This is a genomic window from Paucibacter sp. KCTC 42545 (assembly GCF_001477625.1).
In the GTDB taxonomy this organism is placed as follows: domain Bacteria; phylum Pseudomonadota; class Gammaproteobacteria; order Burkholderiales; family Burkholderiaceae_C; genus Paucibacter_A.
This window is the reverse complement of sequence record NZ_CP013692.1, coordinates 340,876-394,948: the sequence shown is the minus strand read 5'-3', so window position 1 is coordinate 394,948 and position 54,073 is coordinate 340,876. Positions and strand designations below refer to the sequence as shown.

At 64.3% G+C, this 54,073-nt stretch carries 59 protein-coding genes, 2 tRNA genes and 1 riboswitch (2 of these 62 running past the window's edge); of the genes, 32 read left to right on the top strand and 29 right to left on the bottom strand.

Going from position 1 to position 54,073, the window contains the following annotated elements; all coding sequences use genetic code 11:
• Window positions 1-37, top strand: the final stretch of a protein-coding gene (gene mpl, locus AT984_RS01770) for a UDP-N-acetylmuramate:L-alanyl-gamma-D-glutamyl-meso-diaminopimelate ligase (protein WP_058718638.1). 1,337 nt of this gene lie to the left of the window's left edge; the window shows 37 of its 1,374 coding nt (coding positions 1,338-1,374); the start codon falls outside the window, past its left edge; it ends in the stop codon at window positions 35-37.
• Between the two features lie 143 nt (window positions 38-180).
• Here the strand turns inward: mpl and AT984_RS01765 are convergent, their stop codons facing one another.
• From AT984_RS01765 to AT984_RS01755, 3 genes are all read right to left on the bottom strand, one after another.
• The gene (locus AT984_RS01765) at window positions 181-426 is read right to left on the bottom strand and encodes a YdcH family protein (RefSeq protein ID WP_058718637.1); all 246 of its coding nucleotides are present in this window, start codon (window positions 424-426) and stop codon (window positions 181-183) included.
• A 74-nt stretch (window positions 427-500) separates the two neighbouring features.
• Entirely contained in the window at window positions 501-1,505 is a 1,005-nt protein-coding gene (locus tag AT984_RS01760) for a transporter (RefSeq protein WP_058718636.1), read from the bottom strand.
• A gap of 178 nt (window positions 1,506-1,683) precedes the next feature.
• Window positions 1,684-4,497 carry a zinc-dependent metalloprotease gene (locus tag AT984_RS01755; protein ID WP_058718635.1) on the bottom strand — a complete coding sequence of 938 codons (2,814 nt, stop codon included), beginning with the start codon at window positions 4,495-4,497 and terminating at the stop codon, window positions 1,684-1,686.
• Between the two features lie 243 nt (window positions 4,498-4,740).
• Here AT984_RS01755 and AT984_RS01750 point away from each other — a divergent pair, with 243 nt between their 5' ends.
• Window positions 4,741-5,403 (top strand): YqiA/YcfP family alpha/beta fold hydrolase, encoded by a 663-nt coding sequence (locus tag AT984_RS01750; protein ID WP_082679704.1) that lies wholly within the window; start codon window positions 4,741-4,743, stop codon window positions 5,401-5,403.
• Here the strand turns inward: AT984_RS01750 and AT984_RS01745 are convergent.
• Window positions 5,400-5,954 carry a GNAT family N-acetyltransferase gene (locus AT984_RS01745; protein ID WP_058718634.1) on the bottom strand — a complete coding sequence of 185 codons (555 nt, stop codon included), beginning with the start codon at window positions 5,952-5,954 and terminating at the stop codon, window positions 5,400-5,402. The genes AT984_RS01750 and AT984_RS01745 overlap by 4 nt on opposite strands.
• Window positions 5,955-6,026: 72 nt before the next feature.
• Here AT984_RS01745 and AT984_RS22305 point away from each other — a divergent pair, with 72 nt between their 5' ends.
• A complete protein-coding gene (locus tag AT984_RS22305; protein WP_082679703.1) occupies window positions 6,027-6,800 on the top strand; it encodes an SOS response-associated peptidase family protein in 774 nt (257 codons plus the stop codon).
• Between the two features lie 6 nt (window positions 6,801-6,806).
• On the opposite strand, the gene AT984_RS01735 is transcribed toward AT984_RS22305, so the two are convergent.
• The 5 genes from AT984_RS01735 to hrcA form a co-directional block, all read right to left on the bottom strand.
• A complete protein-coding gene (locus AT984_RS01735; RefSeq protein WP_058718633.1) occupies window positions 6,807-7,460 on the bottom strand; it encodes a glutathione S-transferase family protein in 654 nt (217 codons plus the stop codon).
• Between the two features lie 53 nt (window positions 7,461-7,513).
• Window positions 7,514-8,689, bottom strand: a complete 1,176-nt coding sequence (locus AT984_RS01730; RefSeq protein ID WP_156421852.1) for a hypothetical protein — start codon at window positions 8,687-8,689, stop codon at window positions 7,514-7,516.
• A 141-nt stretch (window positions 8,690-8,830) separates the two neighbouring features.
• On the bottom strand, window positions 8,831-9,616 hold the full coding sequence (locus tag AT984_RS01725; RefSeq protein ID WP_058718631.1) for an EAL domain-containing protein: 786 nt from the start codon (window positions 9,614-9,616) through the stop codon (window positions 8,831-8,833).
• A gap of 146 nt (window positions 9,617-9,762) precedes the next feature.
• Window positions 9,763-9,840: transfer RNA gene (locus AT984_RS01720), tRNA-Ile, on the bottom strand.
• 64 nt (window positions 9,841-9,904) lie between these two features.
• Entirely contained in the window at window positions 9,905-10,924 is a 1,020-nt protein-coding gene (hrcA, locus tag AT984_RS01715) for a heat-inducible transcriptional repressor HrcA (RefSeq protein WP_058718630.1), read from the bottom strand.
• 90 nt (window positions 10,925-11,014) lie between these two features.
• On the opposite strand from hrcA, the gene AT984_RS01710 reads away from it, so the two are divergent.
• The 3 genes from AT984_RS01710 (at window position 11,015) to rapZ (ending at window position 14,586) form a co-directional block, all read left to right on the top strand.
• Window positions 11,015-11,890: an NAD kinase gene (locus tag AT984_RS01710; protein ID WP_058718629.1), complete on the top strand. Its 876-nt coding sequence runs from the start codon at window positions 11,015-11,017 to the stop codon at window positions 11,888-11,890.
• Window positions 11,891-11,932: 42 nt separating this feature from the next.
• The gene (gene recN, locus AT984_RS01705) at window positions 11,933-13,627 is read left to right on the top strand and encodes a DNA repair protein RecN (RefSeq protein ID WP_058718628.1); all 1,695 of its coding nucleotides are present in this window, start codon (window positions 11,933-11,935) and stop codon (window positions 13,625-13,627) included.
• 74 nt (window positions 13,628-13,701) lie between these two features.
• Entirely contained in the window at window positions 13,702-14,586 is an 885-nt protein-coding gene (gene rapZ, locus AT984_RS01700) for an RNase adapter RapZ (RefSeq protein ID WP_058722012.1), read from the top strand.
• 39 nt (window positions 14,587-14,625) lie between these two features.
• Here the strand turns inward: rapZ and AT984_RS01695 are convergent, their stop codons facing one another.
• Genes AT984_RS01695 through mutM form a run of 3 tightly spaced genes read right to left on the bottom strand, consistent with a single transcriptional unit; the run spans window position 14,626 to window position 16,810 of the window.
• On the bottom strand, window positions 14,626-14,928 hold the full coding sequence (locus tag AT984_RS01695) for a hypothetical protein (RefSeq protein WP_058718627.1): 303 nt from the start codon (window positions 14,926-14,928) through the stop codon (window positions 14,626-14,628).
• A 26-nt stretch (window positions 14,929-14,954) separates the two neighbouring features.
• Window positions 14,955-15,986 (bottom strand): A/G-specific adenine glycosylase, encoded by a 1,032-nt coding sequence (mutY, locus tag AT984_RS01690; RefSeq protein WP_058718626.1) that lies wholly within the window; start codon window positions 15,984-15,986, stop codon window positions 14,955-14,957.
• A complete protein-coding gene (gene mutM, locus AT984_RS01685; RefSeq protein WP_058718625.1) occupies window positions 15,971-16,810 on the bottom strand; it encodes a bifunctional DNA-formamidopyrimidine glycosylase/DNA-(apurinic or apyrimidinic site) lyase in 840 nt (279 codons plus the stop codon). The genes mutY and mutM overlap by 16 nt, the downstream gene beginning before the upstream one ends.
• A gap of 164 nt (window positions 16,811-16,974) precedes the next feature.
• On the opposite strand from mutM, the gene AT984_RS01680 reads away from it, so the two are divergent.
• The 7 genes from AT984_RS01680 to AT984_RS01650 all read left to right on the top strand — a co-directional run bounded on the left by AT984_RS01680 (window position 16,975) and on the right by AT984_RS01650 (window position 23,271).
• A complete protein-coding gene (locus AT984_RS01680) occupies window positions 16,975-18,747 on the top strand; it encodes a tetratricopeptide repeat protein (protein ID WP_231741498.1) in 1,773 nt (590 codons plus the stop codon).
• A 29-nt stretch (window positions 18,748-18,776) separates the two neighbouring features.
• Window positions 18,777-19,364 (top strand): outer membrane lipoprotein LolB, encoded by a 588-nt coding sequence (locus AT984_RS01675; RefSeq protein WP_058718623.1) that lies wholly within the window; start codon window positions 18,777-18,779, stop codon window positions 19,362-19,364.
• A gap of 18 nt (window positions 19,365-19,382) precedes the next feature.
• Window positions 19,383-20,384, top strand: coding sequence for a 4-(cytidine 5'-diphospho)-2-C-methyl-D-erythritol kinase (gene ispE, locus AT984_RS01670; RefSeq protein WP_058718622.1), 1,002 nt, complete (start codon window positions 19,383-19,385; stop codon window positions 20,382-20,384).
• Window positions 20,385-20,438: 54 nt separating this feature from the next.
• A tRNA-Gln gene (locus AT984_RS01665) sits at window positions 20,439-20,515 on the top strand.
• A 126-nt stretch (window positions 20,516-20,641) separates the two neighbouring features.
• Entirely contained in the window at window positions 20,642-21,604 is a 963-nt protein-coding gene (locus tag AT984_RS01660; RefSeq protein WP_058718621.1) for a ribose-phosphate pyrophosphokinase, read from the top strand.
• A gap of 118 nt (window positions 21,605-21,722) precedes the next feature.
• Complete coding sequence (locus AT984_RS01655) at window positions 21,723-22,349, top strand: 50S ribosomal protein L25/general stress protein Ctc (protein WP_058718620.1); 627 nt, start codon at window positions 21,723-21,725, stop codon at window positions 22,347-22,349.
• A gap of 160 nt (window positions 22,350-22,509) precedes the next feature.
• Window positions 22,510-23,271 carry a GGDEF domain-containing protein gene (locus AT984_RS01650; RefSeq protein WP_058718619.1) on the top strand — a complete coding sequence of 254 codons (762 nt, stop codon included), beginning with the start codon at window positions 22,510-22,512 and terminating at the stop codon, window positions 23,269-23,271.
• 58 nt (window positions 23,272-23,329) lie between these two features.
• Here the strand turns inward: AT984_RS01650 and AT984_RS01645 are convergent, their stop codons facing one another.
• Window positions 23,330-23,686: a DUF1304 domain-containing protein gene (locus AT984_RS01645; RefSeq protein ID WP_058718618.1), complete on the bottom strand. Its 357-nt coding sequence runs from the start codon at window positions 23,684-23,686 to the stop codon at window positions 23,330-23,332.
• Between the two features lie 81 nt (window positions 23,687-23,767).
• Between AT984_RS01645 and pth the strand changes: the two genes are divergently transcribed.
• The 16 genes from pth to AT984_RS01565 all read left to right on the top strand — a co-directional run bounded on the left by pth (window position 23,768) and on the right by AT984_RS01565 (window position 39,354).
• Window positions 23,768-24,493, top strand: a complete 726-nt coding sequence (pth, locus tag AT984_RS01640; protein ID WP_082679701.1) for an aminoacyl-tRNA hydrolase — start codon at window positions 23,768-23,770, stop codon at window positions 24,491-24,493.
• On the top strand, window positions 24,490-24,963 hold the full coding sequence (locus AT984_RS01635) for a hypothetical protein (RefSeq protein ID WP_058718617.1): 474 nt from the start codon (window positions 24,490-24,492) through the stop codon (window positions 24,961-24,963). Before pth ends, AT984_RS01635 begins: the two co-directional genes overlap by 4 nt.
• Window positions 24,960-25,214, top strand: a riboswitch (cobalamin riboswitch). (Overlaps the previous gene by 4 nt.)
• 91 nt (window positions 25,215-25,305) lie before the next feature.
• A complete protein-coding gene (locus AT984_RS22760) occupies window positions 25,306-27,240 on the top strand; it encodes a TonB-dependent receptor domain-containing protein (protein ID WP_197418218.1) in 1,935 nt (644 codons plus the stop codon).
• A gap of 157 nt (window positions 27,241-27,397) precedes the next feature.
• Window positions 27,398-27,979, top strand: coding sequence for a bifunctional adenosylcobinamide kinase/adenosylcobinamide-phosphate guanylyltransferase (cobU, locus tag AT984_RS01625; RefSeq protein WP_058718615.1), 582 nt, complete (start codon window positions 27,398-27,400; stop codon window positions 27,977-27,979).
• A 17-nt stretch (window positions 27,980-27,996) separates the two neighbouring features.
• Entirely contained in the window at window positions 27,997-28,911 is a 915-nt protein-coding gene (locus AT984_RS01620; protein WP_058722011.1) for an ABC transporter substrate-binding protein, read from the top strand.
• A 2-nt stretch (window positions 28,912-28,913) separates the two neighbouring features.
• The gene (locus AT984_RS01615) at window positions 28,914-29,921 is read left to right on the top strand and encodes a FecCD family ABC transporter permease (RefSeq protein WP_058718614.1); all 1,008 of its coding nucleotides are present in this window, start codon (window positions 28,914-28,916) and stop codon (window positions 29,919-29,921) included.
• Window positions 29,918-30,784 (top strand): ABC transporter ATP-binding protein, encoded by an 867-nt coding sequence (locus AT984_RS01610; protein ID WP_082679700.1) that lies wholly within the window; start codon window positions 29,918-29,920, stop codon window positions 30,782-30,784. Before AT984_RS01615 ends, AT984_RS01610 begins: the two co-directional genes overlap by 4 nt.
• Window positions 30,777-32,093: a cobyrinate a,c-diamide synthase gene (locus AT984_RS01605; protein ID WP_058718613.1), complete on the top strand. Its 1,317-nt coding sequence runs from the start codon at window positions 30,777-30,779 to the stop codon at window positions 32,091-32,093. The genes AT984_RS01610 and AT984_RS01605 overlap by 8 nt, the downstream gene beginning before the upstream one ends.
• A 10-nt stretch (window positions 32,094-32,103) precedes the next feature.
• Entirely contained in the window at window positions 32,104-32,673 is a 570-nt protein-coding gene (gene cobO / locus AT984_RS01600; RefSeq protein WP_058718612.1) for a cob(I)yrinic acid a,c-diamide adenosyltransferase, read from the top strand.
• Window positions 32,674-32,678: 5 nt separating this feature from the next.
• Complete coding sequence (cbiB, locus tag AT984_RS01595; protein ID WP_082680275.1) at window positions 32,679-33,611, top strand: adenosylcobinamide-phosphate synthase CbiB; 933 nt, start codon at window positions 32,679-32,681, stop codon at window positions 33,609-33,611.
• Window positions 33,608-34,642, top strand: coding sequence for a pyridoxal phosphate-dependent aminotransferase (locus AT984_RS01590; RefSeq protein ID WP_058718610.1), 1,035 nt, complete (start codon window positions 33,608-33,610; stop codon window positions 34,640-34,642). The genes cbiB and AT984_RS01590 overlap by 4 nt, the downstream gene beginning before the upstream one ends.
• Window positions 34,639-36,108, top strand: a complete 1,470-nt coding sequence (locus tag AT984_RS01585) for a cobyric acid synthase (RefSeq protein WP_058718609.1) — start codon at window positions 34,639-34,641, stop codon at window positions 36,106-36,108. Before AT984_RS01590 ends, AT984_RS01585 begins: the two co-directional genes overlap by 4 nt.
• Window positions 36,105-36,917, top strand: a complete 813-nt coding sequence (locus AT984_RS01580) for an ABC transporter substrate-binding protein (protein WP_058718608.1) — start codon at window positions 36,105-36,107, stop codon at window positions 36,915-36,917. Before AT984_RS01585 ends, AT984_RS01580 begins: the two co-directional genes overlap by 4 nt.
• Complete coding sequence (gene cobT, locus AT984_RS01575; protein WP_058722010.1) at window positions 36,917-37,960, top strand: nicotinate-nucleotide--dimethylbenzimidazole phosphoribosyltransferase; 1,044 nt, start codon at window positions 36,917-36,919, stop codon at window positions 37,958-37,960. The genes AT984_RS01580 and cobT overlap by 1 nt, the downstream gene beginning before the upstream one ends.
• A gap of 30 nt (window positions 37,961-37,990) precedes the next feature.
• A complete protein-coding gene (locus AT984_RS01570; protein WP_058718607.1) occupies window positions 37,991-38,791 on the top strand; it encodes an adenosylcobinamide-GDP ribazoletransferase in 801 nt (266 codons plus the stop codon).
• Window positions 38,788-39,354, top strand: coding sequence for a histidine phosphatase family protein (locus tag AT984_RS01565; protein ID WP_058718606.1), 567 nt, complete (start codon window positions 38,788-38,790; stop codon window positions 39,352-39,354). Before AT984_RS01570 ends, AT984_RS01565 begins: the two co-directional genes overlap by 4 nt.
• 26 nt (window positions 39,355-39,380) lie before the next feature.
• On the opposite strand, the gene AT984_RS01560 is transcribed toward AT984_RS01565, so the two are convergent.
• The 10 genes from AT984_RS01560 to AT984_RS23370 form a co-directional block, all read right to left on the bottom strand.
• Window positions 39,381-39,635 (bottom strand): YfhL family 4Fe-4S dicluster ferredoxin, encoded by a 255-nt coding sequence (locus AT984_RS01560; RefSeq protein ID WP_058718605.1) that lies wholly within the window; start codon window positions 39,633-39,635, stop codon window positions 39,381-39,383.
• 9 nt (window positions 39,636-39,644) lie between these two features.
• Complete coding sequence (coaD, locus tag AT984_RS01555) at window positions 39,645-40,142, bottom strand: pantetheine-phosphate adenylyltransferase (RefSeq protein ID WP_082679699.1); 498 nt, start codon at window positions 40,140-40,142, stop codon at window positions 39,645-39,647.
• A gap of 107 nt (window positions 40,143-40,249) precedes the next feature.
• Window positions 40,250-40,885, bottom strand: a complete 636-nt coding sequence (gene rsmD, locus AT984_RS01550) for a 16S rRNA (guanine(966)-N(2))-methyltransferase RsmD (protein ID WP_058718604.1) — start codon at window positions 40,883-40,885, stop codon at window positions 40,250-40,252.
• A 19-nt stretch (window positions 40,886-40,904) separates the two neighbouring features.
• Window positions 40,905-41,684 (bottom strand): imidazole glycerol phosphate synthase subunit HisF, encoded by a 780-nt coding sequence (gene hisF, locus AT984_RS01545; protein ID WP_058718603.1) that lies wholly within the window; start codon window positions 41,682-41,684, stop codon window positions 40,905-40,907.
• Between the two features lie 150 nt (window positions 41,685-41,834).
• The gene (hisA, locus tag AT984_RS01540; protein WP_058718602.1) at window positions 41,835-42,584 is read right to left on the bottom strand and encodes a 1-(5-phosphoribosyl)-5-[(5-phosphoribosylamino)methylideneamino]imidazole-4-carboxamide isomerase; all 750 of its coding nucleotides are present in this window, start codon (window positions 42,582-42,584) and stop codon (window positions 41,835-41,837) included.
• 92 nt (window positions 42,585-42,676) lie between these two features.
• Window positions 42,677-43,324 carry an imidazole glycerol phosphate synthase subunit HisH gene (gene hisH, locus AT984_RS01535; protein ID WP_058718601.1) on the bottom strand — a complete coding sequence of 216 codons (648 nt, stop codon included), beginning with the start codon at window positions 43,322-43,324 and terminating at the stop codon, window positions 42,677-42,679.
• Window position 43,325: 1 nt separating this feature from the next.
• Complete coding sequence (gene hisB / locus AT984_RS01530) at window positions 43,326-43,943, bottom strand: imidazoleglycerol-phosphate dehydratase HisB (RefSeq protein ID WP_058718600.1); 618 nt, start codon at window positions 43,941-43,943, stop codon at window positions 43,326-43,328.
• Window positions 43,943-45,028 (bottom strand): histidinol-phosphate transaminase, encoded by a 1,086-nt coding sequence (gene hisC, locus AT984_RS01525; RefSeq protein ID WP_058718599.1) that lies wholly within the window; start codon window positions 45,026-45,028, stop codon window positions 43,943-43,945. Before hisC ends, hisB begins: the two co-directional genes overlap by 1 nt.
• Window positions 45,025-45,495 carry a PIN domain-containing protein gene (locus AT984_RS01520; RefSeq protein ID WP_058718598.1) on the bottom strand — a complete coding sequence of 157 codons (471 nt, stop codon included), beginning with the start codon at window positions 45,493-45,495 and terminating at the stop codon, window positions 45,025-45,027. The genes hisC and AT984_RS01520 overlap by 4 nt, the downstream gene beginning before the upstream one ends.
• Complete coding sequence (locus tag AT984_RS23370; RefSeq protein WP_058718597.1) at window positions 45,492-45,713, bottom strand: hypothetical protein; 222 nt, start codon at window positions 45,711-45,713, stop codon at window positions 45,492-45,494. Before AT984_RS23370 ends, AT984_RS01520 begins: the two co-directional genes overlap by 4 nt.
• Window positions 45,714-45,969: 256 nt before the next feature.
• Here AT984_RS23370 and AT984_RS01510 point away from each other — a divergent pair, with 256 nt between their 5' ends.
• The gene (locus AT984_RS01510; protein WP_058718596.1) at window positions 45,970-46,848 is read left to right on the top strand and encodes a PEP-CTERM sorting domain-containing protein; all 879 of its coding nucleotides are present in this window, start codon (window positions 45,970-45,972) and stop codon (window positions 46,846-46,848) included.
• A 56-nt stretch (window positions 46,849-46,904) separates the two neighbouring features.
• Here the strand turns inward: AT984_RS01510 and hisD are convergent, their stop codons facing one another.
• From hisD to AT984_RS01480, 6 genes are all read right to left on the bottom strand, one after another.
• On the bottom strand, window positions 46,905-48,215 hold the full coding sequence (hisD, locus tag AT984_RS01505; protein WP_058718595.1) for a histidinol dehydrogenase: 1,311 nt from the start codon (window positions 48,213-48,215) through the stop codon (window positions 46,905-46,907).
• Between the two features lie 30 nt (window positions 48,216-48,245).
• A complete protein-coding gene (hisG, locus tag AT984_RS01500) occupies window positions 48,246-48,884 on the bottom strand; it encodes an ATP phosphoribosyltransferase (RefSeq protein ID WP_058722008.1) in 639 nt (212 codons plus the stop codon).
• Window positions 48,885-48,897: 13 nt separating this feature from the next.
• Window positions 48,898-49,149 carry a BolA family protein gene (locus AT984_RS01495; RefSeq protein ID WP_058718594.1) on the bottom strand — a complete coding sequence of 84 codons (252 nt, stop codon included), beginning with the start codon at window positions 49,147-49,149 and terminating at the stop codon, window positions 48,898-48,900.
• Between the two features lie 64 nt (window positions 49,150-49,213).
• Window positions 49,214-51,289 carry a S9 family peptidase gene (locus AT984_RS01490; RefSeq protein WP_082679698.1) on the bottom strand — a complete coding sequence of 692 codons (2,076 nt, stop codon included), beginning with the start codon at window positions 51,287-51,289 and terminating at the stop codon, window positions 49,214-49,216.
• A gap of 129 nt (window positions 51,290-51,418) precedes the next feature.
• Window positions 51,419-52,189: an ABC transporter permease gene (locus tag AT984_RS01485; RefSeq protein ID WP_058718592.1), complete on the bottom strand. Its 771-nt coding sequence runs from the start codon at window positions 52,187-52,189 to the stop codon at window positions 51,419-51,421.
• Window positions 52,186-53,139 (bottom strand): ABC transporter ATP-binding protein, encoded by a 954-nt coding sequence (locus AT984_RS01480; RefSeq protein ID WP_058722007.1) that lies wholly within the window; start codon window positions 53,137-53,139, stop codon window positions 52,186-52,188. The genes AT984_RS01485 and AT984_RS01480 overlap by 4 nt, the downstream gene beginning before the upstream one ends.
• Window positions 53,140-53,314: 175 nt before the next feature.
• Here AT984_RS01480 and AT984_RS01475 point away from each other — a divergent pair, with 175 nt between their 5' ends.
• Both AT984_RS01475 and AT984_RS01470 read left to right on the top strand, forming a co-directional pair.
• Entirely contained in the window at window positions 53,315-53,974 is a 660-nt protein-coding gene (locus AT984_RS01475) for a TetR/AcrR family transcriptional regulator (protein WP_058718591.1), read from the top strand.
• 13 nt (window positions 53,975-53,987) lie between these two features.
• Window positions 53,988-54,073: the start of a hypothetical protein gene (locus tag AT984_RS01470; RefSeq protein ID WP_058718590.1), read on the top strand. It continues 688 nt past the right edge of the window; only the first 86 of its 774 coding nucleotides appear in the window; the start codon lies at window positions 53,988-53,990; its stop codon lies off the right edge, out of view.

Sequence of the window (54,073 nt, the reverse complement as noted above, 5' to 3'; positions counted from 1 at the left end):
GTTGCTGGCGGGCTTGAAGGCGAAGTTTGGCGGCTGAGCGAATGCCGCTGCACGAGCCCAACCGGGAGTTCGCCCCGGAAGGGCCGTAGATCAAGCGAAGGCAAGCACTAGCGAAAGACCCTGTCCAAAGAGAGCCTCGGGCATCGCCGCCCGTCCGAGACCTTGTGCCCCAGTCCGGACTTAACCCTTCGCCAACTGATACAGCTCATCCTTCAGCCGAGCCCGCTGCTGCTTCATCGCATGCAAAGCGTTGTCTTCAATCGCCTTGACGCCAAGTTCGTCCTGGCTGATTTGCTTGTCCAGCGCGTCGTGCGATTCAAGCAGCTTGGCGAAATGCGCATTTTCCTGTTTGAGCAGCTTGATGCGCTCGGCCAATTCAGGAAACTCGATGCTGAGTGCGTGAGGGAGCAGGCTGCTGTTGTGCATGTCTCAAATTCCTTTGTTTGAATTGCAAGGGATCGCGTCCCAAGTATTGCACGCAGGCATTCAAGCCCATCCCCCTACTCCCTATTCCTGAACGCCAACCACCCCGCCACCACCGTGAAGGTCAGGATGATCAAGGCAATGATGGCAAAGCCGTGAGGGTGATCGGCCAGCGGGATGCCTCCCACATTCATGCCCAGCATGCCGGCGATGATGTTGATAGGTAAGGCCAACACGGTCACCACGGTCAGGGTGAAAACGCTGCGATTGGTTTGTTCGCCCACCTGCGCGGCCATTTCTTCTTGCAAGAGCTTGATGCGTTCCTGCAGCGCAGCCAGGTCGCGGATGACGATGCTGAATTCCTCGGTGCTTTGGCGCAGCTCGTCCAGATCATGCGGCGTGACCCAGGGCGGCGGCTGGCGCAGCAGGCGGAACAAGGCGCCGGGCTCGGGCGCCAACAGCCTTTGCAAGCGCACCAGCACCCGGCGCAACTTGCCCATATCGGCGCGCTTTTGTTGCAGATGGCCTTGCAGCAACGCGTCCTCCACCCGGTCCACTTGCAAAGTGGCATCGCGCACGATGCGCACCAGCACATCGCCCTGGTCCTGCATCAGATGGTTCAGCAGCGCGACCGAAGAGCCGAAGAGTGCTCCGTCGCGCACCGCCTGGCGCAGCCGGTCAATGGAGCGCAGCGGATGCACACGAGCGCTGACGGCCACGCGGGGGTTGACGTTGACCCACAGACTGGCGATCTCGGAGGGGTCAAAGGAAAACTCGAAAGCCACATCGTTGACGACGGCGATCAGGTTGTCGGCCGCGTCTTCAATGCGGGTGGAACGCGAGCCTTCGCGCAGCGCGTCGAAGAATTCCGGCGGCAGCTCCAGATGGGACTGCATCCATTTGGCGGAAGCCGTGTCGGTCAGGTTGAAGTGCAGCCAGATGAACTCTCCCGGAGTCTCGGAAGGACTCTTGGCCAGCCATTGCAGGGCCTCACCCAGTTCGATGGCCCGGCCCTGGCCCAGGGGCGTGAACAAGAACCCGCAAATCAGCGCCCGGTCTTCGGCCGCAAAGGTGTACGCCATCGCCATCAAACCTCACTCAGATCACTTCCGCGCCTGGATTGTTCCAGCGAATTAAGTCAAAGGCCCGCTGCCTTGTCACATGACTGCCTTGCAGGCAATAAAAAAGGCCGACGCTTGCGCGCCGGCCTTTGCCATTTTTGTGCCGCAGCTGACTTTCATCAGCTGCGAGCCAGGCGATTTACACCCGCTGCATATTGGCGCGCAGCACGGTGGACAGGGTGTCCAGGCTTTCGGCCAGATGGGCGCGGGTTTCAACCGAATGGCCGCCCTTGGCCAGCGCGTTCTTCAGGTCAGCTTGCAGTTGCACCGCATGCAGACGCGCCAGCGAGTAGGCATCCGCCAGCACGCCGGGGCCACCGCCCTTGGTCAGCACGGCTTGCAAGCGCTTCACATGCTCGCGCTGCAGATTGCGGCGCAGGCGGTCGATCTCGGTGCCGCTCTTGAGCTCGCTCCAGATCGTGCTGTTGAGCGTGGCATAGACCTCGCTGAGCGAGATCAAACCCTTGCGCTGGTTCTCAGGCACATAGGACGGCAGATCCAGCAAACGCATCGCGGTGTTGCCGCTGAGCAAGCGGTCCAGCGCCACCAGCTGTACGCGGGCCACAGCGGCCGGCACATTCAGCGGGCCGCCACGATCCCACTCGTTGTAGTCGATGGTCAGGGTGCTGAGGAACTCAGGGCGGAACTTGAAGCTGTCCACGCTGAACAGACCCGAGGCAAGGAACTGCAAGGCCTCGCGCTGCTTGGCGGGCTCCACCGGCTTGAAGCTGGCGCGGCCTGTGCTGCCGGGCAGATCGCGGTTGGCATACATGCCGCCCACATACTTGCCCACCAGCTCGGAAGAGCGGAACAGCTGGTTGAAGCCGCTGACCAGGGCACGGCGCTGACGCAGTGGGTCATCGCCCGCTTCGGGCTTGCGGTCTTGCACGCGGGCCCACAATTCCTTGGACAGCTTCAGACGCTTCTTGTAGTAAGCCAAGGGGTCATCGCCGAGGTCGAAGCGGTTGGACATCGGGTCCATGCCGTCGTAGGGGCCAAAGCCGCCGGCATCACCATCATCGGCATACGCCAGCGCGGGCTCAGTGCTGCGGGCTGCGATCTTGGCCAGCTCAGCCGCCTCGTTCTCCACTGCGATGGGCTTGTAGGCGTACTCGATGGCCCAGTAGTCATACGCACCCAGCTGGGTGTTGTTGATCGTGGTGGGCGCCTCGCCTTGCAGCGGGATGTTGTAGGCGTTGTAGTCCATCACCGAGCCGGAAATACCGTTGGCTTCGGTGAAGGCCTTGTCCTTGAGCTGCGCCTGCGTGATGGTGGTGGAGGCTTTGAAGTTGTGCTTCAGGCCCAGGGTGTGGCCCACCTCATGCATGATCGTGTCCTTGATGCGGGCGAAGATGAAGGCATCGGCCTCGGGGCTGTCGGGCGCGATCTCGCCGCGCGCTTCCAGCACATCCAGAGCGAAGTCCAGCTCGACAGCGGCTTCGTGGGCGTAATTGCAATAAGCATGGTCCGCGCCGCCGGCCTTGGCGGCCAGGCTCAGTGGGGCCTGGCTCAAACCGGCCGACATGCCGGGGCCCAGGTCTTCACTGATGAAGGCACGGCCGCTGCGCGCAAAGACGTCGCTCATGCCAATGTCGGCATCGATGATTTCGCCGCTGCGTGGGTCGGCATGGCTGGGGCCAATGGCGAAGCCCACATCGGCGCCAACAAACCAGCGCACCGAGGCGTGGTCGGCGTCCATATTGTCCCAATCAGCATCGTCGGGCTGCTGCTTGGCCACCACGGCGTTCTTGAAGCCGATCTTCTCGAAGGCCTTGTTCCACTCCACGATGCCGGCCTCGACGGCGGGGCGGTACTTGGGCGGAATATTCTTGTCCATCCAGTAGGTGATGGGCTTGACCGGCTCAGACAGCGCGGCTGCCGGGTCAGCCTTCTCCAGGCGCCAGCGCTTGACGTAGTGCACGCGCGGGTTGGGCTTGCTGTCCTTGCCCAGGTCGGTGAAGCTTTCCATGAAGTGACCCAGGCGCGGGTCGGTCAGGCGCGGCGCCATGGCAGTTTCCGGCAGGGCCGTGAAGCTGTAGACGAAGCTGACGAACATGCTGCGGGGGTCAGGTGTTGCCTGCGGCGGTGTCGGCACCGGCACCGGCGGGGCCACCAGCGGCGGCGCAGGGATGCGCGGGGTGAAGAAGTGCATGCGCGCCGTCAGGGTGCTGAGCTTGGCGTCGGCGCGGGTGGCTTCGAAGTAGGAATTGCTGCGGTCAGCCGAGTAAGGCAGCCGGTAGGCCATTTCCAGGCGGGTCGACAGGCCAGGAATATCGTTCAGGAACATGCCGGCGTCGATCAGCACCGACTTACGCTCGGGGTGCTCGGCGCTGGCCACCGTGCCTGCCGCCAGCAAACTGGGCGAGAAAGCTTGTTGCACGGCCAGCTTGCCGCCGCCTTCGGCGCGGAAGGCGGTGTTCAAGGCCACCAGCTGGATCTGGTTGCCGATGCGGCGCCATTCCACCAGCTGGTCCATACCCATCTGGCTGGCGTAGAGGCCGCGCTCACCCACGGCGTTAGCCACGTTGGCGGTGAACATGAAGGGCTTGCCGATCTTGTCCTTGGGGATTTCCAGCCAGACTTTTTCATCCTTGCGCCAGATCGGGAACAGGCCATCTTGCGACTTGGCTTCCTTGATCACATCGGCGAAAGGCTTGGGCGCGGTGGGGTCAGCGGGCGGGCGCGGCGGCTGGCCGGCGGCTGATGCAGCTGCACCGGGTGCGGCAGGAGCGGCAGAGGCCTTGGCGGCCGGCGTGCCATTGGCTGCGGCGGCTGTAGGCGCGGCAGGTGCGGCGTTCGCAGCGGCAGCGGCCGGTGCGGTCGCTGAAGGCGTGCCTGCGCAAGCGCTCAGCAAAGCCACGGCAGCGGCGACGGCGCTCAAACCCACAGCGCGGCGAAAAACCGGAGCCGGGGCCTGCAACAGCGCGTCTTTGGCATCAACAGAAGAACTCATTCAGACCATCCTTGGACCGTTTTTTGAAACAAAGCCCGCGCCAGCAAAACGCTGCGCAGGCCGACAAATCAATCATCGCATGCACATCCGGCGGCCAAAACCTCGCAAGGCCCGGCGCCAGGGCACGAAGCCCGCAACTGTCCCCGCTCACCCGCCCGGCGTCAATCGCGAATACCGCCGTTCGCACAGGCCATTCCACGCTTTGTCGCAAGCGCGGCGCACGCCCTGCCTACATTGCGGGGCATGAACGATGTTTATCCGGGAACACCCCAATACTTGGCCCCTTCCGCAGCTTCGCAGCAAGTGCCAGCCCCCCGCTGCTCGCATCTGCTCTATCTGCACGGCTTCCGCTCCTCACCCCGCTCGGCCAAGGCCATGCGCATGGCGCAATGGGTGGCGCAGCACCGCCCCGATTTGCACTTCGCCTGCCCCCAGCTGCCGCCCTCACCGGCCGATTCCATGGCCTTGATGCAGGAATTAACGCAGGGCTGGCCGCTGCACAGCAGTGCGCTGATGGGCAGCTCGCTGGGCGGTTTCTACGCCACGGCGATGGCCCAGCAGCCGGGCTGGGAGGCAGTGCCCACCGTGCTACTCAACCCTGCGGTGGACCCGGCCCGCGATCTGGCCGGCTACATCGGCGAACAAACTTGCTGGCAAGACCCGCAGCAGCGCTTTTTCGTGCGCCCCGAATTCATGGGCGAATTGCAGGCCTTGGACGGCGGTGAGCTACGTGCGCCGGCGCGCTTTCTGGCCGTCATCGCCAAGGGCGACGAGGTGCTGGACTGGCGCGAAATGCAGGCCCGCTACGCTCACTGCCGCATCCACTTATTGCCCGGCTCGGACCACGGCCTGACGGCTGACTTCGAAGGACTGTTGCCCGAGCTGAGCGAGTTCTTGCGGCTCTAAGCCCGGTCGGGCAGATCGTCTGCAGGCGCCGCATGGCGCTCGAAATGCAGCAAGTCATGCCAAACCCCACCCAGCTCAAAGCTGCGGCGCGAGTGGCCGTACTGCACAAAGCCGTGGCCCAGCAGCACCCGCAGTGAGCCGGTGTTGTCAGGCCTGGCACTGGCCTCCACCCGGGCCAGGCCCAATTTGCCGAAGGCCTCGGCCAAGACCAGGCGCACGGCGGCCTTGGCGAAGCCGCGGCCCTGATGGCCCTCACCTACCCGGTAGCCCAGGCTGGCGGCGTGGAAGTGGGCACGCCGAATCTGGCTCAGATTGACCCGCCCGACCAAGGCGCCGCTACCCTGCTCACGCAAGAGGAACTGGTAGGCCTGATCCTCCAGCGCCTCACGCTGCGCCGTCATCACGGCCGCCACCACACCCTCGCGGCTGTAATAGCTGGCCGGCCGGGCATTGATGCGGGACTCGAAAAAGGCCCGATTCGCCTGCTCGAAGGCCAGCATTTCATCCACATCGGCCAGGCTAGGCGCGGCCAGGTAAACCAACTCAGACATCGAAGACCTTTCTACTTGGCAGGCATGGGCTGAGCGCTTGGGCCCAGCTTAGCGCTACATTCTCCAGCCATCATGTGCAACCTCCACCATGTTTCGCCCAAGGAAGAAATCGAGCGCTACTTCCGCGCCAGCCTGCATAGCAGCCTGCAGGGCCACGCCTACCCCAGCGTGGCCGTGGGGCCGTTTGGCAGCGGTGTATTCATACGCGCAGGCCAGCCCAATTCGAGCGGAGGCAGCACGCGCCTGGCGATGAAGGGCCAGTGGGGCATGATCGCGCCGCGCGCGGCCAGCGCCAGGCCGGCTTCGCGCGCCATCTTGACCAATAACGCACGCATCGAATCGGTGGACCAGCGCCCCACCTACCGAGACGCCTGGGCCAAGGGCCGACGCTGCCTGATTGCTGCTGCCAGCTACCAGGAACCCAATTGGGAAACCGGCCGCAATATCTGGTGGACGCTGCGCCGCGCCGATGGCGCGCCCTGGGCACTGGCCGGCATCTGGAGTGAGTGGGTCAACCCGGAGTCGGGCGAACTGGTGCCCAACTTCAGCATGCTAACGATGAATTGCGACGGCCACCCGCTGCTGGCTCGCCTGCACAAGCCCGACCCCAAGCTGCCGGACGATGCGCAAGACAAGCGCAGCGCCATTCCTATCCAGCCCGAGTTGTGGGACTTGTGGCTGCACGGCCCGCAGGAAGAAGCCTGCCGGGAGGTGCTCAAGCTGCCAGCGGCCGAGCTGTTCGAGCCCTCGGTCACACAGGAAACCGATGCCTTGCTGGCACGCTTGCGCGCCGGGCCAAAAGGGCCGAAAGGGCCGGCGGAGCCGCAGCAGGGCTCGCTGCTTTAGAGCGACTCAGGGCATGCCATTGCGCCCATGGGCCAGAAAGCCGGGTCGCTGGCTCAAGATCTCGTAAAAAGCCTGCACCGCCGGCAGCGCGGGTCTTTGCTCGGCCGGCAGCGGCGCCATCATCCAGCGGTGGGTGGACAAGCCCAGCACGATGTCGGCCAAGGTGAAGCTGTCACCCAGCACAAACGGCCCGCCGCTGCGCTGCAGCTGCGCGTCCAGCATCTGCATATGCCGATGCCAGTTGGCAATGCCCGCGGCCAGTTGCTGCGGGTCCGCATGCGCGGGGCTTTGCCGCACCAAGCTCATGAAGGCATAGCGCCAGGAATTGTTCAGCTCGGTCGCCTGCCAGTCCATCCATTGCTCCACCCGCGCGCGGCCTTGCGGGTCGGCAGGCAGCAAGTCAAAGCGGCCTTGGCGCAAGGCCAGATAGCGGCAAATGGTGTTGGACTCCCACAGCACAAACTCACCATCGCGAATCACCGGCACCATCGCATTGGGGTTGAGCGCCAGGAACTCAGGCACCTGGGTATCGCGCTCGCCCGAGCCCCAGGCTTCGTGGCTGATGGGCAAGTCCAACTCCGCGCACAGCCACAAGACCTTGCGCACATTGATGGAACTCGCCTTGCCCAGAACGCTCAATGGCAATGCCGCTGAATTCATGACCTGATCCCTTTTCGTTTCGATCTAACTTCGAATGAATAATCTACGCCCATTCACTTCGCGGGCTTGCGCGCCAACTGCAGCCCCATGTCCTCACGCGCCACGTTATAGCTCCACATGAAAGGCAAGGTCGTGCGCGCAGGCAGGGCCGCATAGGCCTTGGCCAGTTCGGGCTGGGCACGGTAGTTGAACAGGCCGATGGGCTTGCTGTAGTTGCCGAACAGCTCCACCCGGTAGCCGGCATCGAGCAGCGTGCGGTAAGGCAGGCCGGTGTCGTCTTGCACGATCACCGGGCTTTTGTTCAGAACCAGGGCCGTCATGTCCGAAAACTCGGGGCCGTGCATCAGATAAGACGCCGCCTTCAGCAGCGTTGCCGTGGGCGCCTGCTTCTCCATATAGCGCGGGAAATAGGGGCGGCGCTTGAGGCCTTCATCGGAGGCATCGAAGTTGGCGTAGAACAGGGTTTGCAGTTGTTTGCTGCCTGGCTGACTGAAGCTGAACAGCACGGCACGCGGCACACGCTTGCGGGGCTTGGCTTCCGCTGCTGAAGCGGGAGCTGCATTGGGGTCGGCCTTGGGATCAATCGCAGCGTCGCGCGTTTTGTATTCCACAAAAGGGCTGCCATCGAGCGATTTGTATTCGATGCTGTTGAGCTCATAACCCAGGCGCGCCAGCGTCACGCTGATCAGCGGGATCACACCGTCGAGCTTCTTGGAGCGGAAGTCCTTGCTCATGTACTGCGTGACGAAGAAATTGCGCTTGAGCAAAAACTCCTGCGACTGATTCATCGCCTTGACGAACTGCTTCACCTCGGCCGCCGGCTTATTGGTCAAGTTCGGCAGGGTGCCCACCGGCTCCAGGCCGAACAAGATGTAGTGCTGGCAGCTCGGGAACAGTGTCAAAGCGTTGAGCGCATCCGGCCCGCCGAAGGGGTAGAACAAGGTCTTGCAGGCTTTTTGCTCAGCCGCCAGATTCGCTTGCGAGAACTTACGCATCTCGGCCAGCTGGCCCTTTTTCAGCGCCTCCCAGGTGGTGTTGGTCTGCGCGAACAAGGCCGCAAGTTCGGGGTCAGTGACCGGCGTCTGCCCGGCCAACTGCTGCGCCTGAAGCGTCAAGGTATTCGTGGCCGCCACGGCTTTAAGCGGCAGCGCTGCGGCCAAGGCCAGCACCGACAAACCGGCCAGCAAGGTAGAAAGTTTGGGATTTTTCCGCGGAGTGGTGTTCGTCATCATCAGGCAGCTGAGTCAAGGCCGCCAGTTAAACATATCAAATGACGCACTCGTTGCTCGGCCACCGCAGAGGCTGACTCACAGGCAGCCTTCTCTTGGTACACCCCCGCGAATCAGTGGTGCCCAAGAAGGCAGCTGCGTCTATCGCACCACAGGCCAGGCCACCGCATCCGGCAGCGTCAGTGCGCGAAAGCCCGGGCGGCCAAACAAATAGCCCTGCATCAAGGTCACACCTTCATGGCTGAAGAAGTCGCGCTCGCCCACGGTCTCGATGCCCTCTGCGATGACGGCAATCCCCAAGTCCTGGCAGATGCGCAGAATGCCGCGCGCAATCGCCTGCCGGGCCCGGCTGCCGTCAACACCGCGCACCAAGGCCATATCGAGCTTGATCAGCTCGGGCTGAAAGTCAGCCAACAAGGTCAGGCCGGCATAGCCCGCGCCGAAATCGTCGATCGCGGTCAAAAAGCCGCAGCGCTGGTATTCGCGCAGGATGGAAGCCAGCCACGGTCCGTCCTCGACCCGCTCGCCCTCGGTCACCTCGAAGATGATGCGATCCAAGGGGAAGCCATTGACGCGCGCCGCCTCAAGCGTGGTGCGGATGCAGACCTCGGGCTTGTAGACCGCATTGGGCAAGAAGTTGATGGACAGCCGGGTCTCCAAACCCAGCGAGGCCGCCGTCTTGATGGATTTGACCCGGCAGGCCTGATCAAAGCGATAACGGTTGCCTTCGTTGACCTGACTCAGCACCGAGCCAGCGCCTTGACCTTCAGGGCCGCGAACCAGGGCCTCGTGCGCCCAAATGCTTTGCGAGGCCAGATCAACAATGGCTTGATAGGCAAAGTCGAAGCGAAAGCTCAGCTTGTCGGCATCGCCACAGCCGCCGCAGGGGGAGCCATCGTCAAGCTGAATAAAGTCAGAGGCACTCATGGCTGAACCGTCCTTTTAGCAATTGAACTCGCTCCATCCACTGGTACAAGGGCGTGTCATTCATTGCCAAGCTTAGCAGTCGCATTCGTCTGGGCATTGCTTGCGGGTATGCGCCAGGCAATCGATGAGCATGCCGATAAGGAATTTGGTAGGCCGCCCGTGAGTCGAACACGGCACCAACAGATTATGAGTCTGCTGCTCTAACCATCATGAGCTAGCGGCCCCCGAGAGGGAAATGCACTCCGGCATTGCACCGGAAGGCGCGGATTGTATAGGCCCGGCGCCGGGCTATTTCTGCGACAGCGCCTGGCTCATCATGCGCGAGGTGATGTCGACGATCTGGATCATGCGGTCGTAAGCCATCCGGGTCGGGCCAATCACACCCAAGGTGCCCACGATGTGGCCGTCAATCTCATACGGCGCGGAAACGATGGACAGCTCTTCAAAAGGCACGACCTGGCTCTCGCCGCCGATATAAATGCGCACACCCTCGGCGCGGCTGGACACATCGAGCAAGCGCATCAGCTGCGTCTTTTGCTCAAACATATCGAACAAGCGCCGCAGGCTGCCCATATCGTTACCGAAGTCTTGCACGGTGAGCAAATTGCGCTCGCCAGCAATGACCACGCGCTCTTGTTCCTCGGCCATGGCGTCGGTGCCAGCTTGCACGGCCGCGCTCATCAAGGCGGCGATTTCACCGCGCAGCGCATCGACTTCGGACTTCAAGCGCTCCCTCACACCTTCCAGGCTCAAACCCGCATAGCCATTGTTCAGGCGGTTGCTGGCCTCGGCCAGTTCGGACTGGCTCAGGTCTTGCGCCGTAAAGATGACGCGGTTTTGCACATCGCCATCGGGCGAGACCATGATCACCAAGACCCGCCGCTCACCCAAGCGCAGGAATTCGATGTGGTGGAACACGCTGGGCTTGCGCGGCGCCGTCACCACACCGACGAAATTCGACAAATTCGACAGCAGGGCCGCCGCATTGGCGATGACGCGCTGCGGTTGATCAGGCGCCAAATGCGGCTCAATTGGCCGCGCATCAGCCCCCAGCAGCGCGGTCTGCGTGGTCAACATGGTGTCGACAAACAGGCGGTAACCGCGCGAGGTAGGGATGCGGCCGGCACTGGTGTGCGGGCTGGCGATCAGGCCTAAGTCTTCCAGGTCGGCCATCACATTGCGGATGGTGGCCGGGCTCAACTCCAGGCCGGAGGCTTTGGAAAGCGTGCGCGAACCCACGGGCTGACCGTCAGCGATATAACGTTCAACCAGGGTTTTCAGCAGGGATTTGGATCGCTCGTCGAGCATGTGCGCATTGTAGGGACAGGCGCGAACGCCAAGGGCTCAAGGCCCGGAACTCTCCATGAAACAACAAGGGCCTGTGGTGTAATTCTCGCCATGGCCAAACCGTTCCAACATGTGGCAATTGTGGGCAAGCATCAAGCCCGGGGTATCCGCCCAATTCTTGAGGAAATTGCCGACTTTGTGATGCGGCAAGGCCTGGACGTTTCGCTTGAGCGCGACACCGCCCTGAACACCGGCATCACCAACTTCGACGCCAAATCGAACGAGGAGTTGGGCCAGCAATGCGACCTAGCCATCGTCGTCGGTGGCGACGGCACCATGCTGGGCTTTGCCCGCGAGATGGCACGCTACGGCGTGCCGCTGGTGGGCATTAACCAGGGCCGGCTTGGCTTCATCACCGATATTTCCATCGAACATTACCAAGAGGCGCTAACGCCCATCTTGGCTGGTGACTTCGAAACCGAGAAGCGCCCCATGCTCGAAGGCGCCGTCTGGCGCGACGAGCGCAGCATTTTTGAAGGCTTTGCGCTCAACGATGTGGTGGTGAGCCGTGGCGCCACCGCCAGCATGGTGGAGTTGCGCGTCGATGTGGGCGATGAGTTCGTGGCCAATATGCGGGCGGACGGCATCATCGTCGCCTCGCCCACCGGCAGCACCGCCTATGCGCTGTCCGCCGGCGGGCCGATTCTGCACCCCTCCATCGCGGGCTGGCTGCTGGTGCCCATTGCCTCGCACACCTTGTCGAACCGACCCATCGTTTTGCCTGATACCGGCGAGGTGCGCATGGAGATCGTGGCCGGCCGCGACGCCAGTGTGAACTTCGATATGCAAAGCCTGGCCAGCCTGCTGCACGGCGACCGCATCACCGTGCGCCGCTCGACCCATCAGGTTTGTTTTTTGCACCCCAAGGGCTGGAGTTACTACGCCACGTTGCGCCGCAAGCTGCGCTGGTATGAGGGAGTGAGTTGAAATGACTGCGGCCTGTTCTTTGCCGATGCTGAGGATGCAACTATGTTGAGGCGCATGAGCCTGCGGGACTTTGTCATCGTTCCCGAACTGGAGCTGGATTTCGCTAACGGTTTTTCGGTGCTGACCGGCGAGACCGGCGCGGGCAAGTCGATTCTGATCGACGCCCTGCAGCTGGCTCTGGGCAGCCGCGGCGACGCCGGTGTGGTGCGCGAGGGCGCCGCCCGGGCCGACATCACGGCCGAGTTCGACCGCCCCGCCCACCTCACCAGTTGGCTGGATGAGGCCGGCTTCGAACATGAATCCGGCACGCTGCTGCTGCGCCGTGTCATCGACGCCCAAGGCAAGAGCCGCGCCTGGATCAACGGCAGCCCCGCCACCGTGACTCAGCTGCGCGAGCTGGCCGACAGCCTGCTGGACATTCACGGCCAACATGCCTGGCAAGGACTGACCCGCCCGGCCGCCGTGCGCGCCCTGCTGGATGATTACGCCGGCCTCGACCTGGCGGCGCTGACCGCCGCCTTCGCCGCCTTCAAGCAAGCCAGCGATGCGCTGGCCCGTGCCCAGTCCGACCAAGCCGATTTGCTGCGCGAGCGCGAACGCCTGGCCTGGCAGATCGGCGAGATTGATCGCCTCGCACCTGGCGCCGACGAATGGGATGAGCTCAACGCCGAGCATCAAAAGCTCTCGCATGCGCAGTCGCTGATGGACGCCGCGCGCAGCGCGCTGAACGAGCTCAGCGAAGCCGAGCCCAGCGCCGAGAGCATGCTCAGCACCGCCCTCGATCAGCTCGAAAAAGTGCTGGACTTTGATGCCAGCCTGCTACCCGCCGTTGAAGCCTTGCGCGGCGCGCAGACGCAGATGCAAGACGCCAGCCACACGCTCAGCGCCTATTTGCACAGCACCGAGCTGGAACCCGGCCGCATGCAGGAGCTGGACGAGCGCGTTTCCGCCTGGCTGACGCTGGCGCGCCGCTACCGCCGCCCGCCGCAGGAGTTGGCTGCCTTGCACGCCCAATGGCGCGGCGAGTTGCAAGCGCTGGACGCCGCCAGCGATCTGGAATCCCTGGAAAAACAACTGGCCGTCGCGAAGCAGCAGTTCAGCGCTGAAGCCAAGAAGGTGTCGGCCGCGCGCCGCTCGGCCGCACCCAAGCTGGCTGCCGCCGTCACCCAAGCCATGCAGCAACTGGGCATGAACGGTGGTGTGTTCGAGATTCAATTGCTGAGCCAGGATCAGCCGCAGAGCTTTGGCCTGGAATCGGCCGAATTTCTGGTGGCCGGCCACGCCGGCAGCGCGGCACGCCCGCTGGCCAAAGTGGCCTCGGGCGGCGAGCTGTCGCGCATCGCACTGGCCATTGCCGTGACGGCCAGCCAGCAGCAACAAGCCGGCGTGGGCACGCTGATCTTTGACGAAATTGATGCGGGGGTCGGCGGCGCGGTGGCCGAAACCGTGGGCCGCCTGATGAAGCAGCTGGGGCGCGAGCGCCAGGTCTTGGCGGTGACTCACCTGCCGCAAGTCGCCGCCTGTGCCGACCAGCATCTGGTGGTGGCCAAAAGCTTGCACGGCGGCCAGACCTGCAGCGAGGTGCGCCCGGTCAGCGGCGAAGCCCGCACGGCCGAAATCGCCCGCATGCTCGGCGGCGAGCGGCTGTCTTCCACCAGCCTGGCCCACGCCCAGGAAATGCTGGACCTCTCCGGCCTGCCAACGGCCGGAGCCAAACCCAAGAAAGCCAAGTCATGAGCAGCAGCACCGAGAACGACGCCCCTACGCCGGACTCAGCACTGGCCAGCAATGGCAGCACCGCAGAAGCGCCCATGCAAAGCGATGTGGTGCTGGTCACCGGCATGTCGGGTGGCGGCAAATCGGTGGTGATGCATGCGCTGGAAGATGCCGGCTTTTTCTGCGTCGACAACCTGCCGGCCGAGTTGCTGCTGGAGTTTCTGAGCCTGGAGAAGCTGCGCGGCAAGCGCCATGTGGCGATTGCGGTGGATGTGCGCAGCGTCGGCTCCCTGCCCTTGCTGCTGCCCCTGATCAAAAAACTGCGCGCCGAAGGCGTGCCGGTGCGTTCGATCTTTCTGGACGCCAATACCGAAGCCTTGATGCGGCGCTTCTCCGAGACGCGCCGCCCGCACCCACTGCGCCAAGACCTCGGCCAACAGTTGCAGACCGAAGGCGAAGATCAGCACCGCGCCTTGCTGGACGCCATCACGCTGGAGCGCGAGCTGCTCAGCGCCCTGCGGGTGGAATCTACCGTGCTGGACACATCCCAGCTGCGCCCAGCCCAGTTGCGCGCCTGGGTGCGCGACTTGGTGGTGGTGGACGGCACCACGCTGACGCTGGTGTTCCAGTCTTTCGCTTTCAAGCATGGCGTGCCCAGCGATGCCGACCTGGTGTTCGACGTGCGCGTGCTACCCAACCCCTATTACGACCGCGAACTGCGGCCGCTGAACGGGCGCGACGCGCCGGTGGCTGACTATTTGTCGGCCCAGCCCGAGGTGGACTTGATGATGGGTCAGATCTCCGGCTTCCTGGCCACCTGGCTGCCCAGCTATGCCGCTGATCAGCGCAGTTATTTGACGGTGGCGATTGGCTGCACCGGCGGCCAGCATCGCTCGGTCTTCTTGGTCGAGGCGCTGGCGCGCAAATTCGCCAGCCACGGCCAGGTGCTCAAACGCCACCGGGAGCTGGACGCGCGCTGATCGCAGTGCTTGCCTGCCCGAGCACGCAGGCGCGAGGGCTCAAGCCTGCTGAGGCTTGTCCTCGGAAAACAGAATAGCCAGCAGCACCGCGCTGCCAACAGGCACAAAGATCACCACAAAAGGCAGCCACAGCAGCAACGAGCGGCCGCTGCGCTTGAGCACCACGGCCATAAACGCCCAATGCGCCGCCAGGCAAATGGCCAGCCCGACGGCTAGCAAGACGATGCGCGCCGCAGGCGGCTCGTCCAGATTGGCGGCGGAGACCAGAAACCACAGGCAGCAGCCGGCGGCAAACAAGGCCACCAGTGCCGATTCGATGGTGGTTTTAACTGCGCTATTCATCTAAGCCCCAAGCTGCCAACGTGGTGTCAGCCAATTAGTTTTTTCAGCGGCGCCGGCAAGGCGTATTCAGCCAAGCGCTCGCGAGCGACCCATTCTCCGCCGAATTGGCCGGCGTCCGGCCGGGCGCGCAATTCAGCACGCTGGGTATGCAAGGTCCAGTCGAAATGGGTCAGCACATGCTTGATGCCCGGCATAGGCTCCAGCGGCGTGGCCAGCGCGCTGGCCGCTTGCTGCAGCGCCGCCTCATCGTCATACATGGGCAAGCTCCACAGACCCGCCCACACGCCGGTGGCCGGGCGTTGGCTCAGCAAGACCTGACCCTCATGCTCGAGCCAGAGCCACCAGTTCTCGCGCCGGCTGCGCTTCAATTTCTTGGTTTTGATCGGGAAACGCGTCGGCTCGCCCTGCGCACGGCCGGCACACAACTCTTGCACCGGGCACAGCAAGCACTGCGGCGAGCGAGCCGTGCACACACCTGAACCCAGATCCATCAAGCCCTGGGTGTAAGCCGTCATCTGATCACCCTGCGCTGGCAGCAGCTCGGCGGCCAGCAGCCAGAGCTTTTTCTCCTCTGCCGCGCTGGCCATATCGCCCTCGAAAGCCAGCAAGCGGGTCAGCACGCGCTTGACATTGCCGTCCAGAATCGCCACCCGCTCGCCAAAGCAAAAAGCCGCAATGGCCGCTGCGGTCGAGCGGCCGATGCCGGGCAATTCCTGCAGGGCCGCAGCCGTGCCCGGGAACTGCCCCGCATGCTGGCTGGCCACGGCTTGCGCGCAAGCGTGCAAATTGCGCGCCCGGCTGTAATAGCCCAGGCCCGCCCACAGCGCCAAAACCTCGTCCAGCGTGGCCGCACCAAGATCGAGCACCGTGGGAAAACGCTCCAGAAAGCGCTGGTAGTAGCCCAGCACCGTCGTCACCTGGGTCTGCTGCAACATGATCTCGGACAGCCAGACGCGGTAAGGGTCGCGGGTGTTCTGCCAAGGCAAGCTATTGCGACCATGGCTGCGCTGCCAGGCTACCAGGCGCGGCGCGAAAAAATCGACTACTTCTTTTGGCATTTGGGGCAGAAAAAGGTGGAGCGCTGGCCCTGCACGATGCGGCGCACCGGGGTGTCGCAGCGCAAGCAGGGCAGGCCTTCGCGGCCATAGACGCTGGCCTGCATTTGAAAACTGCCGGCCACGCCGTGCGCATCTTTGAAGTCGCGCAAGGTGGTACCGCCGGCCTCCAGCGCCTGGGCCAGCACGCCGCGCACAGCCTGCGCCAAGCGCTCGGCCCGCGGCCGGCTGACTTTGGATGCGGCCAGCCGAGGGTCAATGCCGGCCAAAAACAGGGATTCGCAAGCGTAGATATTGCCGGCGCCCACAACGATATCGCCCGCCAGCAGGGCCGACTTCACCGCCACCCGGCGCCCGCTCAAGCCCGCGCGCAGGTACTCACCGGTGAAGCGCGGGTCAAAAGGCTCAAGGCCCAGGCCGGCCAACAGCTTAGCGGCCGGGGGTTGATCAAAGGCAGGCGACCAGACCACGGCGCCAAAGCGACGCGGATCATTCAGACGCAGCAAGCCACGGTCGGTGTAGAGGTCGAAATGGTCATGCGGGCCGGGTGCGCTTGGCGTACTTTGCGGCGCGGCGCTGAAGGCCAGCGAGCCCGACATGCCCAGGTGCAGCAGCAAGCCGCCCTCGGCCACCGGCTCGGATATCGGCAGCCACAAATATTTACCTCGGCGGGTCACGGCGCCAACACGGCCGCCCACCAAGCTATCGGGCGCCAGCCCCAGCGGCCAGCGCAGCGCTTTACCCAGGGCCACGCGGGTCACCGTAGCGCCTTCAATGGCTTGCGCAAAGCTGCGGCGGGTGACTTCGACTTCGGGGAGCTCGGGCATGCGGCCATCATATCGGGGCAGAATGAGGGGCAAAGCAAGTCCTTGCCCAGTCATCGCCCCGCAGCATCGTTCACGCAGGAGCTTTCATGCCCGAGTATTGCCGCCCAGGCGGTCTTTCTTCCTTTCCACGCAAGGCCAGCCTGGCTTTGTTGAGCGCCGGTTTGATGAGCTTGACGAGCGTGGCCGCATGGGCTGCACCGGCTGCACCGGCCGCGCAGGCCAAACCAGCCGAACCCAAGCCCGCCGCCGCAAGCGACGCCGCCTCCGCCCCCCTCAATTCGGAGCTGGACGCACCACTGTTCTACCAACTGCTGGTGGGCGAAATGGAATTGCGCAGCGGCCAGCCCGGCGTGGCCTACCAAGTGCTGCTGGACGCCGCCCGGCGCACCAGTGATGAGGAGCTGTTCAACCGCGTTGTGAGCATCGCCCTGCAAGCGCGTGCCGGTGATCAGGCCCTGCAAGCAGCCAAGGCCTGGCGCGACACCCTGCCCAAGTCAGCCGCCGCCCAACAGATGACGCTGCAATTACTGGCCGCGCTGAATCGCCCCAACGAAGCGCCCGAGCCCCTGCGCGCCCTGCTGGCACTCAGCCCGGTCGAGCAGCGCAGTGGCGTGCTGCTGTCCATGCCCCGCTTGTTCCAGCGCGCGGCCGAGCCCAAACGGGTCTTGGCCGCCATGGACCCGGTGCTGGAATCAGCCGCCGCGCAAAAAGAGACCCGGCTTGCCGCCCTGCTGACCCAAGCCCGGCTGAGCATTGCGGCCGGCGACACGGCGCGCGCGTTCAGCCTGAACAAAGATTTGGCCGCTGAATATCCAGATTCCGATGACGCCATGCAACTGGCGCTGGAGCTGATGGCGACCCGCCCCGAGGCGGAAAGCTTGATCAAAGCACGCTTGGCCACCCAGCCAAACAATCACGCCCTGCGCCTGGCTTATGGCCAGGCCTTGGTGCGGGCCCAGCGCGCGGCCGATGCCGCCAAAGAGTTCCGCACCGTGACCCAGGCCGCGCCGCAAATCTCTACCGCCTGGTTTGGACTCGGCGCGCTTGAGCTGGACATGAGCCACCCCCAAGAGGCCGAGAACGCCCTGGGCGAATACTTGGCCCTGCTGGACAAGAACCCCACGCCATCCAACGCCGCTCAGGCACAAAACCAGGAAGCGGCCGAGCGCGAAGCCCGCCAGCAAGCTTGGTTGATGCTGGCCCAGGCGGCCGAGATGCGCGGCGACCTGCAATCCGCCGAAGCCTGGCTGATCAAGGTCGACAGCCCCGATCGCCTGATGGAGGCGCAGTTCCGCCGCGCCTCCTTGCTGGCCCGCCAGGGCAAGATGAGCCAGGCCCGCGCCATCATTCAGACCTTGCCTGAAGACAGCCCGGAGAAACTGCGCAGCAAGCTGCTGGCCGAATCGCAACTGCTGCGCGAGGCGCATGACTGGCAAGCCGCTTACGAGGTGCTGGCCAAAGCCAATGAGCGCATCCAAGGTGACGCGGACATGCTTTATGAGCAATCCATGATGGCGGAGAAGCTCGGCCGCTTTGAAGAGATGGAGCAGTTGCTGCGCAAGGTCATCGCCACCAAGGCCGATCACTTTCACGCTTACAACGCGCTGGGTTACTCGCTGGCCGAACGCAATATCCGCCTAGAAGAAGCGCGCGAGTTGATTGCCAAGGCGCTCAGCTTTGTGCCCACCGAGCCCTTCATCCTCGACAGCATGGGCTGGGTCGAATTCCGCCTGGGCCGCAAGGCAGAGGCCTTGCGCCTGCTGCGTCAGTCCTATGCCGCCCGGCCCGACGCCGAGATCGCCGCCCACCTGGGCGAGGTGCTGTGGGCCAATGATCAACCCGAAGAAGCCCGCCAGATCTGGCAAGAAGGCCTCAAGCGCGACCCCAAGAACGAAGCCTTGTTAGAAACACTCAAACGACTGAAGGTTGCGCTGTGAAGGCTGTGAGGCAGCTTTCGCGGGCGGCAATGGCTGCCCTGCTCGCCGCGGGTTTGAGTGGCGGTCTGATCGGCTGCGCCGGCTTGCCCGCCAAGCCTGTAGTTGTCAGGGCGGAAGGCGATGTGCATTTGACAGGCCGACTCAGCATTCAGGTCAGCAGCAGCACCGCACGCCCCACCGGCGGCAATGTGGGCTTTGATCTCAGCGGCAACCCCGCCGCCGGGCAGCTGGAGCTGAGCACGCCGCTGGGCAGCCTGGTGGCGCGCGCGACTTGGGGCGCCGGCGAAGTCAAGCTGCAAACCCCCGAGGGCGAGCGCCAATTCTCCGATCTGGATGAACTGAGCCGCGAACTGCTGGGCGAGGCAATACCTGTCGCCGCCTTGTTTGATTGGCTGCAAGGTCGGCCCTGGCCCCAATTGAGCAGCCGGCCGCTGGCTCAAGAACAGGCCGGCTTTGAACAACTGGGCTGGCGCATTGACCTCAGCGCCTTTGATGCCGCCGGCAAGCAAGGCGTGATCACGGCGGCAAAAAGCGCCAGTGCAGGCGCCAAAGCGAACTCCAGCGAGCCCATCGTCACGCTGCGTGCCCGCGTCGAACCCTCCAGCGCCACTCCCTGATCTGTTTCCCTTGCTCCCATGCACGCGATTTACGACGTCCCCGCTCCCGCCAAGCTCAATCTCTTTTTGCACGTTGTCGGCAAACGGCCCGACGGCTACCACCTGCTGCAATCGATCTTCGCCCTGATTGATTGGGCCGACACCCTGCACTTCGAACGCCGCAGCGACGGCCATTTGACGCGGCACGACGCCGCCGATGCCAGTGCAATCTTGCCCGCCGACGACCTGTGCCTGCGCGCGGCGCGGGCCCTGCAAGCGCAAAGCGGTTGCAACTATGGCGCCGACATCCATCTTGAAAAACGCATCCCTGCGGGCGCGGGCATGGGCGGGGGATCCTCCGACGCGGCCTCCACTTTGCTGGCTTTGAACCGTTTATGGGACCTTAACTGGCCCTTGGAAAAACTTTTTTCACTGGGATTGAGCCTGGGCGCCGACGTGCCGTTTTTTCTGGGCGGAAGGCACGCGTTTGTAGAAGGCATCGGGGAAATCCTGCATCCCATCGATTTGCCGCAGATGACTTTTGCGGTCCTCAAACCCGCTCAAAGCATCTCCACACAGCAAATATTTTCGAGCCCCCTCTTGGCAAGGTCGAATTCTGTGGCTATAGTAGCGGGCTTTCCTGCACACAACGAAGCGCAGCACACAAACGAGAAGAGTCAACACTCTTCGAGCGAGAATGCCAAGCCAGTTGAGTTGAACAAGCAAGGGATAGCGAGCTTTTTGAATGGCTTTGGTCGTAACGATCTACAAAAGCCGGCCGAAGCCCACTGCCCCGAAGTTGTTCAGGCACTGCAGATTCTTGAAGCCGAGTTTGGCAATAGCCGGATGACGGGATCAGGAAGCGCAGTATTTGCAAGGCTTAACGATGGGCTCAGGCCTGACGATTCGCCGGCAAAGCAGACAGGAAAAAGCGGCACTTTATCTTCGGATAAAAATTCATGGTTAGATGGTTTACCCTCTAATTTTCATGCTAGAATTTGCCGCTGCTTAGATCGGCACCCACTTTACGGTTGGGCCTAAGCAAGATAAGACGCTGAAAGTTATGGGGTGCTGCAGCTCTGCAGTGTCCTGTGTAGGGGAGTCGCCAAGTTGGTTAAGGCATCGGATTTTGATTCCGACATGCGAAGGTTCGAATCCTTCTTCCCCTGCCAAATTTCTTCAGGAAGTCACAGCATTCGCAAGTGAATCCGTAGCCCGCTAATTTAACGTTACGGGCTTTTGTTTTTTCTACCCGGACACGCGGCTGACCACGGGTCCTTTTCCGTAAAGGATGGCTCGTGCTGCTCAATACCGTGCTCTTCACCGGTAATGCCAATCCGGTCCTCTCCCAAGAAATCGCCACGCATCTGGGCCTCGAGCTCGGCAAGGCGACTGTTGGCCGTTTCTCCGATGGTGAAGTCACCGTCGAGATTCAACAGAACGTGCGTGCACGTGATGTCTTCGTGGTCCAGCCTACCTGCGCGCCGACCAACGAAAACCTGATGGAACTGTTGATCATGGTTGATGCCCTGAAGCGCGCCAGCGCTCGCCGCATCACTGCCGTGATCCCCTACTACGGTTACGCCCGTCAAGACCGCCGCCCCCGCTCCACCCGTGTGCCGATCTCGGCCAAGGTGGTGGCTGACCTGCTGCAAAAGGTCGGCGTCGAGCGCGTCCTGACCATGGACTTGCACGCTGACCAGATCCAAGGCTTCTTCGACATCCCGGTCGACAATATCTACGCCTCGCCGGTGCTGCTGTCGGACCTGAAGGCCCGCAACTATTCCAATCTGGTGGTGGTCAGCCCCGACGTTGGCGGTGTGGTGCGTGCGCGTGCCCTGGCCAAGCAGCTCGGTTGCGATCTGGCCATCATCGACAAGCGCCGTCCGGCCGCCAATGTGTCCGAAGTGATGCACGTCATCGGTGAAATCGATGGCCGCAACTGCGTCATCATGGACGACATGATCGACACCGCCGGCACCCTGGTGAAGGCCGCCGAAGTGCTGAAGGATCGCGGCGCCAAGAGCGTGTTCGCTTATTGCACCCACCCGATTCTGTCGGGCCCGGCGATCGAGCGTATCTCCAAGTCCATGCTGGACGAGGTCGTGATCACCAACACCATTCCTCTGAACGACGCGGCCAAGGCTTGCGGCAAGATTCGCCAGCTGTCGGTGGCCTTCTTGTTCGCAGAAACCATCCGCCGCATCTCGGACGGTGAGTCGGTGACCTCGCTGTTCAGCGAGCAGAACAACAATTTCTGATCAACGAGCCTGGGTGGCAACACCGAGGCTTGTTTTCCTTGTGGCCCGGTAGTTCAGGGCCGCTTTTACCGGAACAGCCTGGTCGCGGGCGTTCCATTCATCCTTTTTGGAGAACCATATGAAATTCGTCGCTTTTGAGCGCAATTTGCAGGGGACCGGAGCGAGCCGCCGCCTGCGCATTTCTGGCCGCGTGCCTGCCATCGTTTTCGGTGCCGGCGAGCCTGCCAACGTCGAACTGGACCACAACGCCCTGTTCCACGCGCTGAAGAAGGAAGCCTTCCACAGCACCATCCTCGAGATGGAACTGAACGGCACCGTCACGCAAGTTCTGCTGCGCGACTTCCAACTGCACCCCTACAAGCCGCAAGTTCTGCACGCTGACTTCCAGCGCGTTGACGGCACCACCAAGATCACCAAGAAGGTGCCTTTGCACTTCATCGGTGAAGAGACTTCGCCTGCCGTCAAGACCGACAGCTGCACCGTCAACCACGTGATCAACGAACTGCTGATCACCTGCCTGGCCCAGCAACTGCCCGAGTTCATCGAAGTGAACCTGAGCGGCCTGACCAAGGGTCACTCGGTGCACGTCAATGACCTGACTCTGCCCGCCGGCGTCAAGGTTGTGACCCACGGCAAGCCTAACCCCGTGGTTGCCACGCCGGTTGAACCCGTCGCTGAAGAAGTGATCGTGGCTGTTGCCGCTCCTGCCGATGACGGCAAGGGCAAGAAAAAAGGCAAGAAGTAAATAAGTCTCGCTTTGGGCTCTTGAGCCCAGGCAAGTAGAAGGCCCTGCGATGCAGGGCCTTTTTTTATGGGCAAAAGTTCCTGGCCTGAGCGGCCTGCTTGCGGCCCAATTAGGGTTTGCGCTAGGTCCAAACTTTGCGCAGCCCCCTCTCTTCAGCCGCATGCCCTTCGCCCCTCTGTCTGCCAAACGGCGCTTCAAGCGCATGTGCTATCGCGAGCGTGTTGCGCTACTCGAATTGCTGCTTCTGCTGGTCGCCGTCGTCGCGCTGCATTTGCTCTTTGTCCGCCACAACGTATTCGAGATCTTCAGCGCCTTTTCTGCCCAACATGAAAACTGGGAGCTGGACGAGTTGCTGCTGAGTTTCTCGGTGCTGCCCTGGCTTTTGGGCATCTTCGCCTGGCGGCGCTGGCGCGAATCCAGCCAAAGATTCTGGCAATCGCACACCGACGTCCTTACCGGCCTGCCCAATCGCCGCCGCGGCAAAGAAGTGCTTGCGCAGAACGTCTCGCGCGCGCAGCGCCATGGCCGCACGTTCAGCCTGCTGCTGCTGGACCTGGATCACTTCAAAGCCATCAATGACCGGCACGGCCACGCCGAAGGCGACCATGTGCTGCAAATCGCAGCCCAGCAGCTACACAACAGCCTCCGCGATCTGGACACCGTGGTGCGCTGGGGTGGTGAAGAGTTTCTGGTGATCTGCGCCGACACTGATCTGGCGCAGGCCCTGAGTCTGGCTCAACGCTTGACGCTGGCCCTGCCCGCAGCCGTGCAAAGCCAAGGCCACCCCGTCACCACCAGCATCGGCGTGAGCGCCTGGCAGGCAGGCGACCTTGACAGCGCTGAACCGGCACTCAAACGCGCCGACCTGGCGCTCTATGCCGCGAAACTGCAGGGCCGCAACCGCGCCCTCGCGCAAGCCTAAGCGAACAAGGCCTGACCGCTAGCGACGGCGCCGGAGCGAGAACTTCGCCCCCGCTCACTCACAATTTCAACAAGACGGCCGCGATGGCCAGCGCAGCCGGCACGGCCTGCACAAACAAGATCTTTTTGCCCACGGTGAGCGCGCCGTATAGCCCCGCCACCAGCACGCAGGCCAGGAAGAACAATTGCACCGGCTGACCCGCGACTGGGCCGAGGCTCAGGCCCCAGATCAAACCCGCGACCAGAAAGCCGTTGTAAAGCCCTTGGTTGGCCGCCAGCACTTTGGAGGCCGCGGCAAATTCGGGCGTGGTGCGGAAGACCTTGCGCCCCAGTGGCTTCTCCCACAAAAACATCTCTAGCACCACGATGTAGATGTGGATCAGAGCCACCAATGCGAGCAGCAAATTAGCAATCATGCAAACGTCCTTCTATCGTCTTTCAAGCGCGGGCAGCCGGCCTTGGCGGCAGGCACAAGTCCGCAAGGATAATCCCACCCCATGATTCGACTCTTTGTTGGCCTCGGCAATCCGGGCACTGAATATGAAGACACCCGCCATAACGCGGGTTTCTGGTGGATTGACACCCTGGCGCGCAAGCTCGGCACCTCGCTGCAGGTCGAGCGCAACTACTACGGCCTGGTCGCACGGGTGAACAATGCGCCCGGCGCGGCCGGACCGATCTGGTTGCTGCAGCCCATGACCTATATGAACCTGTCAGGCAAGTCGGTGGCTGCGCTGGCGCGTTTTTTCAAGATCGCGCCGGAAGAGATCTTGGCCATCCACGATGAGCTGGATCTCTTGCCCGGCGAGATGAAGTTCAAGCAAGGCGGCGGCAATGGCGGCCACAACGGCTTGAAAGACATGCAAGCTCAGCTGGGCAGCGCCAATTTCTGGCGCTTGCGCCTAGGCATTGGCCACCCCGGCCACAAGGCCGAGGTCGCCAACTATGTGCTGCGCAAGCCACCCCTGGCCGAACGCCAGGCAGTGGAAGACTGCATCGCCAAATCGCTTGATGCGGTGGACTTGCTGCTCAAGGGTGAGATGGACAAGGCACTGACCAAGATCCACGCCAAGCCGCCTCGGCCGAAGCCACCCAAGCCGCCCAAACCTGCTGAGCCCGCTGAACCAGGAGTCACCCTCAAAGCTGCGGATGGCGCGCTTGAAACAAGCCCCCTTGCAAGCGCAGAATCAGGGCCTGCCCAGGACCACAAAGCCAGCCCGTGAACCGCTTTGCCCGCCACTTGCTCTGCCCGCTGCTGGCCCTGTTCGGGCTGGCACTGGGGCTGCAGCAAACAGCGCTGGCGCAAACCCAAATCAAGACCACCGGCCTCTATCGCTGCGGGCCGGAGGGACGCGAATTGCGCGACTCCCCCTGCCCCGGCAAGCCCGACACTGCGCCCTCCCCGCTGAGCTTCGACCAGCCCCAGGCCGCGCAAGCTCAAGCCGCCAAAGCACAGGCGCAGCAGCAAGCCCGACAGGCTGACCAAATGGAGCAGGCCCGGCTGCGCCAGGAAGCCCTTGACCTGCAGCGCAATGCCACTCCGGCGGGCATTGATGGGCTCAAGGGCATCGCCCAAGCCGAGCCAACTGCCAGCGCGCCCAAGTCCGTTGCGCACAAGCATCCAGACAAGCGCAAGGCGCCAAAAGCGGGCAAGCCAGCCAAGCCGGCGAAAACAGCGCCCGGCAGCAAGTAGAATCAAAGGCTGTTGGTGCTCGCACCGCCCTTCATGGCGGTGCAGTTAAACGGGAATCAGGAAGTTAAGCCGCCACGCGGCAAGACCAACCTGAGCTGTCCCCGCAACGGTAAGTGAACGAGGCATGCTTCGACAGATGCCTCAAGCCCTGGACTCAATCCACTGGCGCCGATTCTGCAAAGAAGAGGTGCTGGGAAGGACTCAGCGGTATGTTCACCAGCCCGGATACCGGCCAACAAGGTGATGGATCGCCGCAGCCATGTCTGCATCGATGCATCGATTTCAGTACGCGTAGCGGGTGAGTTGCGCGTCTGGCCCTTGCTGTGTTCCCTGTTTTCTTTCATGCAAACCACTTCTTTCCGGCCCTCGGCCCGCTTGGCGTTCGCCCCTGCCTGCCTGCGCCGTTTCGCGCCCCTGTCTCTGGCCACTGCTGCTGCACTCTCTGGCCTGTCCGGCCAGGCCCTGGCCCAACAAGCTGGCCCCGGCCCCAACAAGCTTGACTCGGTGGTCGTCACCGCCTCGCGCACACCGTTGCGCTTAGGCGATGTCAGCGCCGACCTGACCGTCATCACCCGCGCCGACATCGACCGCCAAGGCTTCGGCGACCTGGCAGATCTGCTGCGCAACGCCGGCTGCGTCGAATTCACCCGCAACGGCAACCCGGCCTCGGCCACCTCCGTCTTCCTGCGCGGCGCCGATTCACGCCACACCTTGGTGCTGATCGACGGCGTGCGCATGGACAGCCAAAGCACCGGCGGCGCGCCCTGGGAAGCCATCCCGCTATCGCAAGTCGAGCGCATCGAAGTGCTGAAGGGCCCGGCCAGCGCGCTTTACGGCTCCGACGCCATCGGCGGCGTGGTGCAGATCTTCACCCGCAAGGGCGCCAAGAAATTGGCCCTTGAGCTGAGCGGCGGCATTGGCAATTTGGGCACGGCCCGCCTCGGCGCCTCGGTGAGCGGCACGGCCGGCATGTTCGACTACGCCCTCAATGTGGGTGGCGAGCGCAGCGACGGCTTCAACACCATCGCCAACCCCAAGAACAGCAACTTCAACCCCGATATCGACGGCTGGAACAAGCACAACGCCAGCCTGCGCCTGGGCGCGCAGCTGAATACCGAGCATCGCCTGGAACTGTTGGCCTTGCAAAGCCATACCGACGGCCAGTACGACGCCTTCAAGTCCAAGGTCGATGACCACAGTCTGCAAGACACCAGCGCGGCACGCCTGAGCTGGCTCTCGCAATGGAGCCAGGCCCTGCAAACACGCCTCAGCGTTGCCCAGGCCAAGGCCGGCTACGAGACCCGCCCCTCGCCCTACAAGACCGACACCCGGATTCGCACCGCCACCCTGGACGGCAGCTACCAACTTGACGCGCACCAGCAAATCAACTTCCTGGCCGAGCACAAGCAAGACCAATTGGACAATAGCGGCCTGACCCAAGCCGCCACCGTGGGCAGCGCCGAGCGCACCCAAACCGGCCTGGCTCTGGGCTATTTGTGGACCGGCGCGGCCTTCGACGCCCAAGTCAACGCCCGCCACGACGACGACAGCCAGTTCGGCGGCGTCAACACCGGCACGCTGGGCCTGGGCGTCAAGCTCAGCCCGGCCTGGCGTCTGGTTGGCTCGGTCGGCAATGCCTTCCGTGCGCCGACCCTGTACCAGAGCTTCAGCGACTACGGCCCCAAGCTGAGCATCCCCGGCGTCATGGCGCTGGAGCCTGAGAAGGGCCGCAATGTGGAAGTCGGCATCAAGTTCGCCGCGGGTGACAGCGACGCCAGCGCCACCGTGTACCGCAACCACATCAACAATCTGATCGTCTTCGGCGGCGCCGGTACTTGCAATAGCAGCTTTGGTTGCTATCAAAACGTCACCCGCGCCCAGCTCCAAGGCCTGAGCCTGGCCGCCAGCACCCAGCTGGCCGGCATCCAATGGCGCGCCAGCCTGGATCTGCAAGCACCCAAAGACTTGGCAACCGGCAATATGCTGGCCCGCCGTGCCAGCAAGTTCGGCACGATCTCGGCGCAAACCCAGCTGGCTGGTTTCGACTTCGGCGCGGCGGTGTTTGCCTCCGGCCAGCGCTTTGACGACGCCGCCAACAAGCGCCCGCTGGGCGGCTATGCCTTGCTCAACCTCAACGCAGCCTATGCGCTGACGCGTGAGTTGAAAGTGCAGCTCAATCTGGACAATGCCTTCAACAAGGACTACCAGACCGCGCTGGACTATGCGCAAGCGCCGCGCACCGTGTTCCTGGGCCTGCGTTACAGCCCGGCGCTCTAAGCCATGGCTAGTGTGGTGTTTCACACTGAGTGGGTCATAAAACCGCGCCTTCACTCCCGTGACGGCGTTGCAAATCCTCGCCATAGCTACGGCTATGGCTGCGGTTTGCGCCTTGCCACAAGAGCGAATCCATCGGTTTTCTTAAGCGCCACACAGCATGAAACACCACACTAGCAGCGGCCAACACCAGCTGATCGTCGGCGGCCAACGCAGCGGCAAGTCGCGCCATGCGGAAGCGCTGGCGCAAGACTGGCTGGCCGCTGCGGCCGAGCACCGCGTCATCGTGCTGGCCACTGCGCTGGCTTTTGATGCGGAGATGCAAGCCCGCATTCAGCGCCATCAGCAAGACCGCCCGGCCGGCTTTAGCACGCGGGAGGAGCCCCTGGCCTTGACCGCTGCTTTGCAAGCTAACGCCGCGCCCGAGCGGCTCATTCTGGTGGACTGCCTGACCCTGTGGCTGACCAACTGGTTGATGCCCATGCACGGCCAGGCGGACTTGCTCGGCTGGCAGCAGGAACGGCAGGCCTTGCTTGAGGCCCTGCCCCAGCTGCCCGGCCGCATCATTTTTGTGTCCAACGAGGTTGGCTGGGGTGTCTCGCCGATGTCGAGTGAGGCACGTTTTTATGTCGATGAGCTGGGGCGCCTCAATCAGGATGTGGCCGCGCGCTGCGCGCAGCTGACCCTGATGGTGGCGGGCCAGCCCTGGACCCAGCCGATTGCGGCCCAGCGCGGCCAATGAGCCAAGGAATCGAAGCCATGAATTTGCGCCGCTCGAATTTTTTAATCGCCCTGCCTTTACTCGTATTCAGCCTGCTGAATACGAGCGCGCACGCCCAGCCCACCGTCACCATCAAAGACGACCAGGGCCAGACCACGCAGTGGAGCAAACCTCCCCAGCGCATCGTCACCCTGCTGCCCTCGCTGACCGAAACGGTTTGCGAGCTGGGCGCCTGCGATCGCCTGGTGGGCGTGGACCGCTACTCCAACTACCCCGCCCAAGTGAACAAGCTGCCCAAGCTGGGCGGCTTGGACGATACCCAAGTCGAGACCATCGTGGCGCTGCGGCCCGATCTGGTGCTCGTGGCCCCTTCCTCGCGCGTCAGCGATCGCCTGCGCGGCCTGGGCCTGACCGTGGTGACGCTGGAAACCAAGTCCTACGCCGATGTGCAGCGCGTGCTCGCCAAGCTGGGCCAGTTGCTGCAGGTGGCGGATGCGCAAGCGATCTGGCGCCGCATTGACGCCAGCGTCGGCGCCGCCGCCCAAAGCATTCCGCCGCAGGCACGCGGCACCTTGGTGTATTACGAGGTGGACCGCTCGCCCTATGCCGCCGGCCCCAGCTCCTTCATGGGCGAGACCTTGGCCCGCCTGGGCGGGCGCAACATCATCACACCGGAGATGGGCCCCTTCCCCAAGATCAGCCCCGAGTATGTGGTGCGAGCCAACCCGCAGCTCATCATGATCGGCCGGCGCAATCTGGACGGCCTGTATCAGCGCCCCGGCTGGGACCGCATCGGCGCCATCGCCAACAAGCGCGTCTGCGTCTTCGATGCCGAGCAAAGCGATGTGATGGCAAGACCTGGCCCCCGCATGGGCGAGGCAGCCCAAATCATGGCGCGCTGCCTGCGTGAATTCGCCCCGCAAGCCAAGGCCGCGGCCACAGCCAAGCCCTGAGCATGAGCCCCACCGCGCAACGCATTGCCCCCTGGCCGCTGCTGGCCGGGCTGCTGCTGGCTGGCGCCTTGATGCTGCTGCTCGGCGTGGCGGTGGGCAGCACCGGATTCGCCTTCACCTGGCTGCATGACGACGCCATGGCACAGCAAATCCTCTGGCAAATCCGCTTGCCGCGCTCGCTCGGCGCCTGGTTGGCGGGCGCCTTGCTGGGACTGGCCGGCGCCATCACCCAAGGCCTGTTCCGCAATCCGCTGGCCGACCCCTATTTGCTGGGCAGTGCGGCCGGCGCGCGCTTAGGGGTGGCGATCACGCTGGCCTTGTTCGGCGGCTCGCCGCAATCGCTGCAATGGCTGGAGCGCTTGGGCCTGACGGGCGCGGCCTTCTTCGGCACCTTGCTGGGCGTGTCCCTGGCCTTGATGATGGCGCGCGGGGTTGAGCACACGCTGCGCCTGCTGCTGGCCGGTGTGGTGGTGGGCGTGGTGCTGGGCGCCATCACCGATCTGATCACCCTGGCCACGCCCGACATCATGCGCACCATGGCCGCCTTTGTGCTGGGCACCACCGGTTTTCTGGGCTGGAATAGCGTGGCGCTGATGGCGGCCGTGTTGCTGATCAGCCTGGCCGTGGCTTTGGGCGGCAGCCAGGCCCTGGACGCCCTGACCCTGGGCGAGGCCACGGCGCAGTCCCTGGGCGTGCGCCTGAGCCTGGTGCGCATGGCCTTGATCGCCGCCTTCGCCCTGGCCACCGGCACGGCGGTGGCGCAGACCGGCATGATTGCCTTCGTCGGCTTGGTGGCACCGCATCTGGTGCGCAATCTCTGCCCCGCGCCACATGGCAAGCTGCTGCTGCTATCGGCCTGCGCTGGCGGCCTGCTGCTGCTGAGTGCCGATATTTTGTCGCGCTGGATTCTGGCCCCGCAGGAGCTACCGGTGGGCGTCATCACCGCCATCCTGGGCGGGGGCTATCTGCTGCGCCTGATGCACCGCCAACGCAGCCGGAGGGCCGCATGAGCACAAAGAATCTGACACAGCCCGCCGCCCTGCATGCGCGCGAACTCAGCGTCAGCTTGTCCGGCCACCCGGTGCTGCACCGCATCGAACTGGCCCTGCCGGAGCGCCGCTGGACCGCCATCGTCGGCCCCAATGGCGCCGGCAAATCCACCCTGCTGCGCGCGCTGGCGGGCCTGACGCCCAGTCTCGGCAGCATCGAATTATTGGGGCGGCCACTACACGCGCGCCCGGTCAAGCAAAGAGCGCGTGAGCTGTCCTGGCTCGGCCAGAACGAGGCCAGCGGCGACGACCTCAGCGCGCAAGATGTGGTGATGCTGGGCCGCCTGCCGCACCACGCCTGGCTGGCCCCGCCGAGCGGGGCCGATCACGCTGCTGTCGAGACCGCCATGCGCCAGACCCAAAGCTGGGACTGGCGCGCCCGCAGCCTGGGCACTTTGTCCGGCGGCGAACGCCAGCGCGTGCTGCTGGCGCGGGCCCTGGCGGTGCAGGCCCAGGTGCTGATGATGGACGAGCCCCTGGCCCATCTGGACCCACCGCATCAGGCCGACTGGCTGCAGATCGTGCGCGATCAGGTGCGGGCCGATCACACGGTGATCAGCGTACTGCACGAACTCAATGTCGCCCTGCAGGCCGACTGGCTGGTGGTGATGAGCGAAGGCCGGGTGCGCCACTGCGGCAGCCCGGCCGAGGCTGCCACGCGCGCCGCCCTGCAAGAAGTTTTCGACCATCGCCTGCAACTGATCGAGTGGCAAGGCCAGTGGCTGGCCCTGCCCGGTGCGCCGGCATCCAGCGCCAGCACGCCACGCTCAGTTGCCGCCACCACCACCAGCAATGTCCTGCCTTTGAAGGCCCGCCATGAATGAATGCCAAGCGCTGTTGATCAGCGCGCCCTCCTCCGGTTCCGGCAAGACCAGCGTCACCGCCGCCATCGCCCGCTGGCAGCGCCGCTTAGGCCGCCGCGTGCGGGTCTTCAAGACCGGCCCCGACTATCTGGACCCGATGATTTTGGAACGCGCCAGCGGCCACCCGGTCTACCAGTTGGACCTGTTCATGGGTGGCTTGGATCACTGCCGCGCCCTGCTGGCCGAAGCGGCGGCGAGTGCGGACTTGATCCTAGTCGAAGGCGTGATGGGCTTGTTTGACGGCGACCCCAGCAGCGCCGACCTGGCGGCCGCCTTCGGCCTGCCGGTGCTGGCGGTGATCGACGCCTCGGCCATGGCCCAAACCTTCGCCGCCCTGGCCACCGGCCTACAGCGCTTTCGCGCCGATGTGTCGGTGTGCGGCGTGGTCGCCAACCGGGTTGGCAGCGCCGCCCACGGCAAGATGGTGGCGCAAGGCCTGCCGCCCGATCTGCCGCTGGTGGCCGCCCTGCCGCGCGATGAAAGCCTCAGCCTGCCGGAGCGCCACCTCGGCCTTGTGCAAGCGTTGGAGCTGCCCGAGCTGGACGCACAGCTGGACGCCTGGGCCGATCAGTTCGCCCGCGCGCTGGAGCCTGACTTTGAATTCCCCCGCGTCAGCTTCGAGGGCGCGGCCGAGCGCTTCGCCGGCGCACTGGCCGAGGCCGACCCGCAAGCCCTGGCCGGCCGCCGCATCGCGGTGGCGCAGGACGCGGCCTTCAGCTTCATCTACCCCGCCAATTTGGACTGCCTGCGCGCCCTCGGCGCCGAGTTGCTGATGTTCTCTCCGCTGCAGGGTCAGGCCTTGCCTGACTGCGACGCGCTCTGGCTTCCCGGCGGCTACCCGGAGCTGCATGCACAAACCCTGCGCCAGCATCCAAGCTTTTTTGCCGACCTGCGCCAACACCTGACCGCCGGCCGGCCGCTGCTGGCGGAATGCGGCGGCATGCTGTGCCTGCTGGATCAGCTGCTGGATGTCGATGGCCAGCCCCACGCCATGGCCGGTGTGATGCCCGGCAGCGCGCGCATGCAAAGCCGCCTGGCCGCCCTCGGCCTGCAGGCCATCGACTGGCCCGAAGGCCCGCTGCGCGGCCACAGCTTTCACTACTCAACCCTGGGCACGCCGCTGCCGGCGAGCGCCACCGCCCACAACCCCAATGGCGGGCGCACGGCCGAGGCGCTCTACCAACAGGGTTCCCTGCGCGCCAGCTATATCCACCACTATTTCGCCTCGAACCCGGCCGCTGTGGCGGCCTTTTTCAAAGGCCAGCCCTGAGCCTGACACCATGCAAATCGAACAACCCCCAGTCGACCGCGAACGCATCATCCCCACTGCCGAGCGACGCGGCCTGATCCTGGTCCACACCGGCGACGGCAAGGGCAAAAGCACGGCCGCCTTCGGACTGGCCCTGCGCGCACATGGCCGTGGCAAGGCGGTGAAGATCTATCAATTCATGAAAGTGCCCAGCGCCCGCTTCGGTGAGCACCGCATGTTCGAACAGCTGGGCGTGCCCATCGAAGGCCTGGGCGACGGCTTCAGCTGGAAGAGCAAGGATCTGGAGCACAGCGCTCAGCTGGCCCGCGATGGCTGGGCGCGTGCGGCCGCAACGATTGCCGCGGGCGAGCATTTCCTGGTCGTGCTGGACGAGATCATGTACCCCCTGCGCTATGGCTGGCTGCCGCTGGAGCCGGTGCTGCAGGCCCTGCGCGAGCGGCCCGCCCATGTGCATGTGGTGCTGACCGGCCGCAACGCGCCGGAGGAGCTGATTGAGTTGGCCGACACCGTCACCGAGATGGCCCTGATCAAGCATCACTTCAAGGCCGGTGTGCCGGCCCAACGCGGCATCGAAGACTGATGAGCATGGCCCTGCTGCTGCCGCTGGCCATGCTGGCGGCCTTGCTGGTGGACCGCCTGTTTGGCGAACCGCCGGTGTGGGCGCATCCGGTAGTGGGCATGGGCGCTTATCTGCAGCGCGGCTCGCAGTGGCTGCAATCGCTGGGGCCAGCGGCCGGCTTTACGGCGGGGGCCTTGCGCTGGTGGCTGGGCGCACTCTTGGTTGTGGCCGCGACGGCGATGCTGGAGACCGGCCTGATCCGCGGCGTGGAGCCCTGGCAGGCCAGCGGCCGCATGCTGGGTTGCGCCCTGCTGCTGGGCTTGATGCTCAAACCCCTGCTGTCCTGGCGCATGCTGAGTGAGGAAGTGGCTGCCGTGGAGCTGGCCTTGCAGGATTCACTGGAGGCCGGGCGGGCGCGCCTGTCCCGCTTGGTCAGCCGCGACACCTCGGCGCTGAGCGCGGCGGAAGTGCGCGAGGCCGCCATCGAAACCCTGGCCGAGAACCTCAACGACTCGGTCGTGGCGCCGCTGTTCTGGTTCATGGTCGCGGGCCTGCCGGGCGCGGCACTCTACCGCTTCGCCAACACGGCGGATGCCATGTGGGGCTACCACGGCCGCTGGGAATGGACCGGCAAATGGGCCGCCTGGGCGGACGACTGGCTGTCATGGCTGCCGGCCCGCATTACCGGCCTGGCCTTGCTGAGCTGGCGCCTGCACTGGCTCACAAAGCTGCGCCGCGAGGCGCGAAAAACACCTTCGCCCAACGGCGGTTGGCCTATGGGCGCCATGGCTTTGCGCCTAAATCTGCGCCTGGCCAAGCCGGGAACTTACGAACTCAACCCCACCGGTAGCGCGCCCGACAGCAGCGCCATCGCCAGTGCCTACGGCCTGGCGTTGTCTGCCCTGCTGAAGTCGGCCGCGCTGCTGGCCTTTGGCGCTTTTGTGCTGAGGTTGCCATGAGGCTGAACGAGCATGGCGGCAGCGACGCCGGGCCCGCCGTGGCGCACGACTTCTCCAGCAACGCCAGCCCCTTGGGCCCGCCGCCGCAGCTGCTGGCGGCCGTGCTGGGCGCCGAGCGTGAGCGCTACCCGGACCCGGCCTACACGGCCTTGCGCGCGCAACTGGGCGCCGCGACCGGCGTCGGGCCCGCGCGCGTACTGCCCTGTTCCGGCGGCGCCGAGGCCATTCGCCGGCTCAGCCTGGCGGCGCTGCTGGCCGGCAGCCGCTGCGTCTGGGTGCCGCAGCCGGGTTTTGGTGATTACGCGGCGGCCACCCTGGCATTGAACATGAACGTGCGCAGCTACCGCAGCATCACCGAGCTCTGCCAAGGCCTGTCCGATGCTGACCTGGTATGGGTCTGCGAGCCCTGCAACCCCAGCGGCAGCACGCTCTCGAACGAAGACTGGCAAGCTCTGAGCCTGGCCCTGCAGGCGACCAAGGCCAGCCTGGCCATCGACCAGGCTTACGAGCCCCTGCGCCTGCACGGCCACAGCCAGCTGCCCGCCGATTTGGCGGCACAAGCCTGGCGCCTGCATTGCCCCAACAAGGCCTTGGGGCTAACGGGCGTGCGCGCTGCCTATCTGCTGGCGCCAGCTCAAGCTGATCGTCTGCTGGCGCACGCCCAGGCGGTGGCGCCCAGCTGGGTTTTGTCCAGCGAGGGCTGCGCCTTGCTGATGCACTGGCATAGCGAAGACACCCGCCGCCATTTGAGCGAGGTCAGGGGCGTGCTGCGCGGCTGGCAAGCGGCGCAGCAGCAGATGCTGGCCGAGCTGGATTGGCAACAAACCCCCAGCTGCAGCAATTTCTGGCTGGCCAGGCCCAGCCAGGCGCTTTGCCTGCAGCGCCTGCGCAATAACCACAACAACGGCGGCATCAAGCTGCGCGACGCGCAAAGCTTTGGCCTGCCCGACTGGGTCCGCCTGTCGGTCCAGCCCCCCGAGTCACAAGCGGCGCTGCGCGCAGCCCTGCAAGAGGAGTTGAAAACACAATGAGTCGCGCCAAAGCAGTCATGGTGCTGGGCACCACCAGCGGTGCGGGCAAAAGCTGGCTGGCCACCGCGCTATGCCGCTGGTATGCGCGCCAAGGCCTCAAGGTGGCCCCCTTCAAGGCGCAGAACATGAGCAATAACGCCCGTGTTGTGCAGGGCTTGCAGGGCGCCATGGGCGAGATTGGCTCGGCCCAATACTTCCAAGCCCTGGCCGCACGCCGCACGCCCGAAGTGCGCATGAACCCGGTCCTGCTCAAGCCCGAAAAAGACACCGCCTCGCAAGTGATTGTCTTGGGCGAGGTGGACACCGCCCTGACCGAGATGCCCTGGCGCGAGCGCAGCGAAAAGCTCTGGCTGCGCGCCCGCCCGGCCCTGCACGAGCTGATGGTGGAAAACGATGTGGTGGTGATTGAGGGCGCGGGCTCGCCGGCCGAAATCAATCTGCACGCCAGCGACTATGTGAACATGCGCACCGCGCTGGAAGTGCAAGCCGCCTGCCTGCTGGTCACCGATATCGATCGTGGCGGCGCCTTTGCCCATCTCTACGGCACCCACCAATTGCTGCCCGCGCATGAACGCGCTTTGATTCGCGGTTATGTGCTGAACCGCTTCCGAGGTGATGCCAGCCTGCTGGCCCCCGGCCCCGAGCAGTTGCAAGCCTTGACGGGCGTGCCCACCGTGGCGGTGCTGCCGATGTGGCGCGGCCACGGCCTGCCGGAAGAAGACGGCGTATTCGACGATGGCTGCACCGGCGGCGGTGGCCCGGGTATCATGAAGATCGCCATCATCGCCTACCCGCGCCTGTCCAACCTAGACGAATTCCAGCCCCTGCGCGGCCTGCCCCAGGTGCGCCTGAGCTGGGTGCGCGAACCTGCAGGACTGGTGGACGCTGACCTCATCATCCTGCCCGGTTCCAAGGCCGTGGCGGCCGATCTGGCCTGGCTGCGCGCGCAAGGCCTGGACCTGGCCGTGGCCCAACACGCAGCGGCCGGAAAAAAAGTGCTGGGCATCTGCGGCGGCCTGCAAATGCTGGGCGAAAGCCTGCTGGACCCCTTTGGCCTGGACGGCAATGCGCCGGGCTTGGGCCTGCTGCCCCTGGTCACCCAATTCGAGCGCGAAAAACTGCTGCGCCCTGCTCATCTGCGCTTCAACGCACTTGCCGAGCCGTGGGGTCAATTGAGCGCCGTGCAGGCCCAAGGTTATGAAATTCACCATGGCCGGACTGCACAACACCCCAGCCTGGCCCCGGCCCAGCCCGCCGTCTTGAGTGACAGCGGCGAGGTGATTGGCTGGCAAGCGGGCTCGGTGCTGGGCTGCTATGCCCACGGCCTGTTCGAGGACCCTGCGGTAATGCGCGCCCTGTTCGGCGCCGCCACGCCCAGCTTGGACTCGGTGTTCGAAGGCCTGGCCGACTACGTCGATCAACACTTTGCCCCCGGCGTGCTGGCGGGTTTACTGGAAGCGCCATGACTGAAGGGAAAAACCAAGGCCAAGCCATCCCGCAGCGCATCGCCTGCCTCTCCACCGAGGCGGTGGACACGCTTTACCGCCTGGGCGCGCAAGCGCATATCGCCGGCATCTCCGGCTACACCGTCTACCCGCCTGAAGCGCGCCAGGAAAAGCCCAAGATCAGCGGCTTTTCCAGCATGAAGCTGGAGAAGATCACGGCCGTGCAGCCCGACCTGGTGATTGGCTTTTCAGACCTGCAGCGGCCCTTGCTGGAGGAATGCGAGCGCGCCGGCCTGGCCACGTTGTGGTTCGACCAGCGCAGCCTGGCCGGCATCCACGCCATGGTGCTGCGCCTGGGCGAGCTGGTGAATCGGCAAGCGCAAGCCCTGACCCTCTGCGCCGAATTGCAGGCCCGCCAGGATGAGATCGCAGCCGCTGCGGCCCGCCTGCCACGCCGCCCACGTGTCTATTTCGAGGAATGGGACGAGCCGATGATTTGCGGCATCGGCTGGGTCAGCGAAATCATTCAGCTGGCCGGCGGCGAGGATGTGTTCGCCGAACGCGCCCAGGCCGGCTTTGCCAAACAACGCATCGTCTCGCCCAGCGAGGTGCTGGCCCAGCGCCCCGAGCTGATCCTCGGCTCCTGGTGCGGCAAGCGCTTCGCGCCCGACAAGGTGCTGGCGCGGCCCGGCTTTGCCGAGCTGGGCGCCCGCCTGATTGAAATCAAATCCGCCGACATTTTGTCGCCCGGCCCCACGGCCATCACACGCGGGGCCGGCCAGGTGTTGGCCGCCCTGCAAAGCCTCACCGAGTCCGAGCTCCAAGCATGATGCAAGACCTGATCCCCACCATCCCCTCCCTGGCCGACGCCGCCCTGAGCACGGCCCTGCAAGAGCGTATCGACGGCAAGACCAAGCCGCTGGGCTCGCTGGGCCTGCTGGAAGGCTTGATGCTGCGCCTGGGTTTGATCCAGGGCAGCCTGAGCCCGCAGCTGCGCGATCCGCAGCTGATGGTGTTTGCCGGCGACCATGGTCTGACGGCGCAGGGCGTGTCGGCCTTCCCCAGCGAAGTGACCTGGCAGATGGTGGAGAACTTTCTGGCCGGCGGCGCCGCCGTCAGCGTGCTGGCGCGCCAGCATGGGCTGGAGATGACGGTGGTGGACGCCGGCGTGGCCCATGACTTCGCGCCACGGCCGGGCCTGATCATCGCCAAGATCGCCAAGGGCACGCAGGATGCCTCTCTGCACAGCGCGATGAGCATTGACCAATGCGCCACCGCCATCGCAGCGGGCAAGAACCTGCTGCGCCAGCGCCCGGGGAATGCGCTGCTGCTGGGCGAAATGGGCATCGGCAATACCTCCAGCGCGGCACTGCTGCTGGCCCGCCTGAGCGGCGCCCCGATTGCCGAATGCGCCGGCCGTGGCACCGGCCTGGACGACGCCGGCCTGACGCGCAAAATCAGCGTACTGGACACCGTGCTGCAAAAACATGCGTACGCCAAAGAGCCTTTGCAGGCCCTGGCCGCCTTCGGTGGCTTCGAGATCGCGATGATGGTGGGCGCCATTTTGCAAGCCGCGCTGGAACGCCGCGTGATCGTGGTGGACGGCTTCATCACCAGCGCCGCCGTGCTGGTGGCCGCGCGCCTGCAGCCGGCCGTGCTGGAGCGCTGCGTGTTTGCACACCATTCCGAAGAACGCGGCCACAGCCTGATGCTGCAAGCCTGCGGCGCCACGCCCTTGCTGAACCTGGGCCTGCGCCTGGGCGAAGGTTCGGGCGCCGCCCTGGCTTGGCCGCTGCTGGAGTCGAGCTGCCGGATCATGAGCGAGATGGCCAGCTTTGCTTCCGCCGGCGTGAGCGAGAAGGAAGCGGCCTAATCACGCACGGCCTCGGATACGCTCGCCACCATGCGCCATCTCCTGCACCAAGTCCGCCTCTTCTTCATCGCCCTGCAGTTCTTCACCCGCTGCCCGGTGCCGGCCTGGGTCGGCTTCGAGCCGGCTTGGCTGCAGCAATGCGCACGCTACTTCCCGGTGGTGGGCACGCTGGTGGGCTTGTTTGCGGCGGCCGTGCTGTGGGCGGCCAGTTGGATTTGGCCGGCCAGCATCGCGGTGGGCCTGAGCATGGCCGCCAGCGTTTGGCTGACCGGCGGCTTCCACGAAGACGGCTGGGCCGATACCTGCGACGGCCTGGGCGGTGCGGTCAGCCGCGAGAAGGCGCTGCTGATCATGAAGGACTCGCGCATCGGCAGCTATGGCGCGCTGGGTCTGATCTTGATGCTCGGCCTCAAAGCGGCCGCGCTGCTGGCCTTGCTGGAAGCCGACCCCCATCTGGGCCTGGCCGCCCTGGTGTGGGCCCACAGCGCCTCACGCCTGGCGCCCGTCTGGCTGATGAGCGCCTCGGCCTACGCCGGTGACGCCGACCATGCCAAGGCCAAGCCTCTGGCCACGCAGGCCAGCAGCGGCACGCTTTACTTCGGCCTGGCCTGGCTGTTGTTGCTGAGCGGCTTGATGGCCGCGTACGACTCCGCCTGGGTGCCCGGCCTGTGCGCCGCCTGGGTGGCCGGTGGCGCGGCCACCTTGGCCATGCAGAGCTGGCTGGAGCGCCGCCTGGGCGGCTACACCGGTGACAACTTGGGAGCCACTCAGCAGATCGTGGAGCTGGTGATTCTGTTGAGCCTGCTGGCCCTGGTGGGCGTGTTCACATGAGTGGGCCGCAAGCCCCGGCACGCGTCTGGCGCCACCCCAAGCCCGAGGGCGCGGCCGGCCTGTGTGTGGGAGCGCGCAGCGACTTGCCGGTGCACTGGCGCCGCGCCAAACGCTTGGCCAGGCGCATCCAGGCCTTGGCGCGGCGGGAGCGCCTGCCGCACCGGGTCATCACCTCACCGCTGCAACGCTGCGCCAGCGTGGGCGCTTGGCTGCGCCGCTGGGGTTGGCAGCACCGCCGCGACGACGCCTTGCTGGAGCTGGATTTCGGCGCCTGGGACGGGCGCGCATGGGCACAGATCAGCCAGGCCGAGGTGGACGCATGGGTGAACAACTTCAGCGACCACGCGCCCGGCGGCGGCGAGTCACTGGCGCACATGCTCCAACGCGTGCAAGCCTGGCCCCTGCCGGCCGGCGCGCTGATCGTCAGCCATGGCGGCTGGATATTGGCCCGGCAATGGCTCAGTGAGCATGGCGATGCCCTGCCCCAAGCCGCCAGCTGGCCGCGCCCGCCGGGCTATGGCGAATGCCGGCAGTTTCAGCCAGGGCAAGTGTCAGGGGTTTGATGCTTGGCGGCGGCGCAGAGGCCGCTTCAGGCCTTCGCCGCCGTCAGCCGCAGATACTTGGCCATCAAGGTTTCCTGGCCTTCCACAAAGGCCGGATTGACCGGGATGCAAGCCACCGGACACAGCTGCACGCATTGCGGCTCATCGAAATGACCCACGCATTCGGTGCACTTGCTGGGCTCGATTTGGTAGAACTCCTCGCCCATCGAAATCGCTTCGTTGGGGCATTCGGGCTCGCATACATCGCAGTTGATGCATTCATCCGTGATCATCAAAGCCATGACGCCACCTCACTCACCCTTGATGCGCTCAAGCAAACGCTCGCGCACCGAAGGGGAAACAAACTTGGACACATCGCCGCCCAGGCTGGCGATCTCGCGCACAAAGGTGCCGGAGATGAACTGGAACTGATCCGAAGGCGTCAAGAACACCGTTTCCACATCGGGCATCAGCTGGCGGTTCATGCCGGCCATCTGGAATTCGTATTCGAAGTCGCTGACGGCACGCAGGCCGCGCACCACCACCTTGCCGCCATGCTCCACCACGAAGTTGCGCAGCAGGCCGCGGAAGGGAATCACTTCCACATTGGGGTATTTGGCCGCCAACTCGGTGGCGATTTCAAGCCGCTCTTCAATGCTGAACATGGTGCGCTTGTGATGGCCGGCCGCCACCGCCACGATCAGGCGCTCAAACAAGCGGCTGGCGCGACGCATCAGATCCTCATGGCCCAGGGTCATGGGGTCGAAGGTGCCGGGGTAAACGGCGGTGAGTACGGTGACAGAGGTCAAGGCAAAGGCTCCATTCGAGGTGGGCGATTATCCCCTGGGCCGGGCCAGGCCTGCGCGCTGGCTCGCGCATCACCCCTTGGCCAAGCGGGCGCCTTGCACCAAGTGGTTTAGATCGGCGCGCCCGAACGCTGCAAGAGCTGGAAGTGAACCGCACCCGCTTTGCCCGAGCGCAGTTGCTCCAGGCCCAGCTCAGCCGGGGCTTCGATCGGTTCGCCGGCTTCCAGATAAATGAAGCCACCCGGCGTCAGCAGCGGCACGGCGGCGGCCAAGGCGGGCAAATAGAGATCGAGGCCAAAGGGCGGATCCAGCAACACCAGCTCGAAGCGCGGTGCGGCATGGCGCGCCAGCCAAGCCAGCGAATCGGTGCATTCCACCCGCATATTGGTGGCTTTCAAACGCTCGCGGCTGCTGTTCAGGCTGCGGGCCAATTCGGCGTCACGCTCCAAGAGCACAACCTCGGTCGCGCCGCGCGAAGCGGCCTCAAAACCCAGGGCACCGCTGCCGGCGAAAGCGTCCAGCACGTGCCAGCCGTCAAGGTCTTGGCCCAGCCAGTTGAACAAGGTCTCGCGCACGCGGTCGGGCGTGGGGCGCAGACCTGGCTTGTCGGCCACCGGCAGCTTGGAACGCTTCCATTGCCCGCCGATGATGCGCACCTCGCGCGCGGCCATGCGCGGGCCGCCGGCCGCTTTTTGAGTGTGGGCGGCTTTTGCCTTGGCAGCGACGCTGGAACGGGGACGATTCATGATGAAGCTGGGCGGAGACTCAGAGTCGCACCGGAATGCCACGCGCCGCCATCAAGGCCTTGGCTTCGCCCACGGTGTGATGGCCGTAGTGAAAGATGCTGGCAGCCAACACCGCATCAGCGCCGCCGATCTGCACGCCATCGGCCAGATCTTCCAGCGAGCCCACGCCGCCGGAGGCAATCACCGGCACCGACACCGCATCACTGACCGCGCGGGTCAGTTCCAGATCGAAGCCGCTGCGGGTGCCATCACGGTCCATGCTGGTGAGCAGAATTTCACCGGCGCCGTACTCGGCCATCTGGCGCGCCCAGGCCACCGCGTCGAGGCCAACGTTCTTGCGGCCGCCGTGGCTGTAGATGTCCCAGCCCGGTCCGCGTGCGGCCAAGTCATCGCCCTGGCGGCGCTTGGCGTCGATAGCCACGACGATGCACTGCGCACCGTATTTTTCGGACGCATCCCGAATCACCTGCGGATTCGCAATCGCGGCCGAGTTGAAGGAGACCTTGTCGGCACCCGCGTTTAAGAGCCGGCGCACATCGGCCACCTCGCGCACGCCGCCGCCCACCGTCAGTGGGATGAAGACCTGGCTCGCCACGGCCTCGATGATGTGCAGGATCAGATCGCGCCCATCCGAGGTGGCGGTGATGTCCAGAAAGGTCAGCTCGTCGGCGCCCTGCTCGTTGTAGCGGGCGGCGATTTCCACCGGGTCGCCGGCATCGCGCAGCTCGGTGAAGTTGACGCCCTTGACGACGCGACCACCGGTCACGTCGAGGCAGGGAATGATGCGTTTGGCGAGCATGGGCTGTTCTTTTCTCGGGGCGGGGTGAAATCGCCCCATCACTTCAGGCGGATGATGAACGTATCAAGCGGACCTGGGCCCGCCGTTCATTGGACTAAAACTGAGAATCTGAGACTAAGAGGCGGGCGGCGAGAGAGCCGCCCGAAACACTCATTCCTCGCCGTCGACCCACTCGTCGGCCAGCTTCTGGCCGGCGGCCAGATCGAGGTCACCGGTGTAGATGGCGCGGCCGCAGATGACGCCTTCAACGCCCTCGCGTTCCACCTCGCACAAGGCCTTGATGTCGGCCAGATTGGACAGGCCGCCGGAGGCGATGACGGGGATCGTCAGCGCCTGCGCCAACTTGACCGTGGCTTCGATATTGACGCCGCTGAGCATGCCGTCGCGGCCGATGTCGGTGTAGATCACACCTTCCACACCGTAGTCCTCGAACTTGCGGGCCAGGTCGATCACTTCGTGACCGGTCAGCTTGCTCCAACCATCGGTGGCGACCTTGCCGTCCTTGGCATCCAGGCCCACGATGATGTGGCCGCCAAAGGCCGAGCAAGCGTCCTTCAAGAAGCCCGGGCTCTTGACAGCGGCGGTGCCGATGATGACGTAGCTGATGCCGCTGTCCAGATAGCGTTCGATGGTGTCGAGGTCGCGGATGCCGCCACCCAGCTGCACGGGGATCTCGTCCCCCACCTCGCGCAAGATGGCCTTGATGGCAGCCTCATTCACGGGCTTGCCCGCAAACGCGCCATTCAGGTCGACCAGATGCAAGCGCCGGGCGCCCGCATCCAGCCAGCGCCTGGCCATTGCGGCGGGGTCCTCGCCAAAGGTGGTGGAGTCGTTCATATCGCCTTGTTTGAGGCGAACGCAGCGACCGTCTTTCAGGTCAATAGCAGGTATCAGCAGCATGGCCGAGTGAGGTGGTGGGGATGAAGGGAAGTGGGAGGGAGCTGAGAAGGTGTCTGCGGCGCGGCCAAGAGTTGAGGCATTCTTGGCTAGGCTCAGGGCTTCCAGTGCAGGAAGTTTCGGTACAGGGCAAGACCCAGGGCAGCACTTTTCTCGGGGTGGAATTGGGTGGCGAAAATATTATCCCGGGCGACCGCGCAGGTAAAGCGCGCGCCGTAATCGCATTCCCCGGCGCTGTGGTGCGCATCTAACGGCGCGGCGTAGTAGCTGTGCACGAAGTAGAACCAGGACTGATCGGGCACACCCGCCCAGATGGCATGGGGCCGCGCTTGGCGAACCTGATTCCAACCCATCTGCGGCACTTTGTAGCGGCTGCCATCCGGCTGGATCTGACCCTCCAGCTGAAAGCGCTTCACCTTGCCGGGGATCAGGCCCAGGCCCGGCGTGTCTTGCTCTTCGCTGTGATCGAGCAGCATTTGCATGCCCACGCACACGCCCATCAGCGGCTTGCGGGCGGCGGCGTCCAGCACGGCTTCCTTCAAGCCGGAGTCAGCCAGCTCGCGCATGCAGTCGCGCATGGCCCCTTGGCCGGGCAGCACCACTCGCTCGGCGGCGTAGACCTGCTCGGGGTTGGCGGTGATCACCACCTCCAGGCCCGAGCCTTGCGCCACATGCAGCACGGCCTGCGAGACCGAACGCAGATTGCCCATGCCGTAATCAACGACGGCCACGGTTCTAGTCATGTCAGAGCGTTCCCTTGGTTGACGGAATCACGCCGGCCGAGCGCGGGTCAAGCGTCATCGCCATGCGCAGCGCGCGGCCAAAGGCCTTGAAGATGGTCTCACACTGATGATGGGCGTTATGCCCTTTCAGATTGTCCACATGCAGGCTGACGCCGGCGTGGTTGACGAAGCCCTGGAAGAACTCAAACGCCAGCTGGGTGTCAAAGGCGCCAATGCTGCCGGCGGTGAACTTCACGTCCATGGCCAGGCCGGGGCGGCCGGAAAAATCCACCACCACCCGCGACAGCGCTTCGTCCAGCGGCACATAGCTGTGGCCGTAACGCGTCAAGCCCTTTTTGTCGCCAATCGCTTGCGCCACCGCCAGGCCGAGGGTGATGCCCACGTCTTCCACCGTGTGGTGGCCGTCGATATGCAGATCGCCCTTGGCGTCAATGTCCAGATCGATCATGCCGTGGCGGGCGATCTGGTCCAGCATATGGTCAAAGAAGCCAATGCCGGTGCTGAGCTTGGCCTCGCCCGTGCCGTCAAGATTGACGCGCACGGTGATCTGCGTTTCCTTGGTGTTACGGCTGATCTCGGCAATGCGGGGGGACGTTGAGGGTGAGGAGGTCGTGGTCATCAAAGGCTCTCTTTCAGCGCGGCCAGCAAGGCCTGGTTCTCTACAGCTGTGCCCACCGTGATGCGCAGGCAATTCTTCAACATGGGGTGGGCGGCCGAGGAATTCTTGACCAGCACGCCGCGCGCCTTCAGCGCAGCGAACAGTGCCGGCGCGTCCGGCACGCGCGTCAAAATCATATTGCCCTGGCTGGGATAGGGCTGCACGCCGGGCAAGCTCTGCAGCGCCGCAAACAGCATTTCACGCTGCGCCCGCAACTCGGCGGCTTGGGCGGCATAGACATCGGCATGTTCCAACGCAAACAGGCCGGCCTCGGCATTCAACACGCTGATGTTGAAAGGCGGGCGCACCTTATCGATCTCAGCCACCAGGGCTTGCTGGCCGATCAGGTAGCCGATGCGCACACCCGCCAGGCCAAACTTGCTCATGGTGCGCATCACCAGCAACTGCGGGTAACGGCTTAGCCAATGCATGGCGTCGCTGCTGGCAAAGGGCTGGTAGGCCTCGTCCATCACCACCAGGCCGGGCGCGGCTTCGATGATTTGCTCGATCACCGCGGCGTCCCAGAGGTTGCCGGTCGGGTTGTTCGGGTAAGCCAGGTAGATCAGGGCGGGTTGATGCTCGGCAATGGCTGCCAGCATGGCCGGGCCGTCCAGGGAGAAATCCTCGCTGCGCAGCGGCACGCCAACGTACTTGAGCCCCTGGTAGCGGGCCGAAATCTCGTACATCACAAAGCTGGGCTCAGGCGACAGCACCACGGCGCCGGGGCGGCTCAGCGCCATGCTGAGCATGGTGATCAGCTCGTCCGAGCCATTGCCCAAGGTGATGGCGCAACCTGCCGGCATCTTGGCGTGGCGAGCCAGCGCGGCCGCCAGCGTTGCGGTGCTCTCGGCCGGATAACGGTTGATCGCGACAGCACCCAAGCGCTCACCCAGCGCCTGCTGCAGCTCCGGCGGCAAGCGAAAGGGGTTCTCCATCACGTCCAGCTTGACCAGACCATGGCTTGGCGCCACGGCATAGGCTTGGGTGGCGCGCACGTCTTCGCGCACGCTTTGCAGGGCTTGATTCAAACGCGGACTGATGGTCATGGCAAAAAGCCCTTGCTGCTGGGGCTGGTCAAAAGAGGGTTGATGATTTGCACGCTATCGAGCTGCAACTCCGCCGGCAACTCCAGGCTCAGCAGCAGGCTGCAGCCCTGCGCCTTGGCGGCGGCCACGATCAGCGCGTCGACATAGGGCAGGCCGAAACGGCTCTCGATCGACCAGGCGCTCTCCACCGTGGCATGGTCAATCGCCCAAGGCTGCCAGCGCTGATAACGCCGCACCTCGGCGCGCGCGTCGCCATTGGGCATGGGCGGCGTGATGCGGGTGGTGACCTGGGCATAGAAATCATTCAGCACCTGGGTCGAGACCCGACCCAGGCGCCGCAACCAGAGCACGCGCAGCCAGTCCATCACGGCCGCGCGGGCGCCCTCATCGGCGCCATCCTCGCTGCAGATCAGCACCGAGGTATCGACGAAGACAAAGCCTTCACTGGCGAGCGGCAAGGCGCTCATTTGGCAGCGCTCCGCTGCGGATAGGCCTGCCCGTCAGACACCCAGGAACGCTCGCGATGCAACCAATCCTGCATGGCGCGCTCATAAGCATCGTCATGCCGCATCTTCTCGGCCAGCATTTCACCTACCAGGCGCGACACGCTGGTATTGCGCCGGGCGGCCTCCAGCCGTGCCCATTCGGCGACGCTGTCTTCCATGCTGACGGTGACATTCTTCATATCTTGTGTGCTGGACCGAGCGTAGCGAGCTCGGGCATCAACTGATTGAGCGGGTTTTGTGTGCCGGACCGAGCGAGCTGCGCCCAGGCAAGCGCTGATCAAATTCATTGGCCGCAAGATTAACACGAAGTTCGTGCAACACGAAGTTCGTGTCATCAAGACCCCCAATAGCTAGGGGCTAGGCGCTGACAGCGATAGGAATAGATTGGTGCACCCTTGTTGCACCGCGCTCGGGCCACCCAAAGGAGTCAATCGCATGTCACAGCATTTCTCGACAGCCCGGCATTCAACCCTGAGGCCGGCCCTGGCCGCCCTCATCCTCCTGGCCAGCATGAGCCATGCACAAGCGCAGTCCTACCAACTCAGCGCCTACACCCGCAGCCACGCGGCAGATTTTCTGCACAACGATGACAAGACCGACTTCCAAAGCTTCGACTGGCTCGACAAACCCCAGGCCCTGACCTTGAACAGCCTGGATACCCAGGCCCAGGTGGTCAGCGGCGGCAAGGCCAGCGCCAAGGTCTTGGCCAGCATCGGCATGCTCAAGGCCTACGCCTTCGCCAGCTACCCCTACGGCTATGACGCCCAGGGCCATCTGGTGCAATACGGTTACGGGAACGGCACGGCGCAAGCCAGCTTCTTCGATACCTTGGTGGTCAGCAGCAACACGCTGGCCATCGGCACGCCGGTGAGCTATCGCATGGACTTCACCATCAATGGCACGCTTTCCTCACCCAATTTTGAGCTGGGCGGCTATCTCAGCGCCAGTGGCATTGCCGAGATGAGGCTGCGGGATCGCGAAAGCGGGCAGACCAGCATCTTGAGTTGGAATGCCAAAACCCAGGCCACGGGCGTCTACTCCTTGGTGCTGAACACCCAGGTCGGGCATACGTTGAGCATCAACGGCATGCTTTACGCGGAGGCCGACGTAGGTTCTTACGCCCAGACCGGGCGCAGCACCGAGGCCGATTTTTATCACTCGGCCTACTATCAGCTCAGCCCTTCGGACAGCGGGCTCAACACCACAGGCTTGAGCGGACACGACTTTTTGACCACCGCCGTGCCCGAGCCCGCCAGCTACGCGCTCTTGGCCATGGGCCTGGGCTTGCTGGGCATCTACCGCCGGCGCGGCTAGTCGGTACCAGGCTTTAGCGGCAAGGCCGCGCACTCACGCTTCAGGCGCAGCGCTGCTTAACCCTTCAAGCGCAACTCCGCTGCGCGGGCATGCGCCTGCAGCCCTTCGCCATAGGCCAGCTCTGCGGCGATGGGGCCCAGGATCTGCGCCCCGGCTTCGCTGACCTCGATCAGGCTGCTGCGCTTTTGGAAGTCATACACGCCCAGCGGCGAGGAGAAGCGCGCTGTGCCCGAGGTGGGCAGCACATGGTTGGGGCCGGCGCAATAGTCACCCAGGGACTCGCTGGTGAAAGCACCCAGGAAGATCGCCCCGGCGTGCCGCAGCTGCGGCTCCCAGCGATGCGGTTCGCTGCTGGAAACTTCCAGATGCTCGGGCGCGATGCGGTTGCTGATCTCGCAGGCCTCGTCCATCGAGCGGGTGTGGATCAAGGCGCCGCGCCCTTCCAGCGAAGCGCGAATCACCGCCTGGCGCGGCATGGTGGGCAAGAGCCGCTCAATCGCCTCGGCCACGCGGGCGATGTAGTCGGCGTCGGGGCACAGCAGAATGCTCTGCGCCAGCTCGTCGTGCTCGGCCTGGCTGAACAAATCCATCGCCACCCAGTCGGGCGGGGTGCTGCCATCGGCCAGCACCAGAATCTCGCTGGGGCCGGCAATCATGTCGATGCCAACCTGGCCGAACACATGCTTTTTGGCGCTGGCCACATAGGCGTTGCCGGGGCCGGTGATCTTGTCCACGCGCGGGATGGTGGCCGTGCCGTAGGCCAAGGCCGCTACCGCTTGCGCGCCACCCACGGTGAAGGCGCGGCTGACACCGGCCACATAGGCGGCGGCCAAAACCAGGGGGTTCTTCTCGCCCTTGGGCGTGGGCACCACCATGATGATTTCAGGCACGCCGGCCACATGGGCGGGGATGGCGTTCATCAGCACGCTGCTGGGATAAGCCGCCTTGCCGCCGGGCACATAGATGCCCACACGGTCCAGCGGGGTCACTTTTTGCCCGAGCAGATTGCCGTCAGCATCGCGGTAGCTCCAGCTCAAGCCGGAGTGCTGTTTTTGCAGCTCGTGATAGCTGCGCACCCGCGCCGCAGCGGCTTGCAAAGCCGTGCGTTGAGCGGGGGTGATGGCATCAAAAGCCGCTTTCAGCTCGTCCCGCGTCAGCTCCAGCTCGCTCATGCTGCTGACGCTGAGCTGATCAAAGCGTGCGGTGTAGTCCAGCACGGCGGCGTCGCCACGGGCGCGCACATCGGCCAGGATCTCGGCCACCCGGGTTTCGATGCCCGCATCCGTTTCCGCCGACCAATGCAGCACCCGCTGGAACTCGGCTTCAAAAGTGGCGGAGGCGGTGCTGAGTTGGCGCAGATTCAACATGGACTGGGTGGGCTCGGGCGGCTGGGTTATTTACTTAACGATGGCGGAAGCGAAGGCGTCAATCATGCGGCGCAGCGGCTCTTGCTTGAGCTTGAGCGCGGCCTGATTGACCACCAGGCGGGAGGAGATGTCCATGATCTGCTCCACCTCGACCAAATGATTGGCCTTGAGCGTGTTGCCGGTGGAAACCAAATCGACGATGGCATCGGCCAAGCCGGTCAGCGGCGCCAACTCCATCGAACCGTAGAGCTTGATCAGATCGACGTGCACGCCCTTGTCGGCGAAATGCTGGCGAGCGATCTCGGTGTATTTGGTGGCCACGCGCAGGCGCGAGCCCTGCTTGACGGCGCCCGCATAGTCGAAGTCATCACGCACCGCCACGCTCATGCGGCAGCGGGCGATATTGAGGTCCAGCGGCTGGTACATGCCGTCCACGCCATGCTCGATCAGCACGTCGCGCCCGACCACGCCGAGGTCGGCGCCGCCATATTGCACATAGGTGGGCACATCGCTGGCGCGCACCAGCACCACGCGCACGGCGGGGTTGTTGGTGGCCAGAATGAGCTTGCGCGAGGTTTCCGGATCTTCCAGCACCGTGATGCCCGCTGCCTTCAGCAGGGGCAAGGTCTCTTCGAAGATGCGGCCTTTGGAGAGCGCCAGGGTAATCATCATCGTCATCGCCTCAGCCCTGGGCCGCGGCCCATTCGGCCGGGGTCAGGGTCTTCTGCATGGAAAGGGCATGAATCTCTTCCTTCATGCGCTCGCCCAGCACGGTGTAAACCAGCTGATGGCGGCGCACGCGGCTGAGGCCTTCGAATTGCGAGGACACGATGGTGGCAAAGAAATGCCTGCCATCGCCCTCAACATGCAGGTGTTCGCAGGGCAGGCCTGCGGCGATGTATTGCTGTACTTGAGCGGGTGTAGGGTCGGCCATGCGGGGAATTGTAGGGCGGCTCAAGACCCGACCCTGCCCCAGCCTCAGCCAGACCCGTCAAGACTCAGGGTTTCAGCAAGGTCTCTCGCATGAACAAAATCATGGAATAGAACTGGAAGTCCTGGTTCTCCTTGCGGGAGAAACCATGGCCTTCGTTGTCGGCGCGCAGGTACCAAACCGGCGTGCCCAACTCGCGCACCTTGGCCACAATTTGCTCGGCCTCGGTGTAAGGCACGCGCGGATCATTCTTGCCCTGCACCACAAACAGCGGCTTGCGGATCTTGCTGGCATTGGTGAGCGGCGAGATCTGCTCCAGATGCGCGCGCATGGCCGGATCACGCTCGTCGCCATACTCAACCCGGCGCAGATCGCGGCGGTAGCTCTCGGTATTGGTCAAGAAGGTGACGAAGTGCGAGATGCCCACCACATCGATGGAGCCGGCAATGCGGTCGGCGTAATGCGTGGCGGTGGCCAGCGTCATATAGCCGCCGTAGCTGCCGCCCATGATCAGCACGCGGGAGGCATCCAGATGGGGCTGGGTGGCGATCCAGTCCAGCAGCGCGCCGATGTCCTTGACCGAGTCCTCGCGCTTGAAGCCGTTGTCCAGGCTCAAAAAGGTTTTGCCGAAGCCGCTGGAGCCGCGCACATTGGGCTGGATCAAGGCGATGCCCTGCTCCATCACAAAGTAGTTATTGCGCGCCAGGAAGCCGATGCTGGCCTGGCTCTCCGGGCCGCCGTGGATAGAGATCAAGACCGGGCGCTTGCCAGGGAACTTGTCGGCCGGCGGCTGGGTCAGCAGGCCCGAAATGCTCAGGCCATCAAAGCTCTTCCAGCGGATGATTTGCTGCTCGGGGAACTTGGCGGTGTCCACGCCGGGCGGGGCGTAGGACTGGGTCCAGGCCTCGACCTGCGCTTTGCCCGCCTTGGCCGACTTGGCCAGCTTCAGGCTATAGACCTGGCTTGGGCCTTGCGCATTGTTGATGCTGAAAGCCAACTCGCCACGGCCATGGTCAAAGTACGCGGCGCCCAGATTGCCGGCCGGCAGGCGCGGCGTGGGCAAGGGCTTGGCGCTGGCGGCGTCGAACAAGCGAAGCTCATTGCGCCCTTCCACATTGAACTGGGCCGCCACGGTCTTGCCGTCATGGCTGAAGCTTACGCCGCTGGCATCCCAGGGAATGGCGGCGCTGACGCGCTGCGACTTACCGCTGGCCAGCTGCATGCGCTGCAGCTCGCGGAACTCGCCGAAGCGATCGCTGCTGAACCACAGCTGTTTGTTGTCATGGCTAAAGCCGGCGCTGAAATAGCTGGCTTTGGCGTCACCTGCGGCGGGCAGCAGCTGGCGCAGCTTGGCGCTGCTCAGATCCATCAGCCAGATTTCGCTCTCGGTCGCGGAGATATAGCGTGTCAGCGCCAGCTGCTTGTCGTCCCAGGACAGCTGGCCGCCAAACCAACCACCGCCGGGCAACTCGGCCAGCTTGCGGCGGGCCTTCAAGGGCTCACTGCTCTCGGGGTTGACGATCCAAAACGTCGTGGTCACCTCGGCGCGCGAGCCGCCTTTGGCGGTGCGATCCAGCGGCGTGGAGGCGTAAATCAACTCGCCACCGGCATGCAGCCAACCGATCAAGGCATGGCGCTCATCGGCCGGCGTCAGCTGCACCGGCGCGGCGCCTTCGTTCAGGCGATAGAGTTGGGCCACTTCGTCGCCACCATTGGCACGCTCGAACACGATGTAGCGCCCTTGCTTGGGCTCGTAGCTGGCGCGGCTGACCGGGTCGGCCGCATCGGTCAGCTTGCGCGGCTCACTGAGCTTGCCGGCCACGGGTGCCGCTAGGCTGAAAAGCTGGCTGGTATTGCCACCGGCCGCGCGATGCGAGACGAGCATCTCGCGCTTGGTGGGGTGCCAATCGACAAAGCTGTGGCCGCGGAAGTCGGTATAACGCGCCACCTCAGCGGCCAAGGCCTGAGGGATGGCAGGAATGCCTTGCACCAGCAAATTGGGGTTGGGAGCCAGAACCGCAGCGGCGGCGGCCGGCTCTGCGGCGGCCTCGGCGGCCATTGCCAGGCCGGGAAAAACGGACAAACCGGACAAACAAGCGCTAGCAGCCAGCGCCAGCGCACACAGTCGGCGTGTGGAAGTCATGGACAGAGTCATGATGTGAGCCAATATGAATTGAGCTGCGCATTCTGACCCAGTCTTGACTGAGTACCTGCACGGGGCGGGCGCCAAGCGGGCGAAGCCTAGCTTCGCCCTTACCCCTGCCCCCGGCGATTAGCTGCGGATCTTGTAGCCGCGGCGCAGCAATTCCAGCGCCACGCTGGCGACCAGGGCGAAGGCGACCCCCACCACACCCAGGCTGAGCCAGGGCGAGACGTCGCTGATGCCAAAGAAGCCATGGCGGAAGCCATCGATGATGTAGAAAAACGGGTTCAGGTGGCTCACCATCAGCCAGGCCGGTGGCAGCGAATGCACCGAATAGAACACGCCCGACAAAAAGGTCATGGGCATGATGATGAAGTTCTGGAAGGCGGCGAGTTGGTCGAATTTCTCCGCCCACAAGCCGGCGATCAAGCCCAGCGCGCCCATGGTGCCAGCACCCAGCGCGGCGAAGACCAAGATCCAGCCCGGCGCCACCAGGCCCAGGGGCGCAAACCAGGCCGTCACCAGCAAAACGCCCAGGCCCACCACCAGCCCACGCACGATGGCCGCGCCCACATAGGCCACAAACCAGGCCCAGTGCGAGAGCGGTGTCACCAGCAGGAACACCAGATTGCCGGTGACCTTGCTTTGAATCAGCGAGGAGGAGCTATTGGCAAACGCGTTTTGCAACACGCTCATCATCACCAGGCCGGGGATCAGAAAGCTGGTGTAGCCGACGTTGTCGTAGACCTTGACATGGTTCTCCAGCGCATGGCCGAAGATCAGCAAGTAAAGCACCGAGGTCAGAACCGGCGCGGCCACGGTCTGGAAGCTAACCTTCCAAAAGCGCAGCACTTCTTTGTAAAACAGGGTGCGTGCGCCCTGCAAAATCATGGCGCTCATGCCTGCACTCCTTGTTGTTCTTGTTGGCCTTGTTGTTCCTTAGGCGCAGTGAGCGATGCGCCCTGCATGATCTCCAGGAACACATCTTCCAGATCAGCGCGGCCAATCTCCAAGTCTTCCACCTGGCATTGCGCGGCCCGCAGCGTGGCCAGAATGGTTTCGACCTCGGCGGCGTCATGCGCCTTGATCTGCACGATGCGGCCGGTGATGCGCGCCTGTGGGGCCAAGGCGGCGGGCAATTGGCCGTCGGTCTTGAAGCGCAGCATGGTGGCGGCGCGGCCCTTGAGCAGATCGCTGGTGCGGTCCAGCGCCACGATGCGGCCTTGCTTCAACATCGCCAAGCGGCCGCACAGGGCCTCGGCCTCTTCCAGGTAATGGGTGGTCAGCAAGACGGTGTGGCCCTCGCGGTTCAGGCGGGCGATGAATTGCCACAACGTCTGGCGCAACTCCACATCCACACCGGCGGTGGGCTCGTCCAGCACGATGACCGGCGGGCGATGCACCAGGGCCTGCGCCACCAGCACCCGGCGCTTCATGCCGCCGGAGAGCTGGCGCATATTGGCATTGGCCTTGTCGGCCAGGCCCAGCTCGCTCAGCAACTCGTCGATCCAGGCCTCGTTGTTATGCACACCAAAGTAGCCGCTTTGAATCTTCAGCGACTCGCGCACGCTGAAAAAGGGGTCGAACACCAATTCCTGCGGCACGATGCCCAGCGCGCGCCGGGCCGCGCCATAGTCCTTCACCACATCGTGACCCAGCACCTCAACCCGCCCGCCGCTGGCCTGGGCCAGGCCGGCCAAGATGCTGATCAGGCTGGTTTTGCCGGCGCCGTTGGGGCCCAAGAGCCCGAAGAACTCACCTTGGGCGATGTCGAATGAGACGCCGTCCAGCGCCCTCACCTGCCCACCGCGATAGGTTTTGCTGACGTTCTGAAACGAAATGGCCGGCACGGCGCCGGCCTGGGGACTAATTTGTGTGCGCATGTCCTTGATTGTAGGAAGCTGCCTGCATGCGTGCCGGGCCAGGGTCTTTGGCCGCCCGGCGCGGCTATGCTGTCAGTGGAGCGAATACCCTAGAGAATGTTCACCGCTTGATGACAGAATCAGCGTAGGAGACCCTGAGTACATGGCCACAAAAAAGCCGCCGCGCCGCACGGCCGAGCGAATTCTCGAAGTCACGCTGGATCTGTTTAACCGCTTTGGCGAGCCTAACGTCTCAACCACGCTGATTTCGGCCGAGTTGAACATCAGCCCCGGCAATCTGTACTACCACTACCCGGCCAAAGACGAGCTGATCAACGCCCTGTTCAATCGCTACGAGCAGGAGCTGGGCGCGCTGCTGGGCGCGGCCGACAATGTGCGCAATGTCGAGGACGCTTGGCTGTTCTTCCACATGCTTTACGAGCTGATCTGGAAGCATCGCTTTCTGTACCGCGACCTCAACGACCTGCTGTCCAAGAACCGCCGCCTGGAAACCCACTTCCAGACCGTGCTGGGCCAAAAGGGCCAGGCCATGCGCCAGGTCTTGAGCGGCCTGCAGCGCGGCGGCGTGCTGAAGATGGACAGCCGCGAACAAGCGCCCACAGCCAATTCCATGGTGGTGCTGCTGAGCTATTGGCTCAGTTTTGAGTATGTGCGCGACCCGCGCAATGCCCTGGAGCCCTCGCAGGCCGGTGTGGCTTTGATGCGCGGCGCCTTCCATGTGCTGAGCCTGCTGCTGCCCTATCTGGAGCCGGCCTCGAAAGATCATCTCTTCGCACTCGCCAATCAGTATCAACAAGCCTGAAGGAGACCGCAGCATGGCCAAGTGGACCGCTTTCCCGCACGACAATCACGCTTTCCAGTACACACCCAGCACGCTGAAAAAGCACTGGGCGCGCCTGCA

Excerpts from the sequence above, each read along its gene's own strand:
- AT984_RS01765 (WP_058718637.1), bottom strand. The coding sequence starts at position 426 with ATGCACAACAGCAGCCTGCTCCCTCACGCACTCAGCATCGAGTTTCCT.
- AT984_RS01760 (WP_058718636.1), bottom strand. The coding sequence starts at position 1,505 with ATGGCGTACACCTTTGCGGCCGAAGACCGGGCGCTGATTTGCGGGTTC.
- AT984_RS01755 (WP_058718635.1), bottom strand. The coding sequence starts at position 4,497 with ATGAGTTCTTCTGTTGATGCCAAAGACGCGCTGTTGCAGGCCCCGGCT.
- AT984_RS01750 (WP_082679704.1), top strand. The coding sequence starts at position 4,741 with ATGAACGATGTTTATCCGGGAACACCCCAATACTTGGCCCCTTCCGCA.
- AT984_RS01745 (WP_058718634.1), bottom strand. The coding sequence starts at position 5,954 with ATGTCTGAGTTGGTTTACCTGGCCGCGCCTAGCCTGGCCGATGTGGAT.
- AT984_RS22305 (WP_082679703.1), top strand. The coding sequence starts at position 6,027 with ATGTGCAACCTCCACCATGTTTCGCCCAAGGAAGAAATCGAGCGCTAC.
- AT984_RS01735 (WP_058718633.1), bottom strand. The coding sequence starts at position 7,460 with ATGAATTCAGCGGCATTGCCATTGAGCGTTCTGGGCAAGGCGAGTTCC.
- AT984_RS01730 (WP_156421852.1), bottom strand. The coding sequence starts at position 8,689 with ATGACGAACACCACTCCGCGGAAAAATCCCAAACTTTCTACCTTGCTG.
- AT984_RS01725 (WP_058718631.1), bottom strand. The coding sequence starts at position 9,616 with ATGAGTGCCTCTGACTTTATTCAGCTTGACGATGGCTCCCCCTGCGGC.
- hrcA (WP_058718630.1), bottom strand. The coding sequence starts at position 10,924 with ATGCTCGACGAGCGATCCAAATCCCTGCTGAAAACCCTGGTTGAACGT.
- AT984_RS01710 (WP_058718629.1), top strand. The coding sequence starts at position 11,015 with ATGGCCAAACCGTTCCAACATGTGGCAATTGTGGGCAAGCATCAAGCC.
- recN (WP_058718628.1), top strand. The coding sequence starts at position 11,933 with ATGTTGAGGCGCATGAGCCTGCGGGACTTTGTCATCGTTCCCGAACTG.
- rapZ (WP_058722012.1), top strand. The coding sequence starts at position 13,702 with ATGCAAAGCGATGTGGTGCTGGTCACCGGCATGTCGGGTGGCGGCAAA.
- AT984_RS01695 (WP_058718627.1), bottom strand. The coding sequence starts at position 14,928 with ATGAATAGCGCAGTTAAAACCACCATCGAATCGGCACTGGTGGCCTTG.
- mutY (WP_058718626.1), bottom strand. The coding sequence starts at position 15,986 with ATGCCAAAAGAAGTAGTCGATTTTTTCGCGCCGCGCCTGGTAGCCTGG.
- mutM (WP_058718625.1), bottom strand. The coding sequence starts at position 16,810 with ATGCCCGAGCTCCCCGAAGTCGAAGTCACCCGCCGCAGCTTTGCGCAA.
- AT984_RS01680 (WP_231741498.1), top strand. The coding sequence starts at position 16,975 with ATGAGCTTGACGAGCGTGGCCGCATGGGCTGCACCGGCTGCACCGGCC.
- AT984_RS01675 (WP_058718623.1), top strand. The coding sequence starts at position 18,777 with ATGGCTGCCCTGCTCGCCGCGGGTTTGAGTGGCGGTCTGATCGGCTGC.
- ispE (WP_058718622.1), top strand. The coding sequence starts at position 19,383 with ATGCACGCGATTTACGACGTCCCCGCTCCCGCCAAGCTCAATCTCTTT.
- AT984_RS01655 (WP_058718620.1), top strand. The coding sequence starts at position 21,723 with ATGAAATTCGTCGCTTTTGAGCGCAATTTGCAGGGGACCGGAGCGAGC.
- AT984_RS01650 (WP_058718619.1), top strand. The coding sequence starts at position 22,510 with ATGCCCTTCGCCCCTCTGTCTGCCAAACGGCGCTTCAAGCGCATGTGC.
- AT984_RS01645 (WP_058718618.1), bottom strand. The coding sequence starts at position 23,686 with ATGATTGCTAATTTGCTGCTCGCATTGGTGGCTCTGATCCACATCTAC.
- pth (WP_082679701.1), top strand. The coding sequence starts at position 23,768 with ATGATTCGACTCTTTGTTGGCCTCGGCAATCCGGGCACTGAATATGAA.
- AT984_RS22760 (WP_197418218.1), top strand. The coding sequence starts at position 25,306 with ATGCAAACCACTTCTTTCCGGCCCTCGGCCCGCTTGGCGTTCGCCCCT.
- cobU (WP_058718615.1), top strand. The coding sequence starts at position 27,398 with ATGAAACACCACACTAGCAGCGGCCAACACCAGCTGATCGTCGGCGGC.
- AT984_RS01620 (WP_058722011.1), top strand. The coding sequence starts at position 27,997 with ATGAATTTGCGCCGCTCGAATTTTTTAATCGCCCTGCCTTTACTCGTA.
- AT984_RS01615 (WP_058718614.1), top strand. The coding sequence starts at position 28,914 with ATGAGCCCCACCGCGCAACGCATTGCCCCCTGGCCGCTGCTGGCCGGG.
- AT984_RS01610 (WP_082679700.1), top strand. The coding sequence starts at position 29,918 with ATGAGCACAAAGAATCTGACACAGCCCGCCGCCCTGCATGCGCGCGAA.
- AT984_RS01605 (WP_058718613.1), top strand. The coding sequence starts at position 30,777 with ATGAATGAATGCCAAGCGCTGTTGATCAGCGCGCCCTCCTCCGGTTCC.
- cobO (WP_058718612.1), top strand. The coding sequence starts at position 32,104 with ATGCAAATCGAACAACCCCCAGTCGACCGCGAACGCATCATCCCCACT.
- cbiB (WP_082680275.1), top strand. The coding sequence starts at position 32,679 with ATGGCCCTGCTGCTGCCGCTGGCCATGCTGGCGGCCTTGCTGGTGGAC.
- AT984_RS01590 (WP_058718610.1), top strand. The coding sequence starts at position 33,608 with ATGAGGCTGAACGAGCATGGCGGCAGCGACGCCGGGCCCGCCGTGGCG.
- AT984_RS01585 (WP_058718609.1), top strand. The coding sequence starts at position 34,639 with ATGAGTCGCGCCAAAGCAGTCATGGTGCTGGGCACCACCAGCGGTGCG.
- AT984_RS01580 (WP_058718608.1), top strand. The coding sequence starts at position 36,105 with ATGACTGAAGGGAAAAACCAAGGCCAAGCCATCCCGCAGCGCATCGCC.
- cobT (WP_058722010.1), top strand. The coding sequence starts at position 36,917 with ATGCAAGACCTGATCCCCACCATCCCCTCCCTGGCCGACGCCGCCCTG.
- AT984_RS01570 (WP_058718607.1), top strand. The coding sequence starts at position 37,991 with ATGCGCCATCTCCTGCACCAAGTCCGCCTCTTCTTCATCGCCCTGCAG.
- AT984_RS01565 (WP_058718606.1), top strand. The coding sequence starts at position 38,788 with ATGAGTGGGCCGCAAGCCCCGGCACGCGTCTGGCGCCACCCCAAGCCC.
- AT984_RS01560 (WP_058718605.1), bottom strand. The coding sequence starts at position 39,635 with ATGGCTTTGATGATCACGGATGAATGCATCAACTGCGATGTATGCGAG.
- rsmD (WP_058718604.1), bottom strand. The coding sequence starts at position 40,885 with ATGAATCGTCCCCGTTCCAGCGTCGCTGCCAAGGCAAAAGCCGCCCAC.
- hisF (WP_058718603.1), bottom strand. The coding sequence starts at position 41,684 with ATGCTCGCCAAACGCATCATTCCCTGCCTCGACGTGACCGGTGGTCGC.
- hisA (WP_058718602.1), bottom strand. The coding sequence starts at position 42,584 with ATGCTGCTGATACCTGCTATTGACCTGAAAGACGGTCGCTGCGTTCGC.
- hisH (WP_058718601.1), bottom strand. The coding sequence starts at position 43,324 with ATGACTAGAACCGTGGCCGTCGTTGATTACGGCATGGGCAATCTGCGT.
- hisB (WP_058718600.1), bottom strand. The coding sequence starts at position 43,943 with ATGACCACGACCTCCTCACCCTCAACGTCCCCCCGCATTGCCGAGATC.
- hisC (WP_058718599.1), bottom strand. The coding sequence starts at position 45,028 with ATGACCATCAGTCCGCGTTTGAATCAAGCCCTGCAAAGCGTGCGCGAA.
- AT984_RS01520 (WP_058718598.1), bottom strand. The coding sequence starts at position 45,495 with ATGAGCGCCTTGCCGCTCGCCAGTGAAGGCTTTGTCTTCGTCGATACC.
- AT984_RS23370 (WP_058718597.1), bottom strand. The coding sequence starts at position 45,713 with ATGAAGAATGTCACCGTCAGCATGGAAGACAGCGTCGCCGAATGGGCA.
- AT984_RS01510 (WP_058718596.1), top strand. The coding sequence starts at position 45,970 with ATGTCACAGCATTTCTCGACAGCCCGGCATTCAACCCTGAGGCCGGCC.
- hisD (WP_058718595.1), bottom strand. The coding sequence starts at position 48,215 with ATGTTGAATCTGCGCCAACTCAGCACCGCCTCCGCCACTTTTGAAGCC.
- hisG (WP_058722008.1), bottom strand. The coding sequence starts at position 48,884 with ATGATTACCCTGGCGCTCTCCAAAGGCCGCATCTTCGAAGAGACCTTG.
- AT984_RS01495 (WP_058718594.1), bottom strand. The coding sequence starts at position 49,149 with ATGGCCGACCCTACACCCGCTCAAGTACAGCAATACATCGCCGCAGGC.
- AT984_RS01490 (WP_082679698.1), bottom strand. The coding sequence starts at position 51,289 with ATGACTTCCACACGCCGACTGTGTGCGCTGGCGCTGGCTGCTAGCGCT.
- AT984_RS01485 (WP_058718592.1), bottom strand. The coding sequence starts at position 52,189 with ATGAGCGCCATGATTTTGCAGGGCGCACGCACCCTGTTTTACAAAGAA.
- AT984_RS01475 (WP_058718591.1), top strand. The coding sequence starts at position 53,315 with ATGGCCACAAAAAAGCCGCCGCGCCGCACGGCCGAGCGAATTCTCGAA.